Genomic DNA, 55,901 nt, shown 5'->3' with positions numbered 1-55,901 from the left:
CGCTGCGCATGGCCATGAGGCGGGCGCGCTTTTTGTCGTCAGAGCGGATCACGGTCCAGGGCGCGGCGACGCTATGGCTTAAGGTCAGGGTCTCGCCGATGGCCTTGGTATAGGCGTCCCAGCGTTTGAGGCCCTCTACGTCGATCCAGCTCAGCTTCCATTGCTTGAGCGGGTCGGATTCGCGTTTGAGGAAGCGGCGGAGCTGTTCGGCGCGCCCGACATTGAGCCAGAACTTGAACAGGTGGATGCCCTCGTCGACGAGCATCGACTCGAAATCCGGCACCTGGCGGAAGAAATGATCGCGCTGGTCGTCGGTGCAAAACTCAAAGACCTTCTCGACGACGCCCCGGTTATACCAAGAACGGTCGAAGAAGACGATTTCGCCGCCTGAGGGCAGATGGTCGATATAGCGTTGGAAATACCATTGCGTCTGTTCAGCGTCGGTCGGTTTGGGGAGGGCGACGACGCGCGCGCCACGAGGATTAAGATTCTCTCGGAAGCGCTTGATTGTGCCGCCTTTTCCGGCAGCATCACGGCCCTCGAACACGATGGCGACACGGGCGCCGCTATCCTTGGCCCAGCGTTGCAGCTTGACCAGTTCGACCTGAAGCGCCGCGATTTCCTTATCGTAGTCCTTGCCGCGCATCGGGGTGGTATGCGGGTAGTCGCTGTCGAGGATATCCTTCTTGTCCGCGTCGCGGATCGCGTCCCGCACAACATCGGGGGCGTGGTTCTCGTAATAGTCGCTAATCGCGCCGTCGAAGGGCAGCTCCATGAAACCTCTCCAGTTTTGACCCAATATGGCGCTCAGGGCGGATTAGTGCAATCCGGCGCGCGCGGCGGCGCGGTCGATGGCGGCGGCGACCTCGGGGGCGGCGACGTGCTGGGGCATGTGGCCGATCCCGGGCAGGAGCGTCAGAGTTGCGCCGGGAATGCGGGCCACGAGGCGTTCGGCGTGGTTCCAGGCGGGGACGGTGGGATCAGAGTCGCCATGGACGATCTCGGTTGGCACCTCGATCTCGCCGTAGCGCGGCACGAGGGCGTCGATTTCGTCGAGGAGATTGGCGCGTTGCAGGGCATTGGCGCGCAGGGTCTTGCGGCGCAGTGTCAGTCCGGGGCCAAAGTAGGCGCTATAGCCCTCGGGGACGGCCTGTGGCGTGAAGATGCCTTCCATGACGCCCGCCACATAGTCGTCGCTCACATAGGCGGTGATGAGGGGGATCGCGAGCGGGCCGAGCCAAGGGTGCGAGGTCACGCGGTAGAAGGCGTCGAGGCCTGTTTCCCATGTGCCCGAAGCAGCGGCGAGGGGCACGAGGGCCGAGATGCGCTCGGGGTAGTGCACGGCCCATGCAAGCGCCACGGCGCCGCCATAGCTCTGGCCCATGACGATGGGGGCCTCAGCGCCGAGTTCGGCGGCGGCGCGCGACAGGAGGTCGGCCTGTTGGGTGATGGTCGCGCCGGTGCTGTTGATCCGGTCGGTATAGCCGAGGCCGGGGCGATCAAAGACCAAGACGCGGTAGCGATCCTCAAGATGACCGACGAGCTCAAAAGTCATGTCGCGGGTGCTGCCGCTCGCGCCATGGATCAGCACGAGATCGGGGCCAGAACCGCGCACGACGACGTGCACGCGGTGGCCGTCAATCGTCACGAATTGGCCCTCGGGCGGGTGGCTCGCCTCGGCGCGGCGTTCGTGCCGCTTGGCAAGGTAGAGCGTCAGCGCGGCAAAGAGCGCAAGGAGAATAACAAGGTAAATCAGGAGTTTAATGGCCAATCTCGCTCATGTCATACGGCGTTGTTTCGTAGATCTCGGTGATCCAATTGCCATATAGCAGGTGCGCGTGACTTCTCCAGCGATTGAGCGGAGGTTTTGTCGGATCGTCGTCCGGATAGTAGTTTGCAGGGACGTTGATCGGGGTGCCGTCGGCCACGTCGCGATCATATTCCTGTTTGAGCGTGTCGCTATCATACTCAAAGTGATTGAAGATATAGAGCGCGCGGCGGTCCGGTTCCTCAACGAGGCAGGGGCCGACCGTATCGGAGGACAACAATGTCTTGAGGGCCGGGATCGCATCGATCTCGCCTTGTTTCATCTCGGTCCAGCGGCTCACAGGGATGACGCAATCATCCGAGAAACCGCGCAGGTAGTGCGAGGCGGGGTCCATGTTGCGATGCCGGAAACAGCCAAAGGCCTTGGCGTCGAGCATGTGTTTCTTGACCCCGTGAAAGTAGTTGATCATCGCCATGCCGCCCCAGCAGACGCCGAACGTCGAATGAACATGGGTCTTGGTCCACTCAAAAACCTCGCACAGTTCCTTCCAATAGGTGACATCGGTAAAGGAAAGGTGTTCGATCGGCGCGCCAGTGATGATGAACCCGTCGAATTTCTCGCCCGTGGCCTTTACCTCGTTGAAAGGACGGTAGAATTCGGCCATGTGATCGGCCCCGGTATTGCGGGGTTTGTGCTCGCTCATGCGGATCAGAGAAAGCTCGATCTGAATCGCGGTGGCCCCGATCAGGCGGGCGAATTGGTTCTCGGTCTGGATCTTCTTGGGCATGAGGTTCAAAAGGCCAATCCGCAACGGGCGGATGTCCTGCCGGGCAGCCTGATCCTCGGACATGACCATGACGCCTTCGCGCGAGAGCACGTCATAGGCAGGCAGGTCGGAGGGCAGTTTTATCGGCATGGGTTCTGAACTTCTTGTTGGATTGCAGAGGGTTAGGTAGGGGTTTCGGTGCGGCGATCAAGAGCCTTGGCGATCAAGTCTTCGAAATCGACAGCGCTTTGGACGGCGGCGACCTCTTCGGCACAGACGGTCACGCCCCAATTGGCCATCGCTGCGTAGCGCGGTTGGCGATGGGCAAGCGCCTGTGCATAGGTCCAGCGGATGAAATGATCGGGATCAACCGCGTCTTCTTGGACTTTGAATTCATTGAGATATTCCGACCACGCACGCGAAAGGAACTCAGGCTGATACGCCATCGGTTTCGGCGCGGCGTCGAAGCGGCGCACGAGTTCCTCGGTGTGGGCGTCGGAGCCTTCGATCCAGACCATAAGCGTCTGGGCCGAAAGCTCGGTCATGATGGTGTCGGCGGGGTTCGACGGGTCGACCCACTCGCAGATCGAACCGCCCGTGTCGCAGATGAAATGGTCGTATCCATAGACTTTGCGGGCCCGGTCAATGAAATGCTCGGTGTCCATAAGTGCATGAATTTCCGCGTTTTTAAACTGATCCTGACGGCGACGATATTCGTCGATGGGCAGGCCGTTCTTGGCGGGGTTGCCGGGTTTGCTGAGGTAGGTGGAGACGGCGGTGAGGTCGTGGGTGTGGACGTTGGGGGCGATATAGATCGCATCCCGCAGCAGCATTTCGCGCAGGTAGGGGTGCTCCATCGCGGCCTGGATACAGGAATCCGTGATGTGTTCGCCCATGTAGCGGGTGCCGATACGGTAGTCGATGGAATAGTGAAACCAATCGCCTTGAGAGCGCAAGGTGTTGGAAACATGTGTTTTTCCAAGGCCAGACATGCCGAAGAGAAGCACCTTCTTCTGCTCGGCGTCCCGCCAGTCCTGTGCGCTTTGATAGATCATCGGGGCCTGTCCCTCGTGAGTGTTTGCAATGTGGTAGCGGGCAGGGGCGAAGGGGTCAAACGGGATTTGGGTTAACGACAAAACCAACGTCGGTATTGCGTCGGTATCGCGTCTGTATTGGGTCTGTGGCGAGTCGTTTATGCACCGTCCCGGTTAACGCGGCAGGGCGCGCCGTCTTGGGAGGGGCAATCGGCCATTGAGGACGAGGAGGCCAAGCGCGAGGAGGACGAAGCCGAAATAGGCGCGCGGGGCCAGAGCCTCGCCAAGGACGAGCGCACCAAGGGCGATGGCGAAGGGCGGGATCAGGAGGGTCACCAACATGAGGTTGCCGCTCCCGGCCATGGCGAGGACGCGGTAGTAGAGCAGGTAGGCGAGCGCCGTGCCGATCACCGCGTAATAGGCCAGCGCGCCCCATGTCACAGGGGAGATCGCAAGGGTCAGCGGGCCATCGACGATCCATGCGAGCGGCAGGGCAACGAGGGCGGAGCAGGTGAGCATCCCTGCGGCGGCAATCTGGGGCGCGAGGCCAGAGAGCGCCTTGCGTGCCCAGGCCCCGGCGACGGCATAAGAGAGGGTTGCGCCAAGGGCTGCCCATTGGGCAAGGGCGCGCGGGTCGAAGCGGGCGAGGTTCTCGAGGCCGATGGCCGTCGCGACACCGAGAAAGCCGAGCGTGACCCCCAGCAGTTTCTGCCGGGTCAGCCTTTCATCCGCGAAGATCGCGGCGGCGACGAGCACGCCAAAGACGGCTGTGGTGGCGTTGAAGATCGAGGCGAGGCCGCTTTCGATATGAAGCTGTGCCCAGTTGAGGAGGGTGAAGGGGATGAGGTTGTTCAGGAGCCCCATGATGGCGAAGGCGGCCCAGAGCCGGGGGGAGGTCGGCACCGGCAGGCGCAGCCAAAGCACCACGCCCCAGAGGGTGAGCGCGGCCCAGACGGTGCGGTGGGCCACGGCGGTCAGTACGCCGATTTCGTTCAGGGCGAGGCGGGCGGCGAGGAAAACGCCACCCCAGATCGCGCCGAGCAGGAACAGCTCGGCCCATGCGCGGGGAGAGAGGGACATCTGGGTCATGGGGCAGGTGTAGCGGCAAGGGGTGGGGCGACACGACCCGTTTCCTGCGCAAAGCAAAGCCCCCGCGCCGGAAAGCGCGGGGGCGGATGTTTTCGACTGTGGCTTGGATCAGAAGGTGATTTCCGCCTTTAGGCCCACACCGATCACATGGTTGTCGTTAAAGGAGGCCACGGGCACACCGGCGACACCGGCATTGGCGTCACCGAGCCACGTATAGTTCACCCCGCCTGTGATATTGATGTTCTTGTGGGTGTAGCGGCCGCCGATGGTCAGACCATAGAGCCCGTCTGTCGGCCCAAGCGGCGAGACGGTCGCGCTATGGGTGTCGGGCTCGTAGCTGATCGAGACGGACCCGGCAAAGGAGTCAGAGAAGCGTCGGGCAATCCCGAGCGAGAAGCGCCGCGCGTTCTCGAGGTTGACGAGGTCATTGCCGAGCAAATCGGGCACCACGTCCACCGAGGAGAAATCGGTCCAGCGAAAGTTCGCGGTCAGAAGGGTGTTCTGGGCGATGCCTGTCTGGAAGTCGAGGTTGAACGACTGTGGCGTTACATAGTCGACGGTGCCGTTCTGGGTAATGCCGAGCAGGTTCTCTGTCGTGCTGGCGCTGTGCTCTGTCTCGAAGCGGTATGTGGCGGCGAGGCGCAGGGCGATGTCGGGGATCTCGTAGGCGGCGCCGATCAGGTAGCCGATGGACGTATCGTTCTGCATGGCAAACTTGTAGCCGCCGGTGCTGACGAAGGTGGAAGCCGCAGTGCCGACCTGAGCGGCGAGCGAGGCGAAGGTGCCGGGGCCGTAGAGCGTATCAATGGCGGCTTGGGCCGTCGCGCTTCCGGCGAGGGCCGCGTTGAGCACGGTGCTCGTGAGATCGGGCAGCACATTGGGCAGGACCGAGTTGAACGCCGAGGTGACGGCCGAGGTTGCGATGGCAGTTTGATAGGCGAGGCCATTCAGGCTCACGTTGCCTTGCACGCCTTCGATGCTCACGCCGCCAAGGATGCTGAAACGATCGGTGATCGCATAGCGGGCGACGAAGGTCGCGGCATCGCTTGAGAGGTCGGCCATGGTGCCGCCAAGCACCGAGGTCAGGGGGCTGTTGCCGTAGCTGACATTGGCGCCATAGGGCTGATCGATGATCAGCGCATAGGTGAGCTTGTCCGAAAAGGCACCGGTGTAGGACAGGGTTGTCACCTGATAGTCCTCGGCGACGTCATAGCTATTGCCGAGCGCGTCCGTGCCGGTAACCGAGGGCTGCACGCTGCCGTAGGACAGGCTTGCGGTGCCGGGTTCGTTGAAGATAGCGCTTGTGCTTTGGCCGGAGCGATCGAGCCCCCCGGCGATGGTCTGTCCCGCGCAGAGCGCAAGAGTCGATGTCGCCATGGCGACAAGTACGAGTTTGTTTCACGTCATTATTTTTCCTCCCTAGTGCGGAAAAGGAACCGAACCGGGAGGCTATTCGTCAACTCGTCACCCAACGTAAGGCGGTAATAGATACATACGAAAGATGCGTTTATTTATTCTTTTTGCTGTATATGTGCTCTTTTTGTCACGCTTTTTGCGGGCGTGTTTCGAACCAGATGTTGAGGTAATTGCCGCCGAAGATCAGCACCGCCCCGAGGAAAACGAAGATATCGAGCGGTTCCTCATAGAGCAGCATGCCGATGATCGCGATGGCGGGCAGGCGGATGAAGTCGATGGGCACGACGACGGTTGCCGGTGCGATGGAGAGCGCCGTGGTCAGGCAATAATGCGCCAGCAGCCCGGCACAGCCGATCAGGATCAGCCAAGGCACGCTTGAGGCCGAGGGCAGGGCGATGTCGAGATCGAAACCTGCAAACAGGATGCCGAACACCGCCTGCATCGTGGTCAGGTAGAAGAGGATGCAGGTGATCGTCGCGGTGCGGGTCAGTTTCTTGGTCAGGATGATCGAGCCTGCAAAGCCGATGGCGGCAATGGCGGCGGTCACGAGGCCGTGGTGGAAGGTGCCGACACCGGGGCGGGCGACGATCAGGATACCGATAAAGCCGAGCAGCGCGGCGAGCGCGCGCATCGGGGTCAGCCGTTCGCCGAGGAACAGGGGCGAGAGCACCAAGACCCAGATCGGCGACGTGAACTCGAGCGCGAACACCTGGGCCAGGGGGATGACGGTGATCGAGTAGAACCAGAGGTTCTGACCGGCGAAATGCGAGATGTTGCGAAAGAGATGCAGGCCAAGCTTATCGCGGCTGACCTGATTCAGGGTTCCGGCGAGGCTGGCGACGATGAGGACGATGACCACGCCGACGAAAGAGCGATACATCATGATCTCAAACGTATCGAGTTCAAAGGAGACGGCGCGGCCTGCGATGGCCATGGATGAGAAGGAGAGAATGGCGCCGCTCATCCAGAGCGCGGCCTTGAACGTATCGGACATCGGGGTCTTTCTCGCGGTTTCGGCGCGCAGTTTGTGTCAGCAGGCGCGGAAACAAAAGGGCAAAACCACCGGTGCCCGGAAAATGCCGCGGGCGAGGTCAGCTCGCGTTGTGGGGTACGTGGAATTCGGCGCGGGCGCGGTCGAGATCGCCTTCGGCCGAGACCAGCCGCACGAAGCGTTTGAAGTCCGCTTGGGCGTATTCGAGGCGGAAAGGCATTTTGTGGGTCTTGTCGCGCAGGAAGTGGCGGATGTTCTCGGTCACGGTGTCGACATAGTCCTCGGCGAGTTTCTCGCGGTCGGTTTCTTTGCAATGCAGCAGAATACCACCGCCTTTGTAGGCCGAGATGATCCCACCCTTGCGCTTGGCGTAGCTTTTGACGGTGGCACGGCGGTCGCGTTCGAGGTGCACATAGAAGGCATTGTCACCATAGGCCGCATCAAGGCGCCCGAGCAGCCAGCTTAGCCGGTTGTCGGCTTCGATATGGAAAGCGGGATAGGCAAGGCGCGCGGCGCCGAGCATGTGGGTGCGGGTCTCGTGGCCTGCGGAGTAGTTGGTCAGATGGGCGCAGGCCTTGGAGAAGGTCGTGCTTCCGCAGCGACCGGTGCAGAGCACGAAGATGTTCTTATACATGAGCAGCCCTTTTGATCGGGGTATTGCCCACAAAGGCGATGGCGTCTTGGAAGCTGCAGAGAGGCAGGCTGTCCAGTTCGGCAACGAAGCGGTCGAATTGGGCGGGCGCGAGGCTTTCGGAGAGGTCGGGAATGTGGGGGTTGTCAGAGGTTTTTTGAATCAGGCCGACGCCATGGTCGATCTCGACGATGCGAAAGGCAAGGCCCGTGGCCTCGCGCAGTTCGACCGCGAGTTTCCAGCAATCGCCGGTCCAAGCGGGGCTCAGGCGGGGGACGTGATGTTGTTGCCAGTCGGCGGGAAGGAAATCGTGGAACGCGATCCAACCGCCGTCTTTCAGGACGGCCAACGCGTTCAGGGCGTCACGGCGCACTTGGGCGTATTCGTGCAGACCGTCGATGAAGATCACGTCGAAGCGGCGGGTATTCGCGGCAAAGAAGGCGTCCGAGGTCATGCGGTGGGTGCCGCCCGAGGCCGGGTCCACGCCAGTCTTGTCGAGGCAGGCGACGGAGTTGAACAGGCTATTGCTGGCGCAGCCGATCTCGAGATAGGCGCTCTGTGCGCCTTGGGTCGCGCTCAGGAGGTGATTGACGAGCGCGATGCGGTTGAAACCCTTTTCCTCCCACTTCCAATCATAGGTCTTTGGGTGGGCATGGACGCGGTATTTTGCGAGATCCGCGCGGTTTCGCCATTTCTGGGTGAGCTTGTCCAGGAAGGTCATTCGGGGGTGTCGCTCTTCGGGGAATAGGTCCGGGTCAGCGATCGAAAGGCAAGGTGAGGCAATGGTCTTTCCGTGAAATGTCTTTGACGTATGAGACTAGAGTCCGGGTGCAGGTGCGGCAAGCGATGATTGCGCCGCTGTTCGGAGCTATGTCTTGCGGATCGCAACCTGTGGCCCGTACCCGATCAGGGCGATCTCGGTGCGTTTGCGGCGCAAGAAGGCGTTGATCGCGCCTGCGGGATTGTCGGCGGGCTTTTCGTAATGTTGCCAACAGTAATCGTCGAAGATCATCACGCCGCCGGGTTTCAGCAGGTCGAAACAGTGGATCGCATCGGCCATGACATCATCGCGGTGATGCGCGCCGTCCACATAGATCAGGTCATATCGGGGGCCGGGCGGGGTTTGCGCGTAGAAGGCCGCGGAGGTCGATTTGACCTTGGTGATGCGGTCGCAGAAGGGGGCGAGGTTTTCATCGAAGCGCTGTTCGACGCTGGCTAGGATGGTGGGACAGACAAAGCGATCGTCCTGATGCTCATCTGCGCCTTGCCATGTGTCGACGCAGGTCAGTTGCGCGCGGGGGAGGGCGGTCAGTGTGTAGAGGGCAGAGAGCCCCTGCCAGCTTCCGATTTCGAGACAGGCCAGATCGGGGCGTGTGGCGAGGCCTTCCTCTGCGATCAAGCGCTGCCAAAGGGGGATATTGGCGCTAAACCAATCGGTATCGAAGGCGTGGCGGTCGCGACAGGAACGAAAGGCGGCCATCGCGGCCTCGGCCTTTTGCCGTTGGGCGCCGCGATGGGTCAGGCGCTCGCGCAGCACCAATATCGTCCCGCGACCGATCACCCACAGGGGCACGCGGCACCGGAGTTGAAACAGGAAGCACCGCACCGCGCCTGTGTTGCGCGACATCATCGGGCTGCGCCCGGTGTAGGAGAGATTCGGGTGGGGATTACTCCCACTCGATGGTGCCCGGCGGTTTCGAGGTCACGTCATAGGTCACGCGGTTGATGCCTTTGACCTCGTTGATGATCCGGGTCGCGGTTTCACCGAGGAACTCATGGGAGAACGGATAGTAATCCGCGGTCATGCCATCGACGGAGGTCACGGCACGCAGGGCGCAGGCATAGTCATAGGTGCGCCCGTCGCCCATCACGCCAACGGTGCGGACCGGCAGGATCGCGACGAAAGCCTGCCAGATCTCGTCATAGAGGCCGTGTTTGCGGATCTGGTCGATATAGACCGCGTCGGCCTCGCGCAGGATGTCGAGCTTTTCGCGGGTGATCTCGCCGGGGCAGCGGATGGCGAGGCCCGGTCCCGGGAAGGGGTGACGCCCGATGAACGATTGCGGCAGGCCGAGTTCGCGGCCAAGGGCGCGGACCTCGTCTTTGAACAACTCGCGCAGCGGCTCGACCAGCTTCAGGCCCATCTTCTCGGGCAGGCCGCCGACATTGTGGTGCGATTTGATCGTGACCGAGGGGCCGCCGGAAAAGCTCACCGATTCAATGACATCGGGGTAGAGCGTGCCTTGGGCGAGGAAGGTGGCGTCTTCGATCGTGTCGGCGTGTTTCTGGAACACATCGATGAAGAGCTTGCCAATGATCTTGCGCTTGGTCTCGGGGTCGGACTGGCCCTCAAGCTCGCCAAGGAAGAGATCGGTCTCGTCGGCGTGGATCAGCTTGATGTTGTAATTGTCGCGGAACATGGTGACGACCTCTTCGGCCTCACCATTGCGCAGGAGGCCATGGTCGACGAAGACACAGGTCAGTTGGTCGCCGATGGCTTCGTGGAGGAGGATCGCGGTCACCGAGCTATCGACGCCACCGGAGAGACCGCAGATCACATGCGCGTCGCCCACCTGTTCGCGGATCGCCTTGATGGCTTCTTCGCGGTAGGCGCCCATGGTCCAGTCGCCCTTGAACCCGGCGAGCTTCACGAATTGCTCATAGAGCTTTGCGCCGTTCGGGGTGTGGTGCACCTCGGGGTGGAACTGCACGGCGTAGAAATGGCGCTTGGTGTCGGCGGTGATGGCGAAGGGGGCGCCCGGCGAGGTGCCGTAGACCTCAAAGCCCGGCGCGATTTCCGCCACGTGGTCACCATGCGACATCCAGACCTGTTCGTCGCCGTCCTGATACCAGCCCTCGAGCAGGTCGAGTTTCTGGGTCTCTTTGACATAGGCGCGACCGAACTCGGCGGTGCCATGCCCGGATTCCACGCGCCCGCCCAGTTGCTGCATCATCACTTGTTGGCCGTAGCAGATACCGAGGATCGGCACACCGTAGTCGAAGATCTCCTGCGGGGCGCGCGGGCTTCCTTCGCGGGTCACGCTATCGGGGCCGCCGGAGAAGATGATCGCCTTTGGCGCCATCTCGCGGACCATGTCCATCGTGACGTTCTGATAGGGGTGGATTTCGCAATAGACGTTCAACTCGCGCAGGCGGCGCGCGATGAGCTGCGTTACCTGGCTACCGAAGTCGATAATGAGAAGGCGGGCGTGGGATGTGTCACTCATGCCAGCCGATTAAGGAATTGGACGCGAGTCGGCAAGAGAGATTGCGTTGTGGGGCGGTGGGAGAGCGGGGCTCAAGCTTGTCAGAGCGCGCTTCGATGGCGCATTGTGCTATGATTGGCCTTTCAGAAGGGGATTGCAGATGAAACGTATATTGGTTTTGGGGCTGTTTTTCCTGACGCTTGCCACCGGGGGGCGGGCGGAGACGTTGATCGTGGATGATCCCAAGGATGGCTGGCTCAACCTGCGCAGTGGGCCGGGGACATCTTATCGTGTGTTACAGCGGATGGATAATGGGCTTCGGGTCGAGGAAGTGGAGCGGCGCGGCAATTGGTCGAACGTGGTTCTGCCGAGCGGCGTCGTGGGGTGGTCCTATCGCCAATACATGCGGCCCGCCGCGCCGACGCGTTCCGGTGTCGCCGGGGGATGGGTGACCAGAGACGGCGAAGCGAGCTGGGATCTGCGTCAGAACGGGGTGTTGATCGCGCAGGTGTTCCTTGGGCGGGATCAGGAGACAGGGGGCTATTACTACGGGTTCTTTCGCGATTCCGATGATCCGATGATCCATTTCATGGGGGCCAGCATCGCCTTTTCCGATGGCCGCGAGCGCGAGATCGCTGCCAATGGCTGTTACGGGCGGGCCTGTATGACCGAATATCAGGGCGGTGATGGCATCGCGAGCGCGCAGGTGCGGGTTCCGATTCCGGCGGGGGCGCTGGGCCAGACGCTTGAGGCGTTCCAATCGGGGCGGGACATCGCGTTTCGCTATCAGACGCGGGCGAGCTATCAGTCCAACAGTTTCAAGACCATGCGCCTGAGCCTCAAGGGATCACGCAAGGCGATTGATGCGCTGCGCAGTCAAGGCGGGCGAGCACCCGCGCCATCTGTGCCTGTCGCAAAGGCGCGGCCTTCGGTGGCACCGGCGCCAAAGCCCGCGCCGGTTGCTGCGGCCCCCGCGGCCCCGACGGGGCGGGGAGAGACGTTTATCGTCAATGAGACGCGGGACGGGGATCAATTCTGTGACGCGGCCGAATTGGACGCCTATCCGCCGCAAGTTTATGCGCCCGAGATGGAGGTCAAGCGCAAGAGCCTGCTCAATGACCCGTATGAGGTCAAATACGTGAACCCTGTGTCGGTCGACTTTGTGGGGCGTGGCACGACAGTGTGGCGGCAGTTCCCGGCCAACAGCACCGATACGATCCTCTATGGCAATGGCGCGGCGATTGCGCGGGGCTCGGTCATTCGGGGATCGACACCGGGTTATGGCGCGCGGTGGCGCGGTGGCTGGGAAATCCGGGATGGGATTGGCCTCGTTATCCGGTTGAAATCCATCGAAAAGCTATCGTGGGGGCATGAGTATTACGAATGCACACATGGGTTTCTGACAGATGCGCTGGGCCAAGGCTGGCGTCCGGATGCGGCGAGCGGGAAGGTGAAGAAGGCGAATTGGCGCGGCTGCACCATGTGGCTTCATTGCAAGCGTTGGACAGACCAGCACCCGGAGAAGAAAGCCAGCCTCGAATACGGTGGTTTGGTCGAGTGGTCGCGCGCGCAGGTGGGGCTCGATCAGCTGCGTTGGAAAGAGGACTAACGGCACCTGCGCCTTGATATGATGGTGGTGATGGCGCCTGATCTCGGCCTTTATGTCGTTTTCCTCCCTTGATCGCCGTTATCCTGCGGCGGGGCGAGGCCGGGTGCGGGGTATAGAATCGTCAAGATTCTGATCCACGGGGAGAACGCGATATGGCAGAAGCAGGGCGCAGACGGGCACGCGGTGGTGGCGGTGCGGCACGACGGGCCGAACGCGGCACGCTGAAGATCGAGGCGGCGAAGTATATCGAGCGCAATATTCCGCTGTTCGAAATCCTCACCGAGGAAGCGATCGAGATCATCGAATACAACGCCGAGACCATCCTTGAAGAGGTTGGCGTGAACTTTGTCGAGAATCCCACCGCACTGGCGCGTTGGCGTCAGGCCGGGGCAGATGTCGATGGTGAGCACGTGCGCATTCCGCGTGGCATGGCGCGTGAGCTTTGCAAGACGGCGCCGTCTTCCTTCGTGCAGCATGCGCGTAATCCTTCGCGCAATGTCGAGATCGGTGGCAAGACCCTCGTTTGCGCGCCGGTCTATGGCCCGCCCTTTGTGCGCGACCTTGATGGCGGTCGCCGCTATGCCACCATGGATGACTTTGAGAAGTTTGTGAAACTTGGCTATATGTCCAAGTGGCTTCACCATTCGGGCGGCACGGTGTGCGAACCGACCGATGTGCCGGTCAACAAGCGCCACCTCGACATGCTGCTTGCGCATATGACGCTTTCGGACAAGCCGTTCATGGGCTCTGTGACAGACCCGAGCCGGGCGCGTGATAGCGTGGAGATGTGCGAGATCCTGTTCGGCAAAGAGTTCGTACAGGAAAACACCGTGATGACCTCGCTCATCAACATCAATTCGCCGCTGACCTTTGACGAGGTGATGATGGGCGCGCTTGAAGTGTATGCGCAGAACAATCAGGCCTGCATCATTTCGCCCTTTATCGTGGGCGGTGCCATGGCGCCGGTCTCGGTTGCGGGGACGTTGACGCAGGTTCTGGCCGAGGTGCTTGCAGGTGTGGCCTATAGCCAGCTTATCCGTCCCGGCGCGCCGGTGATCTTTGGGGCCTTCGTGACCTCGATTGACATGAACTCGGGCGCACCGACCTTTGGCACCCCGGAAGCGAGCCAGATTCTCTATGGCGCTGGGCAGCTTGCGCGGCGTCTTGGCCTGCCGTTCCGGTCGGGTGGTGGTCTTTGCGGCTCGAAACTGCCGGATGCACAGGCAGCCTACGAGACCGCGCATACCCATAATGCGGTGCTCATGGGCGGCGTGAACTTCATGCTGCATAGCTGTGGCTGGCTCGAAGGCGGGCTCGTGTCGAGCTTTGAAAAGTTCGTCATGGATGCCGACCAGCTTGGCACGCTGCACAAAATGGCGCAGGGCGTGGCCTCTGATGAGAACGCGCAGGCGATGGACGCGATCCGCGAGGTGGGGCCGGGCGGCCATTACCTTGGATGCGATCACACGCAGGCGAATTTCAAAGAGGCCTTCTGGCGCTCGGAAGTGCTTGATTACAAGCCCTTCGAGACATGGGAAGAAGAAGGTGCGCGCGATACGCAGGTTCTTGCGGGCGAGCGGGTCAAGAAGCTTCTCGACGCCTACCAAAAGCCCGCGATGGACCCGGCCGTCGAGGCCGCGCTCCACGCCTATGTCGCCGAGAAAAAGGCGTCGGTGCCCGACGCCTTCATGTAAAGCGCCTCAGCTCGGCAAATCCGGCCGCGTGGCCCGCAGCAAGCGGGCCTCGGCCAACATCGCGATCAAGAGATCGACATGACGCACCAGCGAATAGGCGGCATCGCCGCTTGTGCGCTGGGCGTTGACCTCTGCTTCCATCTCCATCAGGCGCATCAGCGCCGGTCCGCTGCGCGGGGCCTTTTGGCCATACCCCAGCAGGCGCGCGAGATGTGGCGCGCGCATATAGTCATCTACCCCGGCACGGGCGGCGCGGATCAACAGGCGGGGACGGCGCAGGGCGTTCAGTCGGGTCAGGATATCTTGCATCGCATATCTCCATCAGTCGCGTGATGTCTCTTGCATGACACAACCCTAGAGGGTGTTGCGGATCGAGAAATACAGCGTTCGCGGGATTTCGGCATTGTTCATAAATGAGAAACAATCATGGACCTACCGAGCGAATGTTAACCACTGGGTAAGGGTTCGCGCTTAGGTTGTGAACAATTTTAGGGAAAAGTCTGTGGATAACTACGGGCGAATGACTGACCAGTATGGGGCTCGAACGGATGCGTATGGAGACCGGATCAGCGAAGGTGCCGGGGTGGGTGCCGGACGAAGCAAAACGCTATTTGGCGCATACGGCTCTGGGGTGGTCTCTGCGTGAGCTTGGGCGTCGCGAGGCGCTTCATCCGTCGACCGTCTTGCGGCAGGTCCGCAAGATCGAGACGCGTCGGGACGATCCCTTGGTGGATCGGGTGCTCGACCGGCTCGCGGAATTGTTCCTTCCCGCGGCACGCCTTCCCACAGACGAGGAGATGGCCCTCATGCAAGCCAATGCCGGACCCGGTGCAATGCCGGACACGCCAAAATTCGAACGTGAAGCACGACGGGTGCTGCGCCATCTCTGTGAGCCGGGGGCGGTGCTCGCGGTGGCGCAGGATATGGAGAAAGCGGTGGTGGTGCGCGAGGATGCGGAGGTTGCGGCGCGCACGGCCACGGTCGATCCCGAGATTGTCGAGGCAATGGCGCTTCAGGCTTGGATCGCGTGTCCACAACCGGGGCGGATCTCGCGATATCACGTCACGGCGGCCGGGCGGGCGTCGCTGAACCGGCTTTTGGCGGCGCAGGAGAACCGTGCCACGGGTTTTGCCGAGGCCCAGGCGGGCTTTGCCAATCCGCATCTAGGTGAGGGGTTGGACGAGGCGCGGGAAGCAATTGGCGGGGCGCGGTTTTCGACTGCGGATTCGCCGCTTGTTGCGCTGGCGCGGCGGCGGGACCGGGACGGCACCCCCTTTCTCAGCCCGGCGCAGGTTGCGGCCGGTGAGCGGCTTCGTGAAGATTTCGAGATCGCACAGATGGGCGGGATCACGCCTCAGGATTGGCTCGCGCTGATTGCGGGCGACGCGGGGCCGGGCGACCCGCGTGGGAGCGCCCTGCCGGATCTGGCGCGGGGGCGGGTCGAGGCGGCGCTGGCTGATCTGGGCGAGGGATTGGCGGATGTGGCGCTTCGGTGTTGCTGTTTCCTTGAGGGGCTTGAGCGGACGGAAAAGCGCCTTGGCTGGTCGGCCCGGTCCGGCAAGATCGTGCTGCGCATTGCGCTCACTCGGCTTTGTGAGCACTACCGATCGCAAAAGGATGGCGCGGGGCCGATGATCGGATGAGAGCGCGGCCAAGAGCGGCGGCAAGGGATATCGCTTGAGGTTCTGAGCCAACAGCGAGCGATGGAGGCGGTGTTTGTCGGAACGGCTGCGCCGCCTTTTGCCAGTCCTCGACGCGCTTTTGCGCGGTGTCTTTCGCTCCGGATCGCTTTACGCTATGTCAGGGGCGAAGACCCGGGTCCCGGAATGCGACAGGGCGCGCGCTGCGTTTCTGTGTTAGACGGGACCAAATGAGCGAAGAAAGACCTCGCATGCGTGATCTCAAGATTCCCCAGGAACGCCACCCCGAAAAGGCGCACCGTCCTGACAATGCCCAGCCCAAGAAGCCAAGCTGGATCCGCGTCAAAGCCCCGATGGGCGAAGGCTATCGCCAGACCCACAAGATCATGCGCGAGCACAAGCTTGTCACGGTCTGTGAAGAGGCGGGCTGTCCGAACGCCGGCGAATGTTGGAGCCAGGGCCACGCCACGATGATGATCATGGGCGAGGTCTGCACCCGCGCCTGCACCTTCTGCAACATCGCGACAGGCAAGCCGCCCGAAGATCTTGACGTGTTCGAGCCGGGCCGCGTTGCGGATGCGGTGCAGAAGCTTGGCCTCAACCACGTGGTCATCACCTCGGTGGACCGCGACGATATCGAAGATGGCGGGGCAGAGCATTTCGCCCAGACCATTCGCGCCATTCGCCATCGCAGCCCCGACACCACGATCGAGATTCTGACGCCGGATTTCATCCGCTGTAAGCCCGAGGTGCTTGAGGTGGTCGTGGCGGCGAAGCCGGATGTGTTCAACCACAACCTCGAAACCGTGCCCGGCCTCTATCCGGAAGTGCGCCCCGGCGCGCGGTATTTCCATTCCCTGCGCCTGTTGCAGCGGGTGAAGGAAATTGATCCGACGATGTTCACCAAGTCGGGCATCATGGTCGGGCTTGGCGAGGACAAACAGGCGGTGCATCAGGTCATGGAAGACATGCGCGCCGCCGATATCGATTTCCTCACCATCGGCCAGTATCTTCAGCCGACACCGAAGCACCACGCGGTGGATCGGTTCGTCACGCCCGAAGAATTCGCAGGCTATGAGAAAGCGGCCTATGGCAAGGGGTTCCTGATGGTGTCGGCGACGCCGCTCACCCGGTCCTCCTACCATGCGGGCGATGATTTCGCGAAACTGCGCGATGCGCGGATGGCGAAACTCTCCAAGAACTAGGGGCGCTCCCGCCCCTTTCGAGGCGCAGCGGGGCTGCGCCTCGAAAGCGTTGGGCGTGGCTGGGGGCAAGCCCCCAGACCCCCGATTTCAATTGGCCCCCCCCCCGAGAACCTCATGTTGAATTGGGGGGCCAGCCCCCCAAGCCCCCCGGGATATTTCTGGCAAGAGGAAGACAGGGGGCGGCGCTATTTGAACATACGGCCCTTGGGGGTCATGTTCGGGGTGAGCCAATCGGGCCAGCCGATGAAACGTTCTATTGCAAATAGCGCGAGGCAGGCGGCCAGCACCGCGAAGAAGAGGAGGACCCGCCGCGTCGAGGGCGGGTTGCGCGCCCATCGCGTCATGCGCAGGAGCTGGCGGGTCGGGAACCTCATTCGGTGAAGCGGACCTTGCCGATGAAGGGCAGGTTGCGGTTGTGCTGGGCATAGTCGATGCCATAGCCGACCACGAATTCATCCGGGATTTCAAAGCCGGTCCAGTCGGCCTTCACATCCGTTTCACGGCGCGAGGGTTTGTCGAGAAGCGCGATGGTGCGCAGTTTGCGCGGTTTGCGGGCCGTGAGGATGTGGAGCACATGCGAGAGGGTAAAGCCGGTGTCGACGATATCCTCGACCACCAGCACGTCACGCCCTTCGATCTCGCCGCGCAGATCCTTGAGGATGCGCACCTCGCGGCTCGATTCCATGGCATTGCCGTAAGACGACGCCTCGAGAAAGTCGACCTCGACGTCGAGGTTCAGCTCGCGCACCAGATCGGCGATGAAGACGAAAGACCCGCGCAACAGGCCCACAACGACGAGCTTGTCGGTATCGGCAAACTCGGCCTCGATCTCGTCGGAGAGTTCCTCGATCCGGGCCGCGATGGACTTGGCCGAGATCATCTGGTCGATGACATATGGACGCTTTGGCATGACACCCCCTTGATTTTCCGCGTTGAGCATACGAAATGGACGCCCACTGTCCACGCGAAAACGGGGCGACATGCCGACCCACTCTGAGACCCGCACGCTGCCTTATACGGCAAAGCAGATGTATGACCTCGTCGCAGACGTGGCCTCTTATCCGAAGTTCCTTCCTTGGTGCGCGGCGGCAAGGGTGCGCTCTGTGACGCCGGAGGGCGAGGCGCGGCTGATGCTGGCGGACCTGGTGATTTCCTTCAAGGTCTTCCGCGAGCGGTTCGGGAGCCGGGTGTTGTTGCGGGATGCGGAGATGAGCATTGACACGGAGTACCTCGACGGGCCGTTCAAGTTCCTCAAGTCCACATGGGATTTCAAGGACGTAGAAGGCGGTTGCGAGGTGTCGTTCTTTGTCGATTTCGAGTTCAAGAACGCGATCCTGCAGGGGGTGATCGGGGTTGTCTTTAACGAGGCGATGCACCGGATCGTGCGCGCCTTTGAGAAACGCGCCGCCGATCTTTACGGCGCGCAGGCGTAAGCTATGGTGGCCTCCTGATCTCAGGAGGGACGCCCATGTTGACCGAGTCGCTTGCCGCTTTCATCAGCCAAGCCCCAGAAGCCCCGGAAGAGACGCGGCAGATGCTGCGCCTGTCGATGCTCGACTGGGCCGCGTGCGGGATTTCCGGGGCGACGGAGCCTGTTTCCCGGATTTGTCGTGAAATGGTCTGCGAGGAAAGCGGGCTTGGCGAGGCGTCGCTATTTGGCACAGCCGAGCGGGTGCCGGCGCGGGGGGCGGCGCTGGTCAATGGGGCGACGTCCCATGCGCTTGACTATGACGACACGCATTTTGCCCATATCGGGCACCCATCGGTCGCGGTGATGCCGGCTGCGCTGGCGCTCGCTGAAGGGGCGGGGGCGACGGGCGCGGCGCTTCAGGAGGCTGCGCTTGTCGGGATCGAGGTCTCTGTACGGGTTGGCGTGTGGCTCGGGCGGAGTCACTATCAGACCGGATTTCACCAGACCGGCACGGCGGGCGCTTTTGGTGCGGCGGCGGCGGGAGCGCGGCTTTTCGGATTTGACGCGCGCCAAAGCGCGGCGGCGCTTGGCCTTGTGGCGACGCGGGCCTCGGGGCTGAAATCGCAGTTCGGGACGATGGGAAAGCCTTATAACGCGGGGCTTGCGGCGGCGAACGGGGTCGAGGCGGTGCTGTTGGTCGCCAAGGGATTCGTGCCGAACCCTGAGGGGCTTGAATGCGCGCAAGGCTTTGGACCGACGCATGCGGGCGAGGCCAATGACAGCGCGCTCGCCGGGCTTGGCGAGACATGGCTTTTTGACGGGATCAGCCACAAGTTCCACGCCTGTTGCCACGGGCTGCATGCGACGCTCGAGGCGCTTGGGGGCATGAACCGGCCTGCGCCGGAGGAGGTTCAGGCGGTGGAGATTACGACCCATCCGCGCTGGATGACGGTCTGCAATCAGCCCGCTCCGGAGACCGGGCTTGGGGCGAAGTTCTCTTACCGGATGGTCGCGGCGATGGCGCTTTCGGGGGTGTCGACGGCGGCGCTCGCGAGCTATTCGGCCGAGATGTGCGCCGACCCTGCGCTCCGCGCCTTGCGCGATTGCGTGAGCGTGGTTGCGGATGAGGCGCTGGCAGAGACAGAGGCGCGGGTGCGGATCACGCTCAAGGATGGCACGGTGCTTGAGGCGGCGCATGATCTCAACGCACCGATGCGCCTTGAGGATCGTGCGGCGCGGCTTATGGCAAAGGCCGAGGCGCTCATCGGTGAGGACCGCACGGGCGCGCTTTGGGCGTTGATCGAGGCGGCGGCCAGCCCGGAGGCGATTGGCCGGGCGTTGGCGCCCTGATCTTCTTCTCTGGAAAAATACTCTCGCCGAAGGCGGCCTGACGGGGCGGCGGGCGCAGGGCAATAGAAAAGGGCGGACCCGCTGAGGCCCGCCCTTTGTCGTTCCGTTCAAGCGTGTGGCTAGGACACGATGTCGTAGGCGCGTTCGCCATGCACTGTGAGGTCGAGGCCGTTGACCTCGGTCTCGGCATCAACACGCAGCGGGGTGATGAGGCCGCAGAGCTTCACCAGCACGACAGTGACGACGAGCGTGAAGATGCCGACCACGGCGAGGCCGCCGAGCTGTGCGACCCAGGTGCCTGCGCCGAAGACGGCGATCATGATGGTGCCAAAGATGCCACCCACACCATGCACGGCGAAGACGTCGAGCGTGTCGTCAATGCCGAGCGTGTTGCGGATCAGGTTCACGGCTTCCTGGCAGAGGATACCGGCCACAGCGCCGATGATCAGCGCTTCGATCGGGCCAACAAAGCCAGAGGCCGGGGTGATCGAAGCGAGGCCTGCGATGGTGCCGGTGACGATGCCGACGAGCGAGGCTTTGCCATATTTGATCTTCTCCCAGAGGGCCCAAGACAGGGACGCGGTTGCGGCGGAGATATGGGTCACGGTGAGGGCCATGGCCGCGCCGCCATCTGCGGCAAGCTGCGAGCCGCCGTTGAAGCCGAACCAGCCGACCCAGAGCATCGCTGCGCCAATAAAGACATAGGCTGGCGCATGCGGGGGTGTGGTACGGTTCTTGCGCGGACCGAGGAAGACGGCGATCACAAGAGCGGCGATGCCTGCGGTCTCGTGGACAACGATGCCGCCCGCAAAGTCACGCACGCCGGTTTCGCCGAAGAGGCCGCCATCGGCGAGCATCCCGCCGCCCCAGATCCAGTGCACCACGGGTGCGTAGCAAAGGAGCATCCAGAGGCCGGAGAAGAGGAGGACAAAGCCAAAGCCGATCCGTTCCACATAGGCACCGACGATGAGTGCCGGGGTGATGATGGCGAAGGTCATCTGGAAGGCGAAGAACAGCACTTCAGGGAGCGTGCCCGAGAGGCTCTCGGCGGTGACGCCCATGAGGAACATCTTGGCCAACCCGCCCCAGAGCCCGGTCTCGCCGGGGCCGAAGGCGATGGTATAGCCAAAGGCGAGCCAGAGAATGCTCATCAGGCAGGCAATGCCATAGACCTGCATGAAGACGCTGAGGACGTTGCGCGCCCGGACGAGGCCGCCGTAAAACAGCGCCAGACCGGGCAATGTCATGAACAGGACCAAGGCCGTTGCCACGATGATCCAGGCGGTATCCGCTCCGTTCATTGTCCCTTCCTTTCCGTTTTTCTGTTGGTTTTCGCGTCAGAAAGCGGAAAGAACGTGCAAAACATAGATGCAATTGCGTGCACGGGTGCGCAAAACATGGGCGATTTGCGCTTTGATTAAAAAAGTGGCGCAAATGTGTGGTGTGAGATTAAATTGCGGGCGGCTTTAGGATGCGGCGTCGCGCAGGAGGGTCAGGGCGTGATTCCGTGCGGCCGTGCGGACCTCTGCGCGCCCCAAGGCGCCGAACTCGACGGTTTCCGTGTTGCAGCCCGCGCGGGTGGCGAGGCCGAAACAGACGCGCCCCTCGGGTTTGAACTCGGACCCGCCGGGGCCAGCGATACCGGTGATGGAGACGGTGAGGTCAGCATCGGAATTGACCAGCGCGCCGAGCGCCATTTCACGGGCCACCTCTTCGGAGACCGCGCCATGGGTCGCAAGGGTTGCCTCGCGCACGCCAAGCATCTCGGTCTTGGCGAGATTGGTGTAGGTGACAAAGCCGCGCTCGACCACGTCGGAGGAGCCGGGCACATCCGTCAGCGCGGCCGATACCATGCCGCCGGTGCAGCTTTCGGCGGTGGCGATCTTCCAGCCGCGGGCGCGGGCGGCGGCGAGGGTCTCTGCGGCGAGGCTCATCAGATCAGGAAGATGTGGTAGATGGCGGCGGCGATGATCGTGGCGATCCCGGCAAAGACCCCGGCCCAGAGATCATCGAGCATGACGCCCACGGCATCGTGGCGGCGATCTGCCTTGCCCACGAGCCACGGCTTTTTGATGTCGAAGAGGCGGAAGAAGAGGAAGGCCGCGATCGGGCCGGGCCAGACCATGGACATGTCGCGCATGTAGAACCCGTAGGCCGGAAACAGCATGGCGAGCCACATGCCCGCGACCTCGTCGATGACGATCTCGGAAGGGTCGTCGCCGGGGCGGTCGGCAAGTTCCACCTTGCAGGCCCAGAAGCCCGCGACGATGGCGATCAGCGTGGCGAGGACGAGGGGCCAGAAGCCCAGGTAACGCTCGATCCCCCAGCCGAGGATCAGGGCTGCGAGAGAGCCCCATGTGCCGGGTGCCCAAGGCAGGAGGCCGACGCCGAAGAAAATGGAAATCTGTCTGCTCATGCTTTTACCAATGTTGCGGTGGCGAGCGCCGCAATCCCTTCTTCGCGGCCTGTGAAGCCGAGTTTTTCGCTTGTGGTGGCCTTGATCGAAATGCGCGCCGTCTCGAGGCCCATGATCTCGGCCATGCGGTTGGTCATGGCGGCGGCATGGGGGCCGATCTTGGGGCGTTCGCAGATCAGGGTGCAGTCGATATTGGAGATCGAGAACCCGTGTTCGGCGGCGAGCTTCACCGCATGGTCGAGGAAGATCGCGCTGTCGGCGCCTTTCCATTGCATGTCGGAGGGTGGGAAATGGCGGCCAATATCGCCCATCGCCAGCGCGCCATAGATCGCATCGGTCACGGCGTGCATGCCCACATCGGCGTCGGAGTGGCCCTTGAGGCCGCGTGTATGGGGGATTTGCACGCCGCAGAGCGTCACGTGATCGCCGCCGTCATCAAAGGCGTGCACGTCGAAACCATTGCCAAGCCGGATATCCATTGCGCCTCGTAAGCTCTTTTCCATGCGCGCGAAATCCTCGGGCGCGGTGATCTTCAGGTTGGTTTCATTGCCCGGCACGATGGTGACGTCAAGCCCTGCGGCGCGGGCGACCTCGACGTCATCGGCAGCATTGCCCGGATGGGCGCGATGCGCGGCAAGGATCGCATCGAAGTGATACCCTTGCGGGGTTTGGGCGCGGTAGAGCGCGGTGCGGTCCTCGGTGCCTGACACGGTGCCGTCTGTGCCGCGCCAGAGGGCGTCGGTGACGGGGAGCGCGGGAGCTGCGCCGGGAGAGGTCTTAAGCGCGGTGAGAACGTCGGAGATGATCGTCGCGGTGATCCCGGCGCGCGCGACGTCATGGATCAGCACATGGGTGATACCGCGCCCTTCGAGGGCTTCGAGACCGGCGCGGACGGAGTCTGCGCGGGTGGCCCCGCCCTCGACCGTTTCGACTCCGAGCGTTGCGGCTTCGGCGGCGTCATCGGGGTGGGTCACGGCGAGAATCAGGTCGATGGCCGGATGGGCGGCGAAAGCGGCGACGGTCCAGTCGGCCACGCGCCGACCGGCCAGCGGACGCCATTGTTTCGGCGCACCGGGGCCAGCGCGGGTGCCGCGTCCGGCGGCGACGATAAGGGCGGCGGTTTTCATGACGTCTCTCTAGCCTGTTTTGGTGCGAAACTGAATTGCCCAAATGCCACGTTCCGATGATCCGGCTTGCGTGAACTTCTGCTCCATCGGCGGGCGAGTGCGCGGAAAGGGACTGGAAATTTGCCTATTTTTTCATCAGGTGCATAATTCCGCCTCAAAATCGGATGTGCGAAGATTGAGCATCCCCCCCGAGTCGGCTAGCACCGAGATATTGCACAAGGAATAGGCAAGTGACCGTAGAAGTCGCACAACTCAGGCTAACACCCCCCGTCTTCCTCGCTCCGTTGGCCGGGATCACGGATCGTCCGTTCCGCGACCTCGTCTCGCGGTTTGGCGCGGGGTTGGTCGTATCAGAAATGGTGGCGAGCCAGGAAATGGTGCAGCAGAAGCCCGGCGTGCGCGAGAAAGCGGAGCTTGGGTTCGAGAGCGCCAATACCTCGGTGCAGATCGCCGGGCGCGATGCCTATTGGATGGCCGAGGCGGCGCGGCAGGTTGAGGCCAATGGCGCGACGCTCATCGATATCAATATGGGCTGTCCGGCAAAGAAGGTGACCAGCGCGAGCGGCGCGGGGGCGTCCGGGTCGGCGTTGATGAAAGACCTAGACCATGCGCTCAGCCTCATTGAGGCGGTGGTAGAGGCGGTGTCGATCCCGGTGACACTGAAGACGCGGCTTGGCTGGGACGATGAGATGCGCAACGCGCCCGAATTGGCGCAGCGCGCCGAGGGCGCGGGTGTGAAGATGGTGACGATCCACGGGCGCACGCGCTGTCAGTTCTACAAGGGCGCGGCGGATTGGGCGGCGATTGCCGAGATCAAGCAAGCGGTGACCGTCCCGGTGATTGCCAATGGCGATATCGTGGATACCGAGACCGCGCAACGCGCGCTCGCGGCATCAGGCGCGGATGGCGTCATGGTCGGGCGCGGGGCGCAGGGGCGTCCTTGGGCGCTGGCGCAGATTGCCGCCGATCTTTTTGGAGCGGAGGCGCCGGAGATCCCGGAAGGCGAGGCGCGCGCCGAGATGGTGGCGGAACATTACGAGGCGATGCTGGCGTTTTACGGGCAAGATCTCGGACTGCGCGTCGCGCGCAAACATTTGGGTTGGTACATGGACGACGCGGGCACACCGGGCGACCTGCGCCGCCTGATCCAGACATGTCGTGATCCGAAAGAGGTTCTGGCGCGCTTGCCGGAGGCTTTTCGGGATGCAGGAAATAGGAAGCAAGTGGCATGAGTGAGTTCGACGAAGCGATTTGGAATTCGCTGCCGGTTCCGGCGTTGCTGGTCGATCCGGACGAGCTTATCGAGGATATCAACCCGGCGGCGGAAAGCTTCCTGAACGCTTCGGCCAAGTCGATGCGGGGGGTGCCTGTCTGGGACAAGGTGACGGTCGATGCGCCGCTCGAGAACGCGCTGCAACGCTCGCGCGATCATGGCACACCGCTTTTCGTCAATGATGCCGATATCGGCACCGGCGAAGGGCCGCCGATTCAGGGCAACCTCAAGATCGCACCGGTGAGCAACAAGCCGGGCTATATGCTTTTCCTCATCACCTCGCGCGAACTGGCGGGGCGGATGACGCGCTCTCACGGGGTCAAATCCTCGGCCAAGTCGGCGATCGGCATGGCAGAGATGCTGGCCCATGAGATCAAGAACCCGCTGGCAGGCATTACCGGCGCGGCACAGCTTCTGTCGATGAACCTTGAGGCGGATGACCTCGAGTTTACGGACCTGATCGTCGAGGAGAGCCGCCGGATCGTAAAGCTTCTTGAGCAGGTCGAACAGTTTGGCAACCTGTCGCCGCCGCAGCAGAAGCCGGTCAATATCCATGATGTGCTTGATCGGGCGCGACGCTCGGCGCTTGTCGGGTTTGGCGCGCATATGAAGATCGTTGAGGATTACGACCCGTCGCTGCCGCTTGCGCTTGGCGATGCGGATCAGTTGTTGCAGGTGGTGCTCAACCTTCTGAAGAACGCCTCGGAGGCGGCAGAGGGCAGCGGGACGATCCGCCTGCATACCTACTACGAACATTCGTTCCGGATGCGGCGGTCGGATGGCTCGGGCCAGCCTCTGCCACTTCAGGTCGAGGTGATCGACGATGGTCCGGGTCTGCCGCAGGACATCAAGGGCGACGTGTTCGATCCGTTCATCTCGGGGCGCGAGAATGGCACCGGGCTTGGCCTTGCATTGGTGAGCAAGATCATCTCGGACCATGACGGGCTTATCACTGTTGATAGCGTTCCCGGACGCACCGTTTTCCGTATTTCCCTTCCGCGTGTTCCGCGTGAACGCACGACATCATCCAAGGAGAGTTAACCCATGGACGGCACCGTTCTTGTTGCAGATGACGATCGCACGATCCGCACCGTTCTCACGCAGGCGCTGACGCGGGCGGGATGTAAGGTCCACGCAACCTCGTCGCTTACCACGCTTATGCGCTGGGTCGGAGAGGGCAAGGGCGACGTGGTGATCACCGATGTGATGATGCCGGACGGCAATGGGCTCGAGATGTTGCCCAAGATTGCCGAAGACCGGCCCGGCCTGCCGGTGATCGTGATTTCGGCGCAGAACACCATCATGACGGCGATTCAGGCGGCCGAGGCGGAAGCCTATGACTACCTGCCGAAACCGTTCGACCTGCCGGATCTGATGAAGCGCACCTCCAAGGCGCTTGAGTTGAAACGCCGCGCACCGTCTGCGCCGCAGATCGAGGACGATCGCCCGGATGAATTGCCGCTTGTCGGGCGCACGGCGGCCATGCAGGCGCTATACCGTCTTGTGGCGCGGGTGATGAACACCGACCTGCCGGTTTTGATTTCCGGCGAAAGTGGCACGGGCAAATCGCTTATCGCGCGGGAAATTCATGATTTTTCGGATCGTCGGACGCTTCCCTTCGTGGTCGTCAACGCGGCGGACCTGAGCGATCTCGAGGGGCCGAGCCGGGTTCTGGCCAAGGCCAAGGGCGGCACGGTGTTGTTCGATGAGATCGGAGATTTCGATGACGAGGTGCAGGCGCGGATCGTGCGTATGATCGACAATCCGGGCGAGCATAGCCCGCGGTTCATGGCCACCTCGCAACGCGACCTTGGCGACCTGATGGACAAGGGCAACGTGCGCCAAGATCTCTATTACCGCCTGAACGGTGCGACGATTCACGTGCCGTCCCTGCGCGAGCGGGTTGATGATATTCCGCTGTTGGTCGAGCATTTCCTCACACGGGCCGAGCGGGACGGGGCGCAGATGCGGCTCTTCTCGGAGGACGCGATGGAGCTGTTCCGCGCCTATAGTTGGCCTGGCAACGTTCGCCAGCTCGAGAATGCAGTCAAACGGCTTGTGCTGACGGCGCGCTCGGAAGAAATCACGCGGCCAGAGGCGGAATCCGTGCTTGGCGCGCAGCCGCAAGTTGGTCCGCTTCTTGGCGGGGAAGACACCGAGAAGCTTTCGGCCTCGGTGGCGCGGCATTTGCGGCGCTATTTCGATCTGCATGGCAAGATGTTGCCGCCGGCAGGGCTATATGCGCGGATCTTGAAAGAGATCGAATTGCCGCTGATCGAGATTGCGCTTGATGCGACGGGCGGCAATCAGGCGAAATGCGCGGATCTCCTTGGCATCAACCGAAATACGCTCCGGAAAAAGATCACCGATCTCGATATTCAGGTGACAAGACGGCGGAAGTTGATGTAAAACTGCCACAATAGAGTGACCGATCTGCCGCAGTTTTTGCGGTGGCGCGGGGATAAAACGGCGGTATGCCGCGATTTTGGCGGCCATCAAGCAATTGGGGTGTCGGGTGAGCTCCCGGACAAGAACGAGCCATTGGACGCGGCTGACGCGTTTGCGCCGCCAGCGGCGGGTGCAGAACATCGCGACGCTTGGGCTCGTGCTGCTTGGCCCGTGCCTTGCGCTTGCGACCTTCCTTGTGCTCGGGCCAATGAACCGGGGATCGTCTTCTGGGGCGCTGCGGCTCGTCCTGATGCTTGACCTTGTGTATGTGCTTGCCGTCGCGGCGCTCGTGGCGCAGCGGGTGGCGCGGATGATCGCCTCACGCCGGGCGCAATCGGTCGGCTCACGCCTGCACCTGCGGCTTACGGGGGCGTTCGCGCTTCTGGCGCTGGTGCCGACGGTCACTGTTGCCGTGTTTGCGGGGCTGACGGTCAATATCGGGCTTGAGGGCTGGTTCTCGGAGCGGGTCAGCCGGGTTGTCGGCAACTCGGTTTCGGCGGCGCAGGCCTATGAACAGGAACACGTGCGCGACCTGACGACGGATGCGGAGGTTCTGGCGGATTTCCTCAATCGGCAACGGCAATCGTCCTTCTTCCTGACCTCGGGGGATATTCGCGTCCTCCTGTCGAGCGGACAGGGACAGATTCAGCGCGGTCTAAAAGAGGCTTATGTGATTGATGGCACGGGAGAGATTCGGGCGCGGGGCGCGAATTCCTACCTGTTCCATTTCGAGCGTCCGACCGAGGAGCAGATTGCGGCGGCCAATGCGGGCGAAACGCTTGTCATTCGCGACTGGGACACCAACGAATTGCGCGCGCTTGTGCGGCTCGAAGCCTTCGTGGACCGGCTCTTGTATGTCAGTCGTGAAGTGGACGGCAGCATCTTTTCGCTTTTGGATGAGACGCGGGAAACGGCGAAACTCTATACCCAGCTTGAGGAAGAGCGCGGGCGGGTCTTGTTCGAGTTCGGGCTTGTATACCTTGGCTTTGCGGTGATCCTGATCCTTGCGGCGATCTGGATGGGGATGTGGTTTGCCGAGCGTTTGGCACGACCGGTTGGGCGGCTCACCGGGGCGGCGCAGAGGGTCGGTTCGGGCGATCTTGACGTGCGGGTGGTCGAAGAAGATGGCGACGACGAGATTGCCATGCTGGGCCGCTACTTCAACCAGATGACCCGACAGCTTAAGGGCCAGCGTGAGGCGCTGTTGCAGAACACGCGTCAGATCGAACGGCGGCGCAGGCTGTTTGACTCGGTCTTGTCTTCGGTGACTTCGGGTGTCGTTGGCCTTGACCCGGATGGGCGGGTCTCGTTCGTCAACCGGTCGGCTGAGCGGCTTCTGGATTGGTCGGACGATCATCAGGCGATGGCGATCACGGTGGCTGTGCCGGAGTTCGGACCGATGTTTGAGCGTCTTGTTGAAGATGCGGCGGAAACCGTGCAGGGCGAGGTTCGGGTGAGCCGGGCAGGGCGCATCGAGAACCTTCTCGTGCGGATGGCGACACGCCGTGGCGAGGATGGCAAGCTTGAGGGCTATGTGCTTGCCTTTGACGATGTGACCGACCTTGTCACTGCACAGCGTATGGCAGCCTGGGGCGACGTGGCGCGGCGGATCGCGCATGAGATCAAGAACCCGCTGACACCGATCCAGCTTTCGGCTGAGCGGATCAAGCGCAAGTTCAGCGCCCGCGTGGGCGACGAGGGCGAGAAGCTTGAGCAGATGACCGATGTGATCGTGCGCCAGACCAATGACCTGCGCCGGATCGTGGACGAGTTTTCAAAGTTCGCGCGCATGCCAGAGCCGGATCGGCGGCATGGCGATGTGGTCGAGACACTGCGCGGGTGCGTGCTCTTGCAGGAGGCAGGGCAACCGGATGTGACGTTCGAGACAGATATCGTCGCGGGGCCGCTTCCGGCGGAATATGATGAGACGATGATCTCGCAGGCGCTCACGAATTTGATTAAGAACGCCGGGGAGGCTATTGAAAGCCTTCAGGAAAAAGGCGCACCAGAGGACCACCGCCCAGAGATCCATATCTCGTGTGAGGCGCGGGATGAGGCGGCGGTGATCCGTATTGCCGACAATGGTATCGGCCTGCCGGAAGATCGGGCGCGGCTTTTTGAACCTTACGTGACGACACGCGACAAGGGGACGGGCCTTGGCCTTCCGATCGTGAAGAAAATTATCGAAGAACATGGTGGCAGCCTCTCGCTTGAAGATGCGCCGCTGTTTGGCGGGACGGATCGTCCCGGAGCCATGGCCGTTGTGTGCCTGCCGCTTGAAGCAGGTGTGGCCGGAGCAGATGTTGAGACAGGTGACAGAGATGAGTGATATTCTAATTGTGGACGACGAGCGCGATATCCGGGAGCTGATCTCGGATATTCTCGAGGATGAAGGCTATACCACGCGGCTGGCGGGGAATTCCGATCAGGCGATGAAGGAAGTCGAAAGCGCGCAGCCTGCGCTTCTGATCCTCGATATCTGGCTCAAGGACAGCAATATGGATGGCATCGACATCCTCAAGACGGTGAAACGGGACTACCCGGATGTGCCGGTCGTCATCATCTCGGGGCATGGCAACATCGAGATCGCAGTCGCGGCGATCAAACAGGGCGCGTATGATTTCATCGAGAAGCCGTTCAATATCGATCAGCTTCTGGTGGTGATCCGGCGTGCGATGGAAACGTCGCGTCTGCGCCGCGAGAACCAGGAGTTGCTCCGTCAGGATAGCAAACCGGGCGAGATGATCGGCGAAAGCGCGGCCTTCCGCACCCTGATCGGGCAGCTCGACAAGGTGACGAAATCCAATGGTCGGGTGATGCTCAGCGGGCCTGCGGGCGTCGGCAAGGAGGCGGCAGCGCGCTATATTCATGCGCAGTCCAACCGTGCCAGCGCGCCGTTCGTGAGCGTCAATTGTGCGGGCGTGGAGCCGGATCGCGTCGAAGAGATGCTGTTTGGACGCGAAAGCAGCGAGCGCGGTGTGGAGCCGGGGCTTCTTGAGCAGGCCAATGGTGGCGTGGTCTATCTCGACGAGGTGGCCGATATGCCAGAAGGCGCGCAGACGCGTATCCTTCGGGTGCTTGTCGATCAACAATTTCAACGGGTTGGCGGCAGTGACAAGGTGCGGGTCGATCTTCGGGTGATCTCGTCCACGAACCGCAATCTCGAGGCGGAAATCGAGGCGGGGCGGTTCCGGCAGGAGCTTTTCCATCGTCTCAACGTGGTACCGATCGCGGTGCCGTCGCTGGAGGAGCGGCGCGAGGATATCCCGCTCTTGGCAGAGCATTTCCTTGGCGTGTTGCACGAGGACCAAGGCCTGCCGCTGCGCGAGATGAGCAGCGAAGCGGAGGCCTTGATGCAGACGATGTCCTGGCCGGGCAACGTGCGCCAGCTTAAGAACCTGATCGAACGGGTGTTGATCCTTGGCGATGGGTCTGGGCCGATCGAGAGCCGGGAATTGCCGGGCGAGAGCGGCGAACAGGTCGAAAGCGACCGTGTGGTGCTCTCTGGGGCGTTGGCGACCCTGCCGTTGCGCGAGGCACGTGAGGCGTTCGAGCGGGAGTACCTCCTGACCCAGATCAACCGCTTTGGCGGCAATATCAGCCGTACCGCCAATTTCGTCGGCATGGAGCGTAGTGCGCTTCACCGCAAGCTAAAGTCGCTTGGGGTTGTGACGACTTCCAAGGCAGGGGCGCGGGTTGCCCGTGTCGAGGCGACGGAAGAGGAATAAGCCTAGAGAGGTTTGTCGAGGTCGATCAGCAGCCGTTTGCCATCGCGGCGCACGGCGCAGATTGAGCCGTCGAGCGGTGGTGTCTTGGCCAGTGGCCGGAAGGCGCGGCCGTCGATCTGTTCATCGGTACAATAGGGAATCGAGACACGATCATAGCCTGCCTCGGCCATGCAGAGCGCCTTGGCGCGGGCGCGACGGCCTTCGTTGATGTCGATATACTCGGTACGCCAGTAGAGCAGAACCGGCGGTGCGCCGGGTTTCGGCGGCGGACCATAGACAGGATGGTTTTCGACGATGATGCGCGGCGGCACGTCGATGTCGGCCTGTCTTGCGCAAGCAAGATCGTCCTTGGAAATCGCCTCCATCGTCGTGCCGGTCTTGTAGTAGGTGTTCATATTGACACACGCCCCGGCGAGGCCGAGGAGAGCGCAGAAGAAGACGGGTTTGGCACGAATGGCGCGGGGCATGGGGGTCATTCCTTTTCGAGGACTAGGAAACGCCAAGGCGCGCGTGGCGTCAATGGCTTGTCGCGCAGGCCTGCGGCATCGGTAGTATTTGACCTTGGCCGCGACCTCTGGCATCCAAAACCCTGACAGCCCGAGAGGTATCCCATGAAGGTCATTATCTGTGGCGCCGGACAGGTCGGATGGCAGATCGCCCGCCATCTTTCCGGGGAAAAGAACGATGTGACAGTGGTCGACAACAACCCTGATCTTGTGCGGCGGGCGACGGATACGCTTGATGTGCAGGGGATTTCGGGCTTTGCAAGTTACCCGGATGTGCTCGACAAGGCGGGTGCGCGCGATGCCGACATGATCATTGCCGCGACCTATTCCGACGAGGTCAACATGGTGACCTGTCAGGTGGCGCATTCGGTCTTTGCCATTCCGCGCAAGATCGCACGGTTGCGCAGCCAATCCTATCTCGATGCGATCTATTCCGATCTCTACCGGCGCGATCACATGCCAATTGATGTTGTGATCAGCCCCGAGCTTGAGGTGGCCGAGGCGGCAATCAAGCGGCTTGCGACGCCCGCGGCATTCGATACGGAGAGTTTCCTCGACAACAAGGTGCAGATGCTTGGGCTGAAGCTCGACGAGGATTGTCCTGTCGTCAACACGGCGCTGCGCCAGTTGTCGGACCTGTTTTCGACCCTGCGGGCGGTGGTCGTCGGGGTGCGCCGGAACGGCACGCTTTTTGCCCCTGAACCGGAGGATCAGCTTTTCGTCGGTGACGAAATCTATGTCTTCACCGCCAGCGAAGACACCAGCCGCACGATGGAGGTCTTTGGCAAGACGCAGAAGAAACAGGACCGCGTGCTTCTCGTGGGCGGCGGCAATGTCGGGCTTATGGTGGCGCAGCGCCTTGAGGCGCATACCACACGCATTCGCGCCAAGGTCATCGAGCGCAACCGCAAGATCGCGGAACGCGCGGCAGAGGCGTTGGAGCGCACCATTGTCCTGCATGGCGACGGGCTCGACTCTGAGATGCTCGCCGAGGCCGGTGTCGACCGGGCGGACGCGGTTCTTGCGGTGACGGATGACGATAAGGTCAACCTGCTGACGGCGGTGCGGGCCAAGGCGCGGGGCTGTCCGATGGCGATCACGCTGATCAACGATCCGACCCTTGTGCCGCTTATGTCGCCGCTCGGGATCGATGCCTATATCAACCCGCGCGCCACCACGGTGAGCTCGATCCTGCGCCATATCCGGCATGGGCGGGTGCGCGACGTCTATTCCATCGGCGATGCCGAGGCCGAGATCATCGAGGCGGAGGTTCTGTCGACCTCGCCCATCTCTGGCAAACAGGTGCGTGACATTGATTTCCCGGAAGGCGTTTTGATCGGGTCGATCCGCAAGGGCGATAAAATCCTCAAGCCGACCGGTGGCACGCGGATCGAAGAGGGCGATGTGATCGCCGTTTTCGCGCTGGCGGCGGATGTGCCCGAAGTGGAGCGCCTGTTCCAGGTCTCCATCGACTTCTTCTAGGCCGGTCATGCTGTCGTCGCTGTCACGCTTGCCACTGTTCCTCTTGCTCTTCGGGCTATCGGGGATCGTCATGTATGTGCCGGCGATCTATGCAGGGGTGCTTCATGATCTGCACGAGGCGCGTAGCTTTTTCTATTCCGGCACGCTTGTTCTTTTTGTCTTTGGGCTGATCGCGCTGGCCATGAGCCACACCCACGAGGCGCCGCGCAGCGTCGATCATCTGGTGGCGTTGTTCCTCGCATTTACAGTGCTGCCAGCGGTTCTTGCCTTGCCGTTTTACGAGGGGCTAGCGACGACGACCTATGTCAACGCCTATTTCGAGATGGTGTCCTCGCTGACCACGACGGGGGCGACGCTCTATGACAACCCAGACCGGCTCTCGCCGTCGCTGCACCTTTGGCGCGGGATCGTGGCGTGGTTCGGCGGGTTGTTGATGTGGATTGCCGCAGTGGCGATCTTCTCGCCCTTGAACCTTGGCGGTTTTGAGGTCACAGCGCAGGCCGATCCGGGCACCGATGAGACACAGCACGGGCCGCGCATCATCGCCGACCCGCGCAAGCGTCTTGCGCGGGCGGCCAAGGCGCTGATCCCGATCTATGCGGGGCTGACGTTGGTGCTCTGGGTGCTTCTGATGATCATGGGGTCGCAGGCGCTTGGCGGGTTGATGCACGCCATGGCGGTGCTTTCGACGAGCGGCATATCGCCTGTGGGCGGGCTTGAGAACGCACAGGCGGGGATCGGCGGCGAGGTGATGCTTTTTGCCTTCATGGTCTTTGCCCTGTCACGCAGCACCTTCTCCAACGAGACAGGCGCCGTGCGGCGCGATGCGTTTTGGCGCGACTATGAGTTCCGTCTCGGGGTGCTGATCGTTGTGCTTGTGCCGTGCTTCCTTTTCCTGCGGCATTTCCTTGGCGCGTATGAATTCGAAGACAGCCAGAATATCGGCGCGGCGCTTCGGGCCGCGTGGGGGGCGGTGTTCACGGTGATGAGTTTCTTGACCACCACCGGCTTTGAGAGCACCGATTGGCAGGCCGCGCAGGAATGGTCGGGCCTGTCGACGCCGGGGATCATCCTGATGGGGCTTGCCATTGTCGGCGGTGGCGTGGCCACCACGGCAGGCGGCGTCAAGCTTCTCCGGGTCTATGCGCTCTATCTTCAGGGATATGGCGAGATACAGAGGCTTGTGCATCCGTCGGTCGTTGTTGGGCGGCGGTCAGACGCGCGGCGCATCCGGCGCAAGGGGGCGCAGATCGCTTGGGTGGTTTTCATGCTGTTCGCGATCTCCATCGCCGTGGTGAGCGCGGTGCTTGCCTTCCTCGGTGTCGGGTTTGAAGATGCGTTTGTCCTGACCATTGCAGCGCTGACGACAACGGGGCCTTTGATCTCTGTGGCGGCGGAATCGCCCATCGAGCTTGCGGCGCAAAGCGACGCGGTGAAGCTTGTTCTGGCGGCGACGATGGTGGTGGCCCGCCTTGAAACATTGGCGATTGTGGCGCTCATGTCGCCAGAGCTCTGGCAAAAATGACACGCCCCGAGGGTAAGATTTGCCGCTAATTCCACTTTTGGGGCTGGAAACTCGGCGAATCGCACTCCATACTTGAAGCGCTTTGACGCAAAAACCGACGCACCCAACGATAAACAAAGGCAAAAACGTAATGGCATCGGATCGACAAAATCTCCAAGACGCATTTCTGAACCACGTCCGCAAGACCAAGGTTCCGGTGACGATTTTCCTCATCAACGGGGTCAAACTGCAGGGTGTGATCACCTGGTTTGACAATTTCTGCGTGCTGCTGCGTCGCGATGGCCAGAGCCAGCTTGTCTACAAGCATGCGATCTCGACCATCATGCCGGCCCAGCCGATCAGCCTCTATGAAGGTGAAGACGCCTCTTGATGGAGCATGACCGCCCGGTGACGCGCGCCTGGGTTCTGCATCCCGACATCACCGGCTCCGATCAACGTCGGGAGGCGGTGCACGCGCTGGAAGAAGCGGTTTCTCTTGCCGTGGCGCTGCCCGATCTCGAAGTGATCGGATCAAATGCCGTGCGCCTGCCAAAGCCGCATCCGGGGATGCTCTTTGGCTCGGGCAAGATCGAAGAAATCAAGGCTGTGCTCAAGGCCAACGAAATCGACCTCGTGTTGATCGACGGGCCTGTGACGCCAGTTCAACAACGCAACCTCGAGAAGGCCTGGGGAGTGAAGCTCCTCGACCGAACCGGGCTTATCCTTGAGATCTTCTCGGACCGGGCGCGCACGCGCGAGGGGGTCTTGCAGGTCGAGATGGCGGCGCTGTCCTATCAGCGCACGCGGCTTGTCCGCGCCTGGACCCACCTTGAGCGCCAGCGTGGTGGGCTCGGGTTTGTGGGCGGTCCCGGCGAGACGCAGATCGAGGCAGACCGACGCGCCATTGATGACCAGCTCGTGCGGTTGCGCCGTCAGCTGGCCAAGGTCGTGAAAACGCGCGAGTTGCACCGCAAGGCGCGTGCCAAGGTGCCGTTCCCGATTGTCGCGCTTGTCGGATATACCAACGCCGGAAAATCGACTCTGTTCAACCGGGTGACGGGCGCGGATGTCATGGCCAAGGACATGCTTTTTGCAACGCTCGACCCGACGATGCGCGCGGTGCAGATTCCGGACGGGCCAGAGGTGATCCTGTCGGACACGGTTGGGTTTATTTCGGACCTGCCAACAGAGCTTGTCGCGGCGTTCCGGGCGACACTGGAAGAGGTGTTGTCGGCGGATCTGATCCTGCATGTGCGCGATATCGCCCACCCGGAGACAGATATTCAGGCGGCGGATGTGAATGACATCATGGGCTCTCTGGGAGTCAATGAGGCCACGCCGCAGATCGAGGTCTGGAACAAGATCGACCTTCTTGAGCCGGACCGGCAAGAGGCGATGCGCACCCGTGCGGGCCGTGACGATGCGATTTTTGCAGTGTCGGCGCTCACCGGTGAGGGGCTGGAGGCGCTGTTCTCGGCGATTGCAGGGACGCTTGATGCCGAGCGTAGCCTTGCCGAGATCACGCTCGATTTCGCCGATGGCAAGAAGCGCGCCTGGCTCTTTAAGGAGGGCGTCGTTGAGGAAGAACAGCAGGACGAGGAGGGGTTTCACCTGACTGTCCGTTGGACCGCACGTCAGGCACGGACCTTCGAAACCCTCTGAGCGGTGCGAGGTTTTTTGAGAACCCTTGCACACGCGATTTCGAAAGCGCTTGTCCGCGTTATTTTGGCAAAAGTGTCGTCACACCGACCGAAGCCGCACGTGCCAGTGCCGGATCAAGTGACATGGGCACGTATTCTCCCCGCCGCCAGAGCTGGGCCATGTCGTCGTAGAAGCGCGACAGGAAATGCCCCGATTGCCCGGTCGACAGGATAAAGAGTGAGCTATTGGGATCGGCGAAGTCATAGACACCGCGATAGCCTGCGGCATGGACATTGAGGAACGGGTCCGGGTCGGTGCCATTGGTGCGGCCGCGCTGAAGCGTGTTGTCACCGCCGCTCGTCGATTGGCGGATGTTCACGAAATGGCGCAAGAGCGGCAGTTCGCCCAGCACCTGATGGTCATGGGTGGCTTGGTGCGCGTCGCCCCAGCGCAGGGATTCGATCTGGTTGCCATAGCGCTCGTCGATCCAGATCAGCGCGTCATCAAGGGCCAGGCGGGCCATGTCGGTGCAGCTTTCGACCGGCGCGCTTTGGATCACGTCGCACCAGCTTGAGGCATTGTCTACGTCGCGGAAGACGCGTTCGATGAAGAGCGGTTCTACGTGCAGGAATTCCTCGGCCAAGGGGCCGAGATCGTCTTGGATCAGACGTTTTTGCAGGGCGCGCATCCATGCGGCATAGAGGAGCGGCTCGGGTAGGTGTTCGTTCATCTCGCCGTTCCATTCAGCAAGCAGGGCAAGGGCGCGTTGGCGTTGGCGTTCGGGCGTGCCGTCGGGGGCCGCATCACCGGTGAACCAAAGGTTTGCCCCAACAAGCGGAAGCAGCGCGCGGGCAGAGTAGCTCACGGTGTCGAGCTGGGCTTCGACAAAGCTATCGCGGGTGTGCACTTCACGGCCCTGCATGAGTCTTTGCCAGCGTTGGATGCGCTGGCTGTCGCCCCAATGATAGGAGACATGCAGCGGGAAGGGTCGGTCGACGATCTTGTTGTTGGTATTGCCGACGATGCCTCCTCGCGGTGCAAGGAACTGTGGGTTGGAGGCATAAGGCAGACGGCCGCGCCAACGGTTCTCGGCGCGCCATCCGAGCGACGGCAGGCGGCCCATGCTTTGATGGGCATCGTCGCGTCGTGGCATGGCGCCGATGGTCTTGAGCGCGATGGTGTCGCGGTCGGCGAGCGTCAGGTTCTGCGAGGGCGCGAGATAGGGTTCGGCGGCGGCGATCGCATCTTCGACATTGCCCGCATACATCAGGTTGATTGCGGCGCTCATCGAGGTGTCGCGCGCCGAGAGCGCGGTCCAGCCAAGCGCCGCGACATGGCCCTTGGGGGTGATGGTGCCAAGGTCGAACTGGCTTCCTGGCAGGACCGGGCCGTTGTCCGTCCAACGTAGGGTCAGCGTCAGGGGCGCGGCGTCTTTCACCGTGACGATGGATTTGCGGGTCACGAAGGGTTTGAAGCCGGAGGGCGTCCGGTATTCCTCGGGGTTGTCGGGGTTCACCTCTTCGATGAACACGTCCTGATCGTCGAGATAGGACGAGGTCAGCCCCCAGCCGAGCGTGTCGGTGCGGCCCGCGAGAACCGCGGGCATGCCGGGGATTGTCCCGCCGATGACGCCGCCGTGGTCCAGATCAAGCCGGGCGAGATACCAGATTGCGGGCGCGGAGAGGCCGAGGTGCGGATCGTTGGCCAAGAGCGTGCCACCGGTGGCAGAGCGGTTGGCCGCTGCCGCCCAAGCGTTTGAGGCGCCGGCCAGACCGCGTCTTGGCAGGGGCGAGAGAGGGGTGTCGATCTGCGGCTCGGAGGCGGCATAGCGCGGTGCGCCGGGGACCAGAGAGGCATAATCCGAAAGTGCCGCGACCCCGGTTCCGGGTGCGTCGGGGAGGATGTCGGAGAGGCGGGCCTCGTCGGGCAGAAGCAGGGACACGCGCGCGCGCAGCACTTCTTCGGACAGGTGCCCGGAGAGTTGCAGCGCCATGAGTTTCTGGATGGCGATGGAATCGGCGGGTTGCCACGGTGCAATGGCCGACGGGAAGAGGAACATCTCTGGCGCACCACGCCCAAGGGAATCGCGGTTGATCTCGTCGATGCGGGCATTGACGCCGCGCGCATAGGCCCGCAACACCGCAAGCGCGCGGTCATCCTGTGCCTGCACGGATTGCACCGAGAGCGGGTAGATATCGAGGCGACGCAAGAGCGTATCGATCTTGAGCGTAGAGGTGCCGAAAAGCTCCGACAGGCGCCCCTGTGCCGTGCGGCGCAGCGTGACCATCTGCCAGAGGCGGTCTTGTGCATGGACATAGCCAAGCGCAAAGAAGGCGTCCTCGTCGGCTTCGGCAAAGATATGCGGCACGTTGGCATTGTCGCGCACGATCTCGACCGGGGCAGAGAGGCCGGGGGTCGTGAGTGTCTTGTCATAGGTCGGCAGGGACCGGGAGGCGAGGTAATAGACCAGCCCCACGGCAAGGGCCGCGAGAATAAGAAGCGCACCAGCGAGGCGCACCAGCCATTGAAACAGGTTGCTCATGTCGATTCCCGGATTTCGTCTTGCCATCTCTGTCTTGGGGCAGGACAAAGACTATGACAAGAACTTGGGGAGGGAAACCAAATGGCAAAAGTCGCATTTCTCGGTCTGGGCGTGATGGGATACCCGATGGCGGGACATCTACAGGCCAAGGGCCACGAGGTCACCGTCTATAACCGCACGAGCGCCAAGGCCGAGGCATGGGTCAAGGAACATGGCGGGGCGATGGCCCTCACGCCGAAAGATGCCGCATCGGGCGCGGAATTCGTCATGACCTGTGTCGGTAATGACGACGATCTGCGCATGGTCTGTGCAGGCGCGGATGGCGCATTTGAGGGGATGGGCGAGGGCGCGATCCTCGTCGATCACACCACAGTTTCGGCCAAGGTCACGGCCGAGCTTTACGAGGCGGGCAAGGCCAAAGGCATCGCCTTTGTCGATGCGCCGATCTCGGGCGGACAGGCGGGGGCCGAGAATGGTATCCTATCCATCATGTGCGGCGGTGATACGGCGGCCTATGATGCGGCAGAGCCGGTGATGCAGGCCTATGGCCGCACGATCAAGCGCCTTGGCGAGAGCGGCGCAGGGCAGCTCACCAAGATGGTCAACCAGATCTGTATCGCCGGTCTCGTGCAGGGGCTCTCGGAGGGGCTTCATTTTGCCGAGAAGGCAGGGCTTGATATCCGCGCGGTCGTGGATGTGATCCAAGGCGGTGCTGCCGGGAGTTGGCAGATGGTCAACCGGCACGAGACAATGGCCGACGATCATTTCGAGCATGGCTTTGCCGTTGACTGGATGCGCAAGGATCTTGGAATTTGCCTTTCGACCGCTGATGAGACGGGGGCGAGCCTGCCGGTGACGGCGCTGGTCGATCAGTTCTATAAAGACGTGCAAAAGCTTGGCGGTGGGCGTTGGGATACCTCGAGCCTTATCAAGCGGTTGCGCGAGATGGGCTAGGACCGCGAGGCCTTGGAAACGAAGAACGGCGCCCCGCGAGGCGCCGTTTTGCATTGTGGCCTTGCGCCGCGATCAGGGGATGATGCGGTTATATTTCACGCCTTCGAGCGTTGCGCCGAGGTGCAGGCCCGCCTGACCAAAGATCACCGCGATGACCGGGGCGAGCACGGTGGTGGTGTCGGCCTTGAGGATGCCGCCTTCGTCTGAGACCACATATTTGAGGTCTGCCCCGGCGGCCCAGCCGCTCGAGCGACGGAATTCCGAGAGCGACCCCTCGGTCATGAAGAAGAGCACGTGGGCATATTGTTGGGCCCCGATCTGAAGGCCGAAGCTGCCTTTGGTGGCCGAGTAGTAATCGACGGTGATGTCATCGACACGCAGCGCCCCACGGCCATATCCACCGCCAAAGCCAAAGCCCGCCTCGGTCACGACAGGCATGACCAGCATACCGACCGATTTATCGGCGAGATCCCGCGAGTTGGGGTAGTTGGAATAGAGGTAGTTCAGCGTGTTGTCGACGCGGGCGTCGATCTCTTGCGCGCCGTTGCTTCCGACACCATTGCCGCAGGCGGCGGTGGTGAGACCCAGACCGGCGAGACCGGCGAGGGTAAAATTGCGTCTGTTCATGTGTGTCATGCTAAGCCTGTTCACTGATGCTGCTCGGGTTTGCCGGTTTTTCCGGCTTCTTGCGCGCGAGTATACGTGCAGCGCCGCGCGCTGTCACTAGCAACACGCGTCTGTTCGGCGGGTTACTGCTTGGCCAGTTTGCGCGCCACGGCGGGGGCAAAGTAGGTCAGGATACCGTCACAGCCCGCGCGCTTGAAGCACAAGAGGCTTTCCATCATCGCCTTGTCACCGTCGATCCAACCGTTCTGCGCCGCGCCAGCGATCATCGCGTATTCGCCAGAGACCTGATAGGCATAGGTCGGCACGCCAAAGCGGTCTTTCACGCGGCGGCAGATGTCGAGATAGGGCATGCCGGGTTTGACCATGACCATATCCGCGCCCTCATCAAGATCGCGCCCCACGAGGCGCAGGGCCTCGTCGGAATTGCCGGGGTCCATCTGATAGGTGCTCTTGTCGCCCTTGAGCGCCCCCGAGGCGCCAACCGCGTCACGGAACGGGCCATAGAAGGCCGAGGCATATTTGGCGGCGTAAGAAAGGATCATGACGTTGGAATGCCCGCCCGCTTCGAGCGCTTCGCGAATGGCGCCGATACGGCCGTCCATCATGTCGGAGGGGCCGATGATATCCGCGCCAGCTTCGGCCTGACTCATCGCTTGTTTCACAAGGGCCTCGACGGTTTCGTCATTGAGGATCTCACCGTCGCGTACAAACCCGTCATGGCCGTTGATATTATAAGGATCAAGCGCCACGTCGGTCATCACTGCGATCTCGGGCACGGCGGCCTTGATTGCACGGGTGGCACGGTTGGACAGGTTGTCGGGGTTCCACGCCTCGGCGCAATCGGCGGTCTTGAGCGCGGGGTCGGTATAGGGAAAGAGGCAGATCGCCGGGATGCCAAGATCGGCAGCTTCGCGGGCGGCCTCGACGATCTTGTCGACCGAGCGGCGCACCACGCCGGGCATGGAGGCCACGGGTTCCTCGACCCCTTCACCGTCACGCACAAAGACCGGCCAGATCAGATCTTCTACGCTCAGCGTATTCTCGCGCACGAGTCCACGCAGAGCAGCGGATTGACGGGTGCGGCGCAGGCGTGCGGCGGGGAAAGCGGCTGGCGAATGGCTCATGATCGTCCTCATCTTGGCGTCTGAAACAGGTGCCATGGATTTTCTGCTTTCTCAAGGCTAGGAATTGCCGAAAAGCCGCGCTATGTCAGGGCGCAGTTTGATAGAGGCCGTAGATTTGAACTGGCATCAACTTGTTTTCGAAGTCATCGACATGCGCAGCTTTTCGAACCTTTGGTTCTGGATTGCGCTTGCCGTGATGTGGTCCTCGGCAAGTCATTGGGTGCTTGGTGTGCCGTATGACATGGTGCTGCGGGCCAAGCGCGCGGGTGGGCAAACCGAGATTGATCTCGAGGACATGGTGCGTATCAATACCAACCGCCTTCTCTATATCGGTCGGGTGTCGGGGCTCTGGCTCTTGTCCTTTGCCTGTTTCCTGCTCACCGGGCTTGCGGTGACGGGGTTCATCTTTGGGATCGAGTTTGCACAAGCGGTGTTCCTTTTGCTGTTCCCGATGTCGCTCGTCGGGATGATCAGCCTCTCGACGGCGTCGCGTATTCAACAGGAAGAGGCCAGCGGCGAGCTTTTGCGCAAACGCCTCACCCGGCACAGACTCTACGTGCAACTCATTGGCATGGCGTCTATTTTCGTCACGTCCCTATGGGGCATGTACATGAACTTCCATTCTTCGCCCTTCGGTTGATCCGACCAGGAACGCGCAATGACACAGCACATCACCGTCGGCGGCGCCCCCGAGGGGTTTGACGCCCGCCTGATCCTTGACGAGGTAGAGAAATCCGGCGGGCCGGTGCTTCACGTCGCGCGCGATGACAAGCGATTGGCGAGCCTGCGGGCGGCGCTGGCGTTTTTTCGCCCGGATATGCCGGTGGTGCATTTTCCGGGCTGGGATTGCCTTCCCTATGATCGGGTGTCGCCCAATGCCGATATCTCGGCGGCGCGGATGGCGACGCTGGCGGGGCTTGTGCATGGGATGCCGGAGAAGTTCATTCTCCTGACCACGCTCAACGCCGCGACCCAGAAGATCCCGGCGCGCGAGGTTCTGCGCGAGGCAGCGTTTACCGCGCGGGTGGGCTATCAGATCGACGAAGCGGCGCTCCGGGGGTTCCTTGTGCGTATGGGGTTCGTGCAGGCGCCGACCGTGATGGAGCCCGGGGACTATGCGATCCGGGGCGGCATCATCGACATCTTCCCGCCGGGCGAGGGCGGGCCTGTGCGGCTCGACCTGTTTGGTGATGTGCTTGACGGGGCGCGGCGGTTTGATCCGGCGACACAGCGGACGACGGAGAAGCTCGACCTCGTGGAGTTGGCACCCGTTTCGGAGGTGATCCTTGACGAGGCGGCGATCCGGCGGTTCCGACAGAATTATCGCATCGAATTTGGCGCGGCGGGCACGGATGATCCGCTCTATGAGGCGGTCAGCGCCGGGCGCAAACATCAGGGTGTCGAACACTGGTTGCCGTTCTTCCATGAACGGCTCGAGACCCTGTTTGATTATGTGCCGAACGCGGTAATTTCCGTGGACGATCAAGTAGATGCAGCGCGTCTTGCGCGTTGGGAGATGGTCGAGGATCAATATGAGACCCGCCGTCTTGCCCTAGCCCAGAAAGCGCGGCTCGACACGGTGTATAAGCCCGTGCCGCCGGAGCTTCTTTATATCGAAGACGATGCGTGGGAGTCGGCGGTTGCGGACCGGCGGCTGTTGAAGTTCAAGCCGCTGCCGCAGGCCTCTGGTCCCGGCGCGATTGATGCCGGTGGGCGCATCGGGCGCAACTTCTCGCCCGAGCGGCAACAAGAAAACATAAGCCTTTTCAAAGCGCTGGCGGATCATATTCGAAAGAAGCTTCCCGAGGGGCCGGTGCTTGTCGCCTCCTATTCGGAAGGCGCGCGCGAGCGGCTTATGGGGCTGATCGAGGATGAGGGGCTTGCCGAGACGATTGCCGTCACGGATGCGACCCGGATTGGCAAGAGCGGGCTATACCTCGCGGTTTGGGCGTTGGAGCATGGGTTTGAGACGCCGGGCCTCACGGTCATTTCCGAGCAAGACGTGCTTGGCGACCGTCTCATCCGGGCGCCGCGTAAGAAACGGCGGGCGGAGAATTTCCTCACGGAAGCGCAGAGCCTCGCGCCGGGCGACCTTGTGGTGCATGTGGACCACGGGATTGGCCGCTATCACGGGCTTGAGGTCATCACGGCGGCGGGTGCCGCCCATGAATGTCTCAGTCTTGAATATGCAGAGAATTCAAAGCTCTACCTGCCGGTCGAGAATATCGAACTGCTCTCGAAATATGGCCATGATGAAGGGCTTCTGGATCGGCTTGGCGGCGGGGCGTGGCAGGCCAAGAAGGCCAAGCTCAAGGAGCGCATCCGCGAGATGGCGGACCGGCTTATTCGGGTGGCGGCGGAGCGGGCGCTGCGCAAAGCGCCGGTCATGGAGCCGCAGCATCATGCCTGGGAAGAGTTTGCGGCGCGCTTCCCCTATACCGAGACCGATGACCAGCTGCGCGCCATTGAGGACGTGTTGACGGATCTTGGGTCGGGGACGCCGATGGATCGGCTTGTCTGTGGCGATGTGGGGTTCGGCAAGACCGAGGTGGCGATGCGCGCGGCGTTCATCGCGGCGATGGCGGGGATGCAGGTTGCGGTGATCGCGCCGACGACGCTTTTGGCGCGGCAACATGCCAAGGGGTTCAAAGAGCGCTTCCGTGGTTTTCCGTTGGAAGTCAGGGCCTTGTCGCGCTTTGTCTCGGCAAAAGAGGCCGAGAAGACACGCGAAGGGATTTCCCGCGGGACGGTCGATATTGTCATTGGCACCCACGCTCTCCTCGCGAAGTCGATCAAGTTTCAGAACCTTGGCCTGCTCATCATCGACGAGGAACAGCATTTCGGCGTCGCGCATAAAGAGCGGCTTAAACAGATGCGCTCGGACGTGCATGTGTTGACGCTGACGGCGACGCCGATCCCGCGGACCCTGCAACTTTCGCTTTCTGGCGTGCGCGACCTGTCGATCATTGGCACGCCGCCCGTCGACCGCCTTGCCATTCGCACCTATGTCAGCGAGTTCGACGCGGTCACCATACGCGAGGCCCTGTTAAGGGAGCATTACCGGGGCGAGCAGAGTTTCTATGTCGTGCCGCGGATCAGCGATCTGCCTGATATCGAAGCGTTTTTGCGCGATCATGTGCCGGAGGTCAGTTTCGTCGTGGCGCATGGGCAGATGGCGGCGGGCGAGTTGGATGATCGCATGAACGCCTTTTATGATGGCAAATATGACGTGCTTCTTGCGACGACGATCGTTGAATCCGGCCTCGATATTCCGACGGCGAACACGATGGTTGTGCATCGCGCGGATATGTTTGGCCTGTCGCAGCTCTACCAAATCCGGGGGCGGGTGGGCCGCTCGAAAACGCGGGCCTATGCCTATCTGACGACGAAAGCGCGTGCGAAACTGACCCCTGCGGCGGAGAAACGGCTTCGGGTGCTTGGCTCACTCGACACGCTTGGGGCCGGATTTACCCTTGCATCTCAAGACCTTGATATTCGTGGGGCGGGCAACCTCCTTGGCGAGGAACAATCGGGTCAGATGCGCGATGTGGGTTATGAACTTTACCAGTCGATGCTTGAAGAGGCGATTGCCAAGATCAAGGCGGGCGAGATGGAGGGGCTCACGGAAGCGGACGATCAATGGGCGCCGCAGATCAACCTTGGTGTGCCTGTCCTGATCCCCGAGGCCTATGTGCCGGATCTCGATGTGCGCCTTGGGCTCTATCGTCGCCTGAGCGGGCTGCATAGCAAGGTCGAGTTGGAAGGCTTTGCCGCGGAATTGATTGACCGGTTCGGAAAATTGCCGAAGGAAGTCAATACCTTGCTCCTTATCGTGCGGATCAAGGACATGTGCAAACGCGCCGGGATTTCCAAGCTCGACGGTGGGCCGAAAGGCGCGACGATTCAGTTCCACAACGACAAGTTTGCCTCGCCGCAGGGGCTTGTGGAGTTCATCCAGAACCAAAAGGGGCTGGCCAAGGTCAAGGACAACAAGATCGTGGTGCGCCGGGACTGGAAGAAGGACAGCGACAAGATCAAGGGCGCCTTTGCGATTGCCCGTGATCTGGCGGAAAAACTCGTCGCTGAGAAGAAGAAAGCCAAGAAAAGTTAACGGCAATACCGACGTCGGTATAACGTCGGTATTGCATCTGTATTGCGTCTGTCGGGATGGGTTAACGCACCGTTCTGGTTAACGCAGGCGGGCAAGCGGTTTGGGCCCCGCGCAAGCGCGCGTGGCTCAGGTGCCGTGCTCTTCGGCGCGGCGCAGCCAGAGGATGACGGAGAACCCCGCGATGGAGAAGGCACAGACCCCCATGGCCAGCGGCAGGGGGGTGCCGTTGAAGGCGAGGCCGATCGGCACCGCGAGCACCGCGCCGCAGACCGTCGCAATCGCGCCCATCACGGAGGCGGCGGTGCCGGCCATATGGCCGAGCGGCTCCATCGCCATGGCGTTGAGATTGCCGAGCGAGAGGCCGACCTGAAAGAAGATCGAGGTTTTCCAGACGAGGAACACGGCAAAGAGCAGTGTACCGACGGGGAGGGTCATGTCGGCAAGGATCATCATGGATGACAAGAGCACCTGTGCGCCGAGGGCGAAGGTCACGATATAACGCATACCGAGCCGCATCACGACGCGGGCGTTGATGAAGCCTGCCGAGCCGGACAGGAGCGCAATGGCGCCGAACCAATAGGGGAACTCGTCGCCGCGTCCGAAGGTGATGTCGTAGATCTGCTGGACCGAGGAGATGGTCGCGAAGAGGACGGCGAAGCTAAAGCACTGGATAATGACCGAGGCACGCACCACGGGCAGGCGCATCATCTCGATGAGGCCCGACCACAGAAGCGCAAGGCGCAGGGGGCGGCGGTCTTCGCGGGCGAGCGGTTCGGGCAGGCGCAGGCCGAGCCAGAGGATCGAGATCGTCGAGAAGATGATGAAAGCGAAGAAGATGCCGCGCCAGCTACTGAGCGCGATGATGCCGGCGCCGAGCGTCGGGGCGATGGCGGGGACGAGGGTAAAGACCATCATCACGAAGGAGACGATCTTGGCCATTTCGCGGCCCGCGAACAGGTCGCGGATGATGGCGAGGGTGACGACACGGGGACCGGCGGCGCCGATGCCTTGGAAAAGCCGCGCGGCGAGGACCAGTTCGAGACTATCGCTCTGCCAGCCGAGGAAGGCACAGACGGAATAGAGGAGCGCCCCTGCGATCAGCACGGGCTTGCGTCCGAAGGCGTCGGCCAGCGGGCCTGCGAAGAGCGTGCCGATGCCCATCCCGAGCACAAAGCTCGTGATGATGAGTTGGGCGCGGTTGAGGTTGTCGGGGCTGAGTTCGCGGCCGATCTCGGGCAGGGCGGGAAGCATCGCGTCGATGGAAAACGCGATGGTGGCGAACATCATGGCGCAGAGCGCGATGAATTCGGTGCGAGAGATCGGAAGCTGGGACATGGGTCTGAGACTCGGAAAATTGCGGGCGGATCATCCCCCCGCGCACATGGAAAGGCGAAAAAGCGGACTGCCCTAGCGGTTGGCGGCGGGCGGATGATGGTCGGGGCCGGGTTCGGTATCGGCGTTGTCGGCATGCGGCTCTGCCGGGGCCTTGTGATGGCCGAGCCGGGCGATGAGCCATTCGGAGTGGGCGGCCTGACGTTCGGCGGAAAGCTTGCCGAATTGTTGGATCACATAGGCGAAGATGCCAAGCCCGAAAAAGATAAAGACCGTGGTGCCGATCTTGCCGAGCACCGTCGCGGGGACGAGGGAGCCATAGCCGACAGTTGAGAGCGTGATGACGGAGAAGAAATAGGAGTCGATCCAGCTCCAGCCTTCCACGAAATGGAAGAACACCGTGCCCGCGCCGATCATGGGCGCGATCAGAAGGAGGAGTTGGAACAGGCGTTCTCCGGGCGTCATTCTGCGGCCTGTTGCTCTTTCAATTCGCCGATCACCTTGAGCCAGAGATCGGTGGGCTGCGCACCGGGGACGGCGTGCTGGTTGGCGACGATGAAAGTCGGGACCGAGGACACGCCCATCTCGCGGCTATGGGCATCGCGGCGCCGGATCAGGTCCACGTCCTCATCGGTTTGCAAGAGGCGCGCGGTCACGGCCCCGTCAAGGCCTGCGCTATCGGCGATATCGCAGAGCACTTCGGTGTCGCCAATGTCGCGGCCCTGTTCGAAATAGGCGGCAAAGAGGGCATCCACGACGGCGCCCTGTTTGTCCTCGATCCCGGCCCAGTGGATCAGGCGGTGGGCGTCGAGCGTGTTGGGCGTGCGGGCGATGGCCGCGAGGTCCATCTCGATGCCTTCCTGGCGGGCATGGGCGTCAATCTCGGCATAGGTTTTGACGGCGTTTTCCTTGCCGCCGAATTTCGCCTCGAGATAGGTGCGCCGGTCCATGCCTTCGCGCGGCATGTCGGGGTTGAGTTGGAACGGGTGCCATTCGATGGCGAAGGGATGATCCTTGACCTCGGCCAGCGCCTTTTCAAGGCGGATCTTGCCGATGTAGCACCAGGGGCAGATCGGGTCGGAGAGGATGTCGAGTTTGATCATGAATTGGCCTTGAAGGTTTCGCGCAGGGTGCGGCGGCTGAGTTTGCCGTTGGGGTTCGTGGGCAGCGTCTCCATGTGACGGAACAGCCGCGGTTGTTTGTAGCGCGCGAGGCGCTCGGCGGCAAATGCCGCCAGATCGGTTTCGTCGAGGGCGGCGGGGCCGGTGTAGAAGGCGGCGATGATGCGGGTGTCGGCTTTGATCTCCACATCGGTGACGGCGACGGTCTCGATACCGGGGTGGCGCGAGAGCACGGATTCAACCTCGAGCGGAGAGACGCGGAAGCCGCCGGCGTTCATCATGTCATCGTTGCGGCCGGCGTAAGAGATATAGAAATCCTCGGCCATGGTGCCGCGGTCGCCGGTCAGGAACCAATCATCGACAAAGCGCGCGGCGGTGTCCTCGGGGGCGTTGAAATAGCCGAGCATGAGGCCGGGATCGCGGCGAGAAACCGCGATGACGCCTTCTTCGCCGATCGGCACGGGGGTGCCGTCCTCGTCGAGGATCGCGATGCGGCGGCCGTCTTGGGGGCGGCCAAGCGTGTGCGGGTGGGCCGGGGCGGAGGGGCTTGCCGAGATGAAGGTCGAGCATTCCGACATGCCGTAGGCCTCATAAAGGGCGGTGCCCGTGGCCTCGAACCACTCTTCGCGGGTGGTCTCGGAGAGCTTTTCCCCGGCGGTCAGCCCGTGGCGCAGGTCGGGGAGGTGAATGTCGGGGTGATCGGAGAGGATCTTGCGATAAACGCCGGGTGCGGCGGCGAAGATCGTCGCCTTGTGTGCTGCGAGCAGCCCCGGAAGCGCGTCGAAGGCCACGCCTTTGGCAGGGATCAGGGCGGTGGCGCCGACGGACCACGGGTCCATCAGGCCGGTGCCGAGGGTAAAGGTCCAGTTGAAGGCGCCCGCGTGCATCAGGCGATCTTCTTCGTGCAGCCCGTACCAGCCCTCGTGCATCATGCGGCGGGCCCAGATGGCGCGGTGGGCATGGCAGACGGCACGGGGGCTACCGGAGGTGCCGGAGGTATAGATGATATAGCCGAGGCGGTCGGGGTCACCCATGTCATAGGCGCAGGGCGGCAGGGCGCGCATCGCGTCAAGCGCGGCGGTGTCGATCTGCGGCGTGTCCGGCGTGTCGGGGCAGGCGATCTCGGGGTCGCGCAGGATCGCGCCGGGGGACAATTCGGCCACCATCTTGGCGACTTCCGGTGCGGTCAGTTGCGAGGAGGTCGGCACCGGGACGAGACCGGCGGCAATCGCGCCGAGATAGGCGATGGGGAATTCTACATTATTTCCGAGGCGCATCAGCACGATGTCGCCCGGTTTCAGACCCGCCTGCAAAAGCCCCGTGCCAGTGCCGCGCACGGCGGCTTCCATGGCGCGGTAGCTCCATGTGTCGGCCCCATCCATGCCCATCACGATCAGCGCGGGTTTGTCGGCAAGCCGTTCGGCATGGGCCAGCACATGGGCGGCCATGTTGAAAGAGGTGGGGGCGGGGGCGGATGCGCCTTGGTCGAAGAGGGACTGCATGGCGTCTTGGTAGGCCCGCAGGGATGCGGTTGCAAGGGGGGGCGGTGGCGCTATAAGTGCTGTCCATGACAGACAGAGACCCCAAGAGCCTTATCCGTGTGGCGCGCGAAAGCGGGCAGCAGGAGTTGGCCGAGCCGCTTGACCTCGGGCAGCGCGTGCGCGAGTTGCGCAAAGAGCGCAATTGGACGCTCGAACATGCGGCGCGCGAGGCGGGGCTTGCGCGGTCGACGCTTTCGAAGATCGAGAACGGGCAGATGTCGCCGACCTATGAGGCGCTGAAGAAGCTGGCTGTGGGGCTTGATATCTCTGTGCCACAACTCTTTACGCCGCCGCGCAAGGCACAAGTCAACGGGCGCATGTCGGTGGTCAAGACCGGTGAGGGCGTGCAGCAGACGACAACGACCTATGAGCACGAGCTTCTGGCCGAGACGCTTACCAAGAAATCCATGCTGCCTTATCGTGCGCGGGTCCGGGCGCGGTCGATGGAGGATTTCGACGGCTGGGTGCGCCATGATGGCGAAGAATTTCTCTATGTGCTGACCGGGGTTGTGCGGCTTTTCACCGAGTTCTACGAGCCGGTCGAAATGCGCCGCGGCGACAGCGCCTATTACGATGCCTCGATGGGCCATAACGTGGTGTCGGTCTCAGACGAGGATGCGACGATCCTCTGGGTGACGTCGCTGGTCTGACAGGCGCAGTTTTTGCACAATTTTAAGTAGAGATCGGTCGTTTTCGTTGTAGTCTCTCGGAAGGATTTAAACGCAAGTTCTTGGAAGGGAAACGCAATGGAACGTATTTTGATCGTTGTGCTTGGTATCGCCTTGGGCGGGCTTGGTTTCTATGTCTATGATTTGAAACAGAATGATATGGACGTGGGATTGGTCGCCACGGTCCAGAAGCCGACGCTCAAGAGCGTGTTGCAGGTTGCCGAGAACCGGTCGGCCAATTCCGTCATCGTCGTGAAAGAGGGGCTTGGGACCTCGAACAATGCCGTGTTCCTGATGCAGTGGATCTATAAGAGCCATGTCGGGATTGATTTCACCGGGTTCGATTGGGACGCGATTGACGGCGTTGGCGAGCCTTATTCGCCGGATGGCACACATCTGTCGGGGACGCTCCCGGCCCTGAAGGTGCTTGGTGTGGGTGAGGTGATCTCCGAGACCGACAAGGCTGTCAGCAAGATCGCTTTGTATGACGAGGAAAAGAATATGCGTCCCGTCGCGAAGGCAAGGCAGGACGAGGTCAATGCCTGCACGCGTGATCTTCTTCTCTACGATGCCGAAGTGATTGATCACGCGAAGGCGGCGGTGGAAGAGCTTCTCTCTGTGGGCGCGCCAACGGATGCGAACGGCGTGCCGCAGATCACCTTTGACCTGACCTTCAAGAACGAAGCGGCATTGCGGACGGAGATCGCGAACCGTGCGGGCAAGGATATCGTCTGCGGCGGTGCAGTCTATATGGACGCGGAATGACGCCTCAAACGTCTCGGAGCGCGGTTTCCAGATCGCCGTAGCCGGTAAAGCGACGCTCGAATTCGAGGCCGAGACGGTCGGCGCAGGCGCGGGCCTTTTCGGTCAGGGCAGGGTCGTCGGTCTGGGCTTGGTAGACGAGCTTGCGGTAGTGGGCGAAATACATGTCGCGCAGTTCGGGGTGGCGGTCGAGGCCCATGGGTTTCCACACGAAGGCGTCGAACTGGCGGACGAGGAAATCCGTGAGGTAGAAGGCGTCGAACTCGTCCTCGGCAATCTCGGCAAAGCGGTCGAGACCTTCGAAGAAGGCATAGCAATGCGGGCCGCGGATCATCTCGACGCCCATCTCTTCGCAGGCGGCCTGTAGCGTGCCGCCGGTGCCGCAATCGGCATAGGCGACGAAGATCGACTCATAGGTGTTGCTATGCCCGGCCACGGCGGCGCGCACAGCGTCTGTTATGCGTTCGGGATGGTTGTGGAGGATCGCGGGCAGGCAGGTCAGGGCGATATGATCCCAGCCATTGGCGTCGCGCAGGGCGATGATCTCGCGGGCCAACGCACCGCAGGCGATCACCAGAACGGAGGCGGCCCGTGTGTCGAGGTCGAGCCCTTCACGGGTCAGGGTTTCGTCCGATGGCGCTTTCATCGCGTCCTCCTGAAACGAAACAGGCCCGCCCGCGCATGAGCGGACGGGCCTGTCGCCTTGACCGGGGATGCCGGATCAGGCGTTCATCTGGTTGTGCTTGCGGCCGACCCAATCCTTGGCGGTTTCCACGGCCACGGCGGCGTCGCGGCAATAGGCGTCTGCGCCAATGGCCTTGCCGAATTCCTCGTTGAGCGGCGCGCCACCCACGAGAACGATATAGTCATCGCGCTTGCCTTGTTCCACCAGCGTGTCGATCACCACCTTCATGTAAGGCATGGTGGTGGTCAGCAGGGCGGACATGCCGAGGATGTCGGGCTCTTCTGCGGCGAGCGCCTCGAGATATTCCTCGACCGGCGTGTTGATGCCGATGTCGACGACCTCAAAGCCAGCGCCTTCCATCATCATCGCCACAAGGTTCTTGCCGATGTCGTGGATGTCGCCTTTGACGGTGCCGATGACCATCTTGCCAACGCGCGGCGCGCCGGTTTCGGCGAGAAGCGGCTTCAGGATGGCCATGCCACCTTTCATCGCGTTCGCGGCCAGAAGCACTTCGGGCACGAACAAGATGCCGTCACGGAAGTCTGCACCGACGATGGTCATGCCGCCCACGAGCGCCTCGGTCAGCACCTTGTAGGGTGCCCAACCGCGTTCGATCAGGATGTTCACGCCCTCTTCGATCTCTTCCTTGAGACCGTCGTAGAGGTCGTCGAACATCTGTTGGACAAGTTCTTCATCGTCGAGTTCGGACAGGATGATGTCTTCTTCTTCGGACATGGGCGTTCCTCTTTTCGCCGGCCCCCGCCGGTATGTAACTTATGCAGAGATGCAAATTTTGACGGAATCGGACTGTCATAATTGCGACATGGCTCATGCTGAGACCGACTTATAGCGACAAAATGGCGGGTGCGGTGTGAAATGTCCTCATGGACATGGTGAGGTTGCTTGCAAATGTTCTCTTTTTGTTCCAGCTTTGAGGCATGCAAGACTGGACAGGACACAGCCCCGCCCCAATCGGGACGGAAAGGCGACGTGGGCGCGGCGCGGTGAGCAATCGCAGCGGCCGGTTTGAACCTTCGCGCGAGGAAAGCTGGGACGGATGGGACATTCCCGAAGTGCGGGCGGCGTTTCGCACCGATCTCCGGCTAGAGGCGGCGCGCAGCATCCTGACTCGCAACACCTCGCCAGATGTCCCCTTTGATCGGTCGGTGAACCCTTATCGCGGCTGTGAGCATGGCTGTGTCTATTGTTTTGCGCGGCCTTCGCATGCGTGGCTTGGCCTGTCGCCGGGGCTTGATTTCGAGACCCGCCTTATCGGGCGGCCCAATGCGGCGGAGATCCTGCGCAAGACCTTGAGCCGGAAGGGATACACCGTCGCGCCGATTGCCATCGGCACCAATACAGACGCCTATCAGCCGGTGGAGCGCGATCAGGGAATCATGCGCGCCTGTCTCGAGGTGTTGCGCGATTTTCGCCACCCGGTTGCCATCGTCACCAAGGGGAGCCTGATTGAGCGCGATATCGACATCCTTGCGCCGATGGCGGCAGAGGGGCTTGTGCATGTGGGGGTGTCGGTGACGACGCTCGACGCGGGGATCGCGCGGGCGATGGAGCCGCGGGTGCCTGCGCCCGCGCGCCGGCTTGCGACGATCCGGGCCTTGGCAGAGGCGGGAATTCCGGTGCGTGTCATGATGGCGCCGATTGTGCCGGGGTTGACCGATACGGAGATCGAGGCGGTGTTTGCCGCCGGACGAGAGGCCGGGGCGCGGGCGGCAAGTTGGATCATGTTGCGCCTGCCGCGCGAGGTTGCGGGGCTTTGGGAAGAGTGGCTTGTCGAGGCGTTTCCGGATCGTGCGGCGCGGATCATGGCAAGGGTGCGCGAAATGCATGGCGGCAAGGCTTATGACGCTGCTTTCGGCAAACGCATGCGGGGTGAAGGGCCATATGCCGAGATGATCGCCGCGCGGGCGCGGCTTACCATGCAGAAAGAAGGCCTTGCCGAACGCCTTCCGGCGCTCGCCTGTGACCGGTTCGAGGTGCCGCTTGGCACCCTAGAACAACCAGCGTTGTTCTAGGCGGCGTCTAAAGCGCGGCGCGCTCGCGGTGGACGCAGCGGGCCTTTTCGATCGCCATGGCGGCAAGGCTTTCGTCGTCCACGCAGGCGGCGATCTTTGTGTCATAGGCCTCGCGCGCCTTTTCAAGCGCGGTGCGTTCGTTGGGCAGCACCTCGAATGCGTATTCAAGCGGCGCATCGGGGGCAAGGATGCCTTCGGCGCGCAGCTTGTGTTCGGCCAGTTCGCGGGCGGCGGGGGTCATCTTGTCAAAAAGGATACTCATGTCTTTCTCCCTCTCGGTGTCAAAGGCGGGGCCAGCATCGGTGCCAGCCCCCGTGCAAGCAGATATGTTTACTTTGGGTCAGCCGAGGGATGGGGCCGTGATCTAGGTCAAATTGCGACCATTTGGCCCGACGAAAAAGGCCGGTCCCCTTTGGAACCGGCCACTTCATGTACATTTTCTGGGCGCTTTAGCCGCGACGGCGGCGGCTCCGGCGGGCGGGCGCGGCGGCGTCGTCGCCCGTGCCGTCGCTGGCCGAGGAGAACGGGCCGAGCGCGGCGGTGATCTGGTCGAGCGTCGGGCGGGGGCCGCGCGGGCGGGTTTCCAGCGCTTCTTTCATCGAGGCGAGGTGTTCCGGCATGGTGCCGCAGCAGCCGCCGATGATCGTCGCGCCGCAATCGCGCGCCATGACAGCGTAATCGCCCATGAGCTCGGGCGTGCCGTCATAGTGGATATGGCCATCGACATATTTCGGGATGCCGGCGTTGCCCTTGGCGATGATCGGGCGTTCGACACCTTGGGCGGCAAAACCGAGCACGGTGCGCAGCAGGTCGGAAGCGCCGGTGCCGCAGTTGGCCCCATAGGCGAGCGGCGGGTTGGGAAGGCTCTCGACAAGCTGCACCATGTCCTGACTGGTGACGCCCATCATGGTGCGTCCGGCAGTGTCAAAGCTCATGGTGCCGCACCAGGGCATATCGGCAAGCGCGAAGGCCTCGGCGGCGGCGCGGTATTCCTCGGGGGCCGAGATGGTTTCGAGCCAGAGCACATCGGCGCCGCCTTCCTTGAGGCCCTCGGCCTGTTCGTGGAACATCTCGACGGCGGCGGCATGAGACAGCGCGCCAACGGGTTCCATGATCTCGCCAGTGGGGCCGACAGAGCCGGCGACGATGACGGGACGCCCCGCCGCATCGGCCACTTCGCGGCCAAGTTCGGCCGAGATGCGCGAGAGTTCGCGGGCGCGGTGGCCGGCATTGTGGAGCTTGAGGCGGGAGGCGTTGCCGCCAAAGGAGTTGGTCAGAAACAGGTCGGAGCCGTTGTCGACGGCAAAGCTGTAGAGTTTCTTGATGCGGTCGGGATGGGTCTCGTTCCAGAATTCCGGGGCGTCACCGGATTCAAGGCCCATGTTGAAGAGATTGGTGCCGGTGGCGCCATCGGCCATGATCCAGTCGCGGGTTGCCAGCATCTTGCTCAGTGCGTCGCTCATCGGAGTCTCCACTCAATTGTCGCGCGCAGGAATGTCACGAGACACCCACGGGAGCAATGGGTTTTTCCTCATGTTGATTATGAAGCGGTGGGGCGCCGGGCGTCGGCGCGGCGCGGATGGTGCGGGCGAGATCGCAAGCGGCAAGGGCGAGGTGGGCCCCTGTTGGGGCGGCCATGTAGAGCGGTTGCCAACGGGGGGCAAAGCAGGTCTTGAACTGACGTAGGCCCGCGCCGCCGGAGGCCCGATCGACAAGGCGGCGCAAGCGGGTCTCGATGGGGCGCGCGAAAGGGGCTTTTGCAGGCACGGCCGCGAGCGAGAGACAGGGCACGTCCGCGGCGCGCGCGGCAAGGATTGCGGCGTGGACAAGGGCGTGCATGGTGCCATCCGGGGCGTCGGGGCGCGCGCGCATGAGGTCTAGGCACCATTCGTGGCCCGCGCGGTGAAGCGAGATAAAGCCAAGCAGCGTCTTGCCCTGCCAAGCAAGGAAAACGATTTGATGGCGGAGATAGGTCGGATCAAAGCGGCCCATGGAGAACCCGCGCGCGGGGCCGTGCGTTGCGTCCCACGCGGCGGCGACCGCGGTCATCGCCCGTATCGGGAGCGGCCCGCCCTGAACGATCACAAGACCGGCGGCCTCGGCATGGCGGAGTTTGCGGCGCAACTGGCGATGGGCCGGGCCTTGCAGGTCATGGCGCGCGGTGTCGATCACGGCCTCATCGGCGACATGAAGCACAGCCCAGCCAGCGCGGCGGGCATGGGCGGCGTGGCGCGCGGTGATCTTGTAGGCGCAGGCGATGCGGTTCTGCGCCCGCGCTTTGCGCTGAAGGGGCGCAGCGAGTTGGCCAATGTGGGCGTGACAGGGATCGAACAGCGCGACAAGGGTCTGTCCGGAGGCGACAAGACCACAGGTTCCGCGCCCAACCTCGACCATGGCGCCGCCGTTCTGGCGCAAGACGCCAAGTTCCGCCCGCGCGCTTGGTGTCGGGCGGGGGGTGGTAAGTGG

52 protein-coding genes (1 of these 52 running past the window's edge) are annotated in these 55,901 nt (G+C 62.4%); 21 read left to right on the top strand and 31 right to left on the bottom strand.

All coding sequences use genetic code 11. The features are described 5' to 3' along the window. The 11 genes from ppk2 to guaA form a co-directional block, all read right to left on the bottom strand. Positions 1 to 775, bottom strand: partial view of a polyphosphate kinase 2 gene (gene ppk2, locus MK745_RS13290; RefSeq protein WP_243613791.1) — the 5' portion only. It extends 95 nt beyond the left edge of the window; the window shows 775 of its 870 coding nt (coding positions 1–775); it begins with the start codon at positions 773 to 775; its stop codon lies beyond the left edge, outside the window. A 42-nt stretch (positions 776 to 817) separates the two neighbouring features. Next, entirely contained in the window at positions 818 to 1,771 is a 954-nt protein-coding gene (locus tag MK745_RS13285) for an alpha/beta fold hydrolase (RefSeq protein WP_243613790.1), read from the bottom strand. Continuing rightward, positions 1,761 to 2,684 carry a homoserine O-succinyltransferase gene (locus MK745_RS13280; RefSeq protein WP_243613789.1) on the bottom strand — a complete coding sequence of 308 codons (924 nt, stop codon included), beginning with the start codon at positions 2,682 to 2,684 and terminating at the stop codon, positions 1,761 to 1,763. The genes MK745_RS13285 and MK745_RS13280 overlap by 11 nt, the downstream gene beginning before the upstream one ends. Before the next feature lie 32 nt (positions 2,685 to 2,716). Beyond that, the gene (locus MK745_RS13275) at positions 2,717 to 3,589 is read right to left on the bottom strand and encodes an ATPase (RefSeq protein WP_243613788.1); all 873 of its coding nucleotides are present in this window, start codon (positions 3,587 to 3,589) and stop codon (positions 2,717 to 2,719) included. A gap of 153 nt (positions 3,590 to 3,742) precedes the next feature. Then, positions 3,743 to 4,657 (bottom strand): DMT family transporter, encoded by a 915-nt coding sequence (locus MK745_RS13270; protein WP_243613787.1) that lies wholly within the window; start codon positions 4,655 to 4,657, stop codon positions 3,743 to 3,745. A 108-nt stretch (positions 4,658 to 4,765) separates the two neighbouring features. Continuing rightward, the gene (locus MK745_RS13265; protein ID WP_243613786.1) at positions 4,766 to 6,034 is read right to left on the bottom strand and encodes an outer membrane protein transport protein; all 1,269 of its coding nucleotides are present in this window, start codon (positions 6,032 to 6,034) and stop codon (positions 4,766 to 4,768) included. 166 nt (positions 6,035 to 6,200) lie between these two features. Further along, positions 6,201 to 7,067: a DMT family transporter gene (locus MK745_RS13260; protein ID WP_243613785.1), complete on the bottom strand. Its 867-nt coding sequence runs from the start codon at positions 7,065 to 7,067 to the stop codon at positions 6,201 to 6,203. Positions 7,068 to 7,164: 97 nt separating this feature from the next. Next, positions 7,165 to 7,698, bottom strand: coding sequence for a hypothetical protein (locus tag MK745_RS13255; RefSeq protein ID WP_243613784.1), 534 nt, complete (start codon positions 7,696 to 7,698; stop codon positions 7,165 to 7,167). Further along, positions 7,691 to 8,416 (bottom strand): class I SAM-dependent methyltransferase, encoded by a 726-nt coding sequence (locus tag MK745_RS13250; protein ID WP_243613783.1) that lies wholly within the window; start codon positions 8,414 to 8,416, stop codon positions 7,691 to 7,693. The genes MK745_RS13255 and MK745_RS13250 overlap by 8 nt, the downstream gene beginning before the upstream one ends. Before the next feature lie 147 nt (positions 8,417 to 8,563). After that, positions 8,564 to 9,322 carry a class I SAM-dependent methyltransferase gene (locus MK745_RS13245; protein WP_243613782.1) on the bottom strand — a complete coding sequence of 253 codons (759 nt, stop codon included), beginning with the start codon at positions 9,320 to 9,322 and terminating at the stop codon, positions 8,564 to 8,566. 40 nt (positions 9,323 to 9,362) lie between these two features. Further along, entirely contained in the window at positions 9,363 to 10,922 is a 1,560-nt protein-coding gene (gene guaA / locus MK745_RS13240; RefSeq protein WP_243613781.1) for a glutamine-hydrolyzing GMP synthase, read from the bottom strand. Between the two features lie 139 nt (positions 10,923 to 11,061). On the opposite strand from guaA, the gene MK745_RS13235 reads away from it, so the two are divergent. Then, a complete protein-coding gene (locus MK745_RS13235; protein ID WP_243613780.1) occupies positions 11,062 to 12,510 on the top strand; it encodes an SH3 domain-containing protein in 1,449 nt (482 codons plus the stop codon). A 152-nt stretch (positions 12,511 to 12,662) separates the two neighbouring features. Continuing rightward, positions 12,663 to 14,204 carry a trimethylamine methyltransferase family protein gene (locus MK745_RS13230; RefSeq protein WP_243613779.1) on the top strand — a complete coding sequence of 514 codons (1,542 nt, stop codon included), beginning with the start codon at positions 12,663 to 12,665 and terminating at the stop codon, positions 14,202 to 14,204. Between the two features lie 6 nt (positions 14,205 to 14,210). On the opposite strand, the gene MK745_RS13225 is transcribed toward MK745_RS13230, so the two are convergent. Beyond that, entirely contained in the window at positions 14,211 to 14,513 is a 303-nt protein-coding gene (locus MK745_RS13225; RefSeq protein ID WP_243613778.1) for a DUF6477 family protein, read from the bottom strand. Positions 14,514 to 14,737: 224 nt separating this feature from the next. On the opposite strand from MK745_RS13225, the gene MK745_RS13220 reads away from it, so the two are divergent. Next, positions 14,738 to 15,847, top strand: coding sequence for a DUF6456 domain-containing protein (locus MK745_RS13220; protein ID WP_243613777.1), 1,110 nt, complete (start codon positions 14,738 to 14,740; stop codon positions 15,845 to 15,847). Between the two features lie 248 nt (positions 15,848 to 16,095). Then, positions 16,096 to 17,049: a lipoyl synthase gene (gene lipA / locus MK745_RS13215; protein WP_243613776.1), complete on the top strand. Its 954-nt coding sequence runs from the start codon at positions 16,096 to 16,098 to the stop codon at positions 17,047 to 17,049. A 185-nt stretch (positions 17,050 to 17,234) separates the two neighbouring features. On the opposite strand, the gene MK745_RS13210 is transcribed toward lipA, so the two are convergent. Together MK745_RS13210 and hpt are read right to left on the bottom strand one after the other, a co-directional pair. After that, positions 17,235 to 17,423, bottom strand: a complete 189-nt coding sequence (locus tag MK745_RS13210) for a hypothetical protein (protein ID WP_243613775.1) — start codon at positions 17,421 to 17,423, stop codon at positions 17,235 to 17,237. Next, a complete protein-coding gene (gene hpt, locus MK745_RS13205) occupies positions 17,420 to 17,959 on the bottom strand; it encodes a hypoxanthine phosphoribosyltransferase (protein ID WP_243613774.1) in 540 nt (179 codons plus the stop codon). The genes MK745_RS13210 and hpt overlap by 4 nt, the downstream gene beginning before the upstream one ends. A gap of 70 nt (positions 17,960 to 18,029) precedes the next feature. Between hpt and MK745_RS13200 the strand changes: the two genes are divergently transcribed. Together MK745_RS13200 and MK745_RS13195 are read left to right on the top strand one after the other, a co-directional pair. Next, a complete protein-coding gene (locus MK745_RS13200) occupies positions 18,030 to 18,482 on the top strand; it encodes a type II toxin-antitoxin system RatA family toxin (protein ID WP_243613773.1) in 453 nt (150 codons plus the stop codon). Between the two features lie 35 nt (positions 18,483 to 18,517). Further along, positions 18,518 to 19,810 carry an MmgE/PrpD family protein gene (locus MK745_RS13195; RefSeq protein WP_243613772.1) on the top strand — a complete coding sequence of 431 codons (1,293 nt, stop codon included), beginning with the start codon at positions 18,518 to 18,520 and terminating at the stop codon, positions 19,808 to 19,810. Between the two features lie 119 nt (positions 19,811 to 19,929). On the opposite strand, the gene MK745_RS13190 is transcribed toward MK745_RS13195, so the two are convergent. The 4 genes from MK745_RS13190 to MK745_RS13175 all read right to left on the bottom strand — a co-directional run bounded on the left by MK745_RS13190 (position 19,930) and on the right by MK745_RS13175 (position 23,353). Then, the gene (locus tag MK745_RS13190; RefSeq protein ID WP_243613771.1) at positions 19,930 to 21,111 is read right to left on the bottom strand and encodes an ammonium transporter; all 1,182 of its coding nucleotides are present in this window, start codon (positions 21,109 to 21,111) and stop codon (positions 19,930 to 19,932) included. A gap of 165 nt (positions 21,112 to 21,276) precedes the next feature. Further along, complete coding sequence (locus tag MK745_RS13185) at positions 21,277 to 21,744, bottom strand: CinA family protein (protein ID WP_243613770.1); 468 nt, start codon at positions 21,742 to 21,744, stop codon at positions 21,277 to 21,279. After that, the gene (locus MK745_RS13180; RefSeq protein WP_243613769.1) at positions 21,744 to 22,226 is read right to left on the bottom strand and encodes a phosphatidylglycerophosphatase A family protein; all 483 of its coding nucleotides are present in this window, start codon (positions 22,224 to 22,226) and stop codon (positions 21,744 to 21,746) included. The genes MK745_RS13185 and MK745_RS13180 overlap by 1 nt, the downstream gene beginning before the upstream one ends. Further along, positions 22,223 to 23,353: a bifunctional 2-C-methyl-D-erythritol 4-phosphate cytidylyltransferase/2-C-methyl-D-erythritol 2,4-cyclodiphosphate synthase gene (locus MK745_RS13175; RefSeq protein ID WP_243613768.1), complete on the bottom strand. Its 1,131-nt coding sequence runs from the start codon at positions 23,351 to 23,353 to the stop codon at positions 22,223 to 22,225. Before MK745_RS13175 ends, MK745_RS13180 begins: the two co-directional genes overlap by 4 nt. A gap of 230 nt (positions 23,354 to 23,583) precedes the next feature. Here MK745_RS13175 and dusB point away from each other — a divergent pair, with 230 nt between their 5' ends. The 5 genes from dusB (at position 23,584) to MK745_RS13150 (ending at position 30,802) form a co-directional block, all read left to right on the top strand. After that, positions 23,584 to 24,585 (top strand): tRNA dihydrouridine synthase DusB, encoded by a 1,002-nt coding sequence (gene dusB, locus MK745_RS13170; protein WP_243613767.1) that lies wholly within the window; start codon positions 23,584 to 23,586, stop codon positions 24,583 to 24,585. Continuing rightward, positions 24,582 to 25,667 (top strand): two-component system sensor histidine kinase NtrB, encoded by a 1,086-nt coding sequence (locus MK745_RS13165; protein WP_243613766.1) that lies wholly within the window; start codon positions 24,582 to 24,584, stop codon positions 25,665 to 25,667. Before dusB ends, MK745_RS13165 begins: the two co-directional genes overlap by 4 nt. A 3-nt stretch (positions 25,668 to 25,670) precedes the next feature. Further along, on the top strand, positions 25,671 to 27,035 hold the full coding sequence (locus tag MK745_RS13160; protein WP_243613765.1) for a sigma-54-dependent transcriptional regulator: 1,365 nt from the start codon (positions 25,671 to 25,673) through the stop codon (positions 27,033 to 27,035). A 106-nt stretch (positions 27,036 to 27,141) separates the two neighbouring features. Then, entirely contained in the window at positions 27,142 to 29,403 is a 2,262-nt protein-coding gene (locus MK745_RS13155; protein ID WP_243613764.1) for a sensor histidine kinase NtrY-like, read from the top strand. Further along, positions 29,396 to 30,802, top strand: a complete 1,407-nt coding sequence (locus MK745_RS13150; protein WP_243613763.1) for a sigma-54-dependent transcriptional regulator — start codon at positions 29,396 to 29,398, stop codon at positions 30,800 to 30,802. The genes MK745_RS13155 and MK745_RS13150 overlap by 8 nt, the downstream gene beginning before the upstream one ends. Before the next feature lie 2 nt (positions 30,803 to 30,804). Here MK745_RS13150 and MK745_RS13145 read toward each other — a convergent pair whose 3' ends face one another. Next, the gene (locus tag MK745_RS13145) at positions 30,805 to 31,269 is read right to left on the bottom strand and encodes a hypothetical protein (protein WP_243613762.1); all 465 of its coding nucleotides are present in this window, start codon (positions 31,267 to 31,269) and stop codon (positions 30,805 to 30,807) included. 144 nt (positions 31,270 to 31,413) lie between these two features. Between MK745_RS13145 and trkA the strand changes: the two genes are divergently transcribed. The 4 genes from trkA to hflX all read left to right on the top strand — a co-directional run bounded on the left by trkA (position 31,414) and on the right by hflX (position 35,956). After that, positions 31,414 to 32,790, top strand: coding sequence for a Trk system potassium transporter TrkA (trkA, locus tag MK745_RS13140; RefSeq protein ID WP_243613761.1), 1,377 nt, complete (start codon positions 31,414 to 31,416; stop codon positions 32,788 to 32,790). 7 nt (positions 32,791 to 32,797) lie between these two features. Beyond that, on the top strand, positions 32,798 to 34,315 hold the full coding sequence (locus MK745_RS13135; RefSeq protein WP_243613760.1) for a TrkH family potassium uptake protein: 1,518 nt from the start codon (positions 32,798 to 32,800) through the stop codon (positions 34,313 to 34,315). Positions 34,316 to 34,445: 130 nt separating this feature from the next. Further along, complete coding sequence (hfq, locus tag MK745_RS13130) at positions 34,446 to 34,685, top strand: RNA chaperone Hfq (protein WP_008204623.1); 240 nt, start codon at positions 34,446 to 34,448, stop codon at positions 34,683 to 34,685. Beyond that, complete coding sequence (gene hflX / locus MK745_RS13125) at positions 34,685 to 35,956, top strand: GTPase HflX (protein WP_243613759.1); 1,272 nt, start codon at positions 34,685 to 34,687, stop codon at positions 35,954 to 35,956. The genes hfq and hflX overlap by 1 nt, the downstream gene beginning before the upstream one ends. 58 nt (positions 35,957 to 36,014) lie before the next feature. On the opposite strand, the gene MK745_RS13120 is transcribed toward hflX, so the two are convergent. Further along, on the bottom strand, positions 36,015 to 38,477 hold the full coding sequence (locus MK745_RS13120) for a penicillin acylase family protein (RefSeq protein WP_243613758.1): 2,463 nt from the start codon (positions 38,475 to 38,477) through the stop codon (positions 36,015 to 36,017). An 81-nt stretch (positions 38,478 to 38,558) separates the two neighbouring features. On the opposite strand from MK745_RS13120, the gene MK745_RS13115 reads away from it, so the two are divergent. Beyond that, positions 38,559 to 39,431: an NAD(P)-dependent oxidoreductase gene (locus MK745_RS13115; RefSeq protein WP_243613757.1), complete on the top strand. Its 873-nt coding sequence runs from the start codon at positions 38,559 to 38,561 to the stop codon at positions 39,429 to 39,431. Between the two features lie 72 nt (positions 39,432 to 39,503). Here the strand turns inward: MK745_RS13115 and MK745_RS13110 are convergent, their stop codons facing one another. Both MK745_RS13110 and hemB read right to left on the bottom strand, forming a co-directional pair. Then, entirely contained in the window at positions 39,504 to 40,067 is a 564-nt protein-coding gene (locus MK745_RS13110) for a YSC84-related protein (RefSeq protein WP_411028142.1), read from the bottom strand. A gap of 113 nt (positions 40,068 to 40,180) precedes the next feature. After that, positions 40,181 to 41,182, bottom strand: a complete 1,002-nt coding sequence (gene hemB, locus MK745_RS13105) for a porphobilinogen synthase (protein WP_243613755.1) — start codon at positions 41,180 to 41,182, stop codon at positions 40,181 to 40,183. 115 nt (positions 41,183 to 41,297) lie between these two features. On the opposite strand from hemB, the gene MK745_RS13100 reads away from it, so the two are divergent. After that, the gene (locus MK745_RS13100) at positions 41,298 to 41,822 is read left to right on the top strand and encodes a component of SufBCD complex (RefSeq protein ID WP_243613754.1); all 525 of its coding nucleotides are present in this window, start codon (positions 41,298 to 41,300) and stop codon (positions 41,820 to 41,822) included. Between the two features lie 18 nt (positions 41,823 to 41,840). Continuing rightward, positions 41,841 to 45,293 (top strand): transcription-repair coupling factor, encoded by a 3,453-nt coding sequence (gene mfd, locus MK745_RS13095; protein WP_243613753.1) that lies wholly within the window; start codon positions 41,841 to 41,843, stop codon positions 45,291 to 45,293. Between the two features lie 126 nt (positions 45,294 to 45,419). Here mfd and MK745_RS13090 read toward each other — a convergent pair whose 3' ends face one another. The 4 genes from MK745_RS13090 to MK745_RS13075 all read right to left on the bottom strand — a co-directional run bounded on the left by MK745_RS13090 (position 45,420) and on the right by MK745_RS13075 (position 49,248). Further along, on the bottom strand, positions 45,420 to 46,628 hold the full coding sequence (locus MK745_RS13090) for a multidrug effflux MFS transporter (RefSeq protein WP_243613752.1): 1,209 nt from the start codon (positions 46,626 to 46,628) through the stop codon (positions 45,420 to 45,422). Positions 46,629 to 46,700: 72 nt separating this feature from the next. Next, positions 46,701 to 47,090, bottom strand: a complete 390-nt coding sequence (locus MK745_RS13085) for a potassium channel family protein (protein WP_243613751.1) — start codon at positions 47,088 to 47,090, stop codon at positions 46,701 to 46,703. Further along, a complete protein-coding gene (locus tag MK745_RS13080; protein WP_243613750.1) occupies positions 47,087 to 47,728 on the bottom strand; it encodes a DsbA family oxidoreductase in 642 nt (213 codons plus the stop codon). The genes MK745_RS13085 and MK745_RS13080 overlap by 4 nt, the downstream gene beginning before the upstream one ends. Beyond that, positions 47,725 to 49,248, bottom strand: coding sequence for a class I adenylate-forming enzyme family protein (locus MK745_RS13075; RefSeq protein WP_243613749.1), 1,524 nt, complete (start codon positions 49,246 to 49,248; stop codon positions 47,725 to 47,727). Before MK745_RS13075 ends, MK745_RS13080 begins: the two co-directional genes overlap by 4 nt. 65 nt (positions 49,249 to 49,313) lie before the next feature. On the opposite strand from MK745_RS13075, the gene MK745_RS13070 reads away from it, so the two are divergent. Further along, a complete protein-coding gene (locus MK745_RS13070; RefSeq protein WP_243613748.1) occupies positions 49,314 to 49,937 on the top strand; it encodes a helix-turn-helix domain-containing protein in 624 nt (207 codons plus the stop codon). Between the two features lie 96 nt (positions 49,938 to 50,033). Beyond that, positions 50,034 to 50,720 carry a hypothetical protein gene (locus tag MK745_RS13065; protein ID WP_243613747.1) on the top strand — a complete coding sequence of 229 codons (687 nt, stop codon included), beginning with the start codon at positions 50,034 to 50,036 and terminating at the stop codon, positions 50,718 to 50,720. Positions 50,721 to 50,724: 4 nt separating this feature from the next. Here the strand turns inward: MK745_RS13065 and MK745_RS13060 are convergent, their stop codons facing one another. Next, entirely contained in the window at positions 50,725 to 51,363 is a 639-nt protein-coding gene (locus tag MK745_RS13060; protein WP_243613746.1) for a DUF1638 domain-containing protein, read from the bottom strand. Positions 51,364 to 51,438: 75 nt separating this feature from the next. Beyond that, entirely contained in the window at positions 51,439 to 52,137 is a 699-nt protein-coding gene (locus MK745_RS13055; RefSeq protein WP_243613745.1) for a corrinoid protein, read from the bottom strand. Positions 52,138 to 52,340: 203 nt separating this feature from the next. Between MK745_RS13055 and MK745_RS13050 the strand changes: the two genes are divergently transcribed. After that, positions 52,341 to 53,435 carry a PA0069 family radical SAM protein gene (locus MK745_RS13050; protein WP_243613744.1) on the top strand — a complete coding sequence of 365 codons (1,095 nt, stop codon included), beginning with the start codon at positions 52,341 to 52,343 and terminating at the stop codon, positions 53,433 to 53,435. A gap of 7 nt (positions 53,436 to 53,442) precedes the next feature. Here the strand turns inward: MK745_RS13050 and MK745_RS13045 are convergent, their stop codons facing one another. The 3 genes from MK745_RS13045 to MK745_RS13035 all read right to left on the bottom strand — a co-directional run. Continuing rightward, positions 53,443 to 53,697: a hypothetical protein gene (locus MK745_RS13045; protein WP_243613743.1), complete on the bottom strand. Its 255-nt coding sequence runs from the start codon at positions 53,695 to 53,697 to the stop codon at positions 53,443 to 53,445. Between the two features lie 187 nt (positions 53,698 to 53,884). Continuing rightward, positions 53,885 to 54,898, bottom strand: a complete 1,014-nt coding sequence (gene bmt, locus MK745_RS13040; RefSeq protein WP_243613742.1) for a betaine--homocysteine S-methyltransferase — start codon at positions 54,896 to 54,898, stop codon at positions 53,885 to 53,887. Between the two features lie 34 nt (positions 54,899 to 54,932). Continuing rightward, positions 54,933 to 55,901 (bottom strand): DUF2156 domain-containing protein (locus MK745_RS13035; protein ID WP_243613741.1); only part of this gene is annotated, 969 nt, incomplete at its 5' end.

It is taken from the genome of Shimia aestuarii (assembly GCF_022814865.1).
In the GTDB taxonomy this organism is placed as follows: domain Bacteria; phylum Pseudomonadota; class Alphaproteobacteria; order Rhodobacterales; family Rhodobacteraceae; genus Shimia; species Shimia aestuarii_A.
The sequence above is the reverse complement of the archived record's forward strand: the minus strand, read 5'-3'. Positions and strand labels throughout refer to the sequence as shown.

Excerpts from the sequence above, each read along its gene's own strand:
- MK745_RS13280 (WP_243613789.1), bottom strand. The coding sequence starts at position 2,684 with ATGCCGATAAAACTGCCCTCCGACCTGCCTGCCTATGACGTGCTCTCG.
- MK745_RS13275 (WP_243613788.1), bottom strand. The coding sequence starts at position 3,589 with ATGATCTATCAAAGCGCACAGGACTGGCGGGACGCCGAGCAGAAGAAG.
- MK745_RS13270 (WP_243613787.1), bottom strand. The coding sequence starts at position 4,657 with ATGACCCAGATGTCCCTCTCTCCCCGCGCATGGGCCGAGCTGTTCCTG.
- MK745_RS13265 (WP_243613786.1), bottom strand. The coding sequence starts at position 6,034 with ATGGCGACATCGACTCTTGCGCTCTGCGCGGGACAGACCATCGCCGGG.
- MK745_RS13260 (WP_243613785.1), bottom strand. The coding sequence starts at position 7,067 with ATGTCCGATACGTTCAAGGCCGCGCTCTGGATGAGCGGCGCCATTCTC.
- MK745_RS13255 (WP_243613784.1), bottom strand. The coding sequence starts at position 7,698 with ATGTATAAGAACATCTTCGTGCTCTGCACCGGTCGCTGCGGAAGCACG.
- MK745_RS13250 (WP_243613783.1), bottom strand. The coding sequence starts at position 8,416 with ATGACCTTCCTGGACAAGCTCACCCAGAAATGGCGAAACCGCGCGGAT.
- MK745_RS13245 (WP_243613782.1), bottom strand. The coding sequence starts at position 9,322 with ATGTCGCGCAACACAGGCGCGGTGCGGTGCTTCCTGTTTCAACTCCGG.
- guaA (WP_243613781.1), bottom strand. The coding sequence starts at position 10,922 with ATGAGTGACACATCCCACGCCCGCCTTCTCATTATCGACTTCGGTAGC.
- MK745_RS13235 (WP_243613780.1), top strand. The coding sequence starts at position 11,062 with ATGAAACGTATATTGGTTTTGGGGCTGTTTTTCCTGACGCTTGCCACC.
- MK745_RS13230 (WP_243613779.1), top strand. The coding sequence starts at position 12,663 with ATGGCAGAAGCAGGGCGCAGACGGGCACGCGGTGGTGGCGGTGCGGCA.
- MK745_RS13225 (WP_243613778.1), bottom strand. The coding sequence starts at position 14,513 with ATGCAAGATATCCTGACCCGACTGAACGCCCTGCGCCGTCCCCGCCTG.
- MK745_RS13220 (WP_243613777.1), top strand. The coding sequence starts at position 14,738 with ATGGGGCTCGAACGGATGCGTATGGAGACCGGATCAGCGAAGGTGCCG.
- lipA (WP_243613776.1), top strand. The coding sequence starts at position 16,096 with ATGCGTGATCTCAAGATTCCCCAGGAACGCCACCCCGAAAAGGCGCAC.
- MK745_RS13210 (WP_243613775.1), bottom strand. The coding sequence starts at position 17,423 with ATGAGGTTCCCGACCCGCCAGCTCCTGCGCATGACGCGATGGGCGCGC.
- hpt (WP_243613774.1), bottom strand. The coding sequence starts at position 17,959 with ATGCCAAAGCGTCCATATGTCATCGACCAGATGATCTCGGCCAAGTCC.
- MK745_RS13200 (WP_243613773.1), top strand. The coding sequence starts at position 18,030 with ATGCCGACCCACTCTGAGACCCGCACGCTGCCTTATACGGCAAAGCAG.
- MK745_RS13195 (WP_243613772.1), top strand. The coding sequence starts at position 18,518 with ATGTTGACCGAGTCGCTTGCCGCTTTCATCAGCCAAGCCCCAGAAGCC.
- MK745_RS13190 (WP_243613771.1), bottom strand. The coding sequence starts at position 21,111 with ATGAACGGAGCGGATACCGCCTGGATCATCGTGGCAACGGCCTTGGTC.
- MK745_RS13185 (WP_243613770.1), bottom strand. The coding sequence starts at position 21,744 with ATGAGCCTCGCCGCAGAGACCCTCGCCGCCGCCCGCGCCCGCGGCTGG.
- MK745_RS13180 (WP_243613769.1), bottom strand. The coding sequence starts at position 22,226 with ATGAGCAGACAGATTTCCATTTTCTTCGGCGTCGGCCTCCTGCCTTGG.
- MK745_RS13175 (WP_243613768.1), bottom strand. The coding sequence starts at position 23,353 with ATGAAAACCGCCGCCCTTATCGTCGCCGCCGGACGCGGCACCCGCGCT.
- MK745_RS13165 (WP_243613766.1), top strand. The coding sequence starts at position 24,582 with ATGAGTGAGTTCGACGAAGCGATTTGGAATTCGCTGCCGGTTCCGGCG.
- MK745_RS13160 (WP_243613765.1), top strand. The coding sequence starts at position 25,671 with ATGGACGGCACCGTTCTTGTTGCAGATGACGATCGCACGATCCGCACC.
- MK745_RS13150 (WP_243613763.1), top strand. The coding sequence starts at position 29,396 with ATGAGTGATATTCTAATTGTGGACGACGAGCGCGATATCCGGGAGCTG.
- MK745_RS13145 (WP_243613762.1), bottom strand. The coding sequence starts at position 31,269 with ATGCCCCGCGCCATTCGTGCCAAACCCGTCTTCTTCTGCGCTCTCCTC.
- trkA (WP_243613761.1), top strand. The coding sequence starts at position 31,414 with ATGAAGGTCATTATCTGTGGCGCCGGACAGGTCGGATGGCAGATCGCC.
- MK745_RS13135 (WP_243613760.1), top strand. The coding sequence starts at position 32,798 with ATGCTGTCGTCGCTGTCACGCTTGCCACTGTTCCTCTTGCTCTTCGGG.
- hfq (WP_008204623.1), top strand. The coding sequence starts at position 34,446 with ATGGCATCGGATCGACAAAATCTCCAAGACGCATTTCTGAACCACGTC.
- hflX (WP_243613759.1), top strand. The coding sequence starts at position 34,685 with ATGGAGCATGACCGCCCGGTGACGCGCGCCTGGGTTCTGCATCCCGAC.
- MK745_RS13120 (WP_243613758.1), bottom strand. The coding sequence starts at position 38,477 with ATGAGCAACCTGTTTCAATGGCTGGTGCGCCTCGCTGGTGCGCTTCTT.
- MK745_RS13115 (WP_243613757.1), top strand. The coding sequence starts at position 38,559 with ATGGCAAAAGTCGCATTTCTCGGTCTGGGCGTGATGGGATACCCGATG.
- MK745_RS13110 (WP_411028142.1), bottom strand. The coding sequence starts at position 40,067 with ATGACACACATGAACAGACGCAATTTTACCCTCGCCGGTCTCGCCGGT.
- hemB (WP_243613755.1), bottom strand. The coding sequence starts at position 41,182 with ATGAGCCATTCGCCAGCCGCTTTCCCCGCCGCACGCCTGCGCCGCACC.
- mfd (WP_243613753.1), top strand. The coding sequence starts at position 41,841 with ATGACACAGCACATCACCGTCGGCGGCGCCCCCGAGGGGTTTGACGCC.
- MK745_RS13090 (WP_243613752.1), bottom strand. The coding sequence starts at position 46,628 with ATGTCCCAGCTTCCGATCTCTCGCACCGAATTCATCGCGCTCTGCGCC.
- MK745_RS13085 (WP_243613751.1), bottom strand. The coding sequence starts at position 47,090 with ATGACGCCCGGAGAACGCCTGTTCCAACTCCTCCTTCTGATCGCGCCC.
- MK745_RS13080 (WP_243613750.1), bottom strand. The coding sequence starts at position 47,728 with ATGATCAAACTCGACATCCTCTCCGACCCGATCTGCCCCTGGTGCTAC.
- MK745_RS13075 (WP_243613749.1), bottom strand. The coding sequence starts at position 49,248 with ATGCAGTCCCTCTTCGACCAAGGCGCATCCGCCCCCGCCCCCACCTCT.
- MK745_RS13070 (WP_243613748.1), top strand. The coding sequence starts at position 49,314 with ATGACAGACAGAGACCCCAAGAGCCTTATCCGTGTGGCGCGCGAAAGC.
- MK745_RS13065 (WP_243613747.1), top strand. The coding sequence starts at position 50,034 with ATGGAACGTATTTTGATCGTTGTGCTTGGTATCGCCTTGGGCGGGCTT.
- MK745_RS13060 (WP_243613746.1), bottom strand. The coding sequence starts at position 51,363 with ATGAAAGCGCCATCGGACGAAACCCTGACCCGTGAAGGGCTCGACCTC.
- MK745_RS13055 (WP_243613745.1), bottom strand. The coding sequence starts at position 52,137 with ATGTCCGAAGAAGAAGACATCATCCTGTCCGAACTCGACGATGAAGAA.
- MK745_RS13050 (WP_243613744.1), top strand. The coding sequence starts at position 52,341 with ATGCAAGACTGGACAGGACACAGCCCCGCCCCAATCGGGACGGAAAGG.
- MK745_RS13045 (WP_243613743.1), bottom strand. The coding sequence starts at position 53,697 with ATGAGTATCCTTTTTGACAAGATGACCCCCGCCGCCCGCGAACTGGCC.
- bmt (WP_243613742.1), bottom strand. The coding sequence starts at position 54,898 with ATGAGCGACGCACTGAGCAAGATGCTGGCAACCCGCGACTGGATCATG.